Annotated in this window: 53 protein-coding genes and 2 tRNA genes (2 of these 55 running past the window's edge); 39 read left to right on the top strand and 16 right to left on the bottom strand. The window is 71.6% G+C overall.

What is annotated here, in order from left to right; genetic code table 11:
- On the bottom strand, positions 1 to 617 hold the 5' end (the start) of the coding sequence (locus H283_RS0115050; protein WP_020144356.1) for a Pls/PosA family non-ribosomal peptide synthetase. Its footprint begins 3433 nt before the window's first position; the window shows 617 of its 4050 coding nt (coding positions 1-617); its start codon is at positions 615 to 617; its stop codon lies off the left edge, out of view.
- Between the two features lie 199 nt (positions 618 to 816).
- Here H283_RS0115050 and H283_RS0115045 point away from each other — a divergent pair, with 199 nt between their 5' ends.
- From H283_RS0115045 to H283_RS0115030, 4 genes are all read left to right on the top strand, one after another.
- The gene (locus H283_RS0115045) at positions 817 to 1953 is read left to right on the top strand and encodes an aminopeptidase P family protein (protein WP_020144355.1); all 1137 of its coding nucleotides are present in this window, start codon (positions 817 to 819) and stop codon (positions 1951 to 1953) included.
- Between the two features lie 211 nt (positions 1954 to 2164).
- Positions 2165 to 3619 (top strand): APC family permease, encoded by a 1455-nt coding sequence (locus tag H283_RS0115040; protein ID WP_020144354.1) that lies wholly within the window; start codon positions 2165 to 2167, stop codon positions 3617 to 3619.
- Complete coding sequence (locus H283_RS0115035) at positions 3616 to 4059, top strand: hypothetical protein (protein ID WP_020144353.1); 444 nt, start codon at positions 3616 to 3618, stop codon at positions 4057 to 4059. The genes H283_RS0115040 and H283_RS0115035 overlap by 4 nt, the downstream gene beginning before the upstream one ends.
- A 6-nt stretch (positions 4060 to 4065) precedes the next feature.
- Positions 4066 to 5403 carry a dipeptidase gene (locus H283_RS0115030; protein WP_028785619.1) on the top strand — a complete coding sequence of 446 codons (1338 nt, stop codon included), beginning with the start codon at positions 4066 to 4068 and terminating at the stop codon, positions 5401 to 5403.
- A 26-nt stretch (positions 5404 to 5429) separates the two neighbouring features.
- Here H283_RS0115030 and H283_RS0115025 read toward each other — a convergent pair whose 3' ends face one another.
- Positions 5430 to 6980, bottom strand: a complete 1551-nt coding sequence (locus tag H283_RS0115025; protein WP_028785618.1) for an MFS transporter — start codon at positions 6978 to 6980, stop codon at positions 5430 to 5432.
- Positions 6981 to 7167: 187 nt separating this feature from the next.
- On the opposite strand from H283_RS0115025, the gene H283_RS0115020 reads away from it, so the two are divergent.
- Positions 7168 to 8493, top strand: a complete 1326-nt coding sequence (locus H283_RS0115020) for a threonine/serine exporter ThrE family protein (protein ID WP_020144350.1) — start codon at positions 7168 to 7170, stop codon at positions 8491 to 8493.
- Between the two features lie 19 nt (positions 8494 to 8512).
- On the opposite strand, the gene H283_RS25305 is transcribed toward H283_RS0115020, so the two are convergent.
- The 8 genes from H283_RS25305 to H283_RS0114980 all read right to left on the bottom strand — a co-directional run bounded on the left by H283_RS25305 (position 8513) and on the right by H283_RS0114980 (position 17622).
- Positions 8513 to 9808 carry a sodium:proton antiporter gene (locus H283_RS25305; RefSeq protein ID WP_020144349.1) on the bottom strand — a complete coding sequence of 432 codons (1296 nt, stop codon included), beginning with the start codon at positions 9806 to 9808 and terminating at the stop codon, positions 8513 to 8515.
- Positions 9809 to 9824: 16 nt separating this feature from the next.
- Positions 9825 to 11186 carry a M20/M25/M40 family metallo-hydrolase gene (locus H283_RS0115010; protein ID WP_020144348.1) on the bottom strand — a complete coding sequence of 454 codons (1362 nt, stop codon included), beginning with the start codon at positions 11184 to 11186 and terminating at the stop codon, positions 9825 to 9827.
- Positions 11187 to 11228: 42 nt separating this feature from the next.
- The gene (locus H283_RS0115005; protein ID WP_020144347.1) at positions 11229 to 12584 is read right to left on the bottom strand and encodes an anaerobic C4-dicarboxylate transporter family protein; all 1356 of its coding nucleotides are present in this window, start codon (positions 12582 to 12584) and stop codon (positions 11229 to 11231) included.
- A 31-nt stretch (positions 12585 to 12615) separates the two neighbouring features.
- A complete protein-coding gene (locus tag H283_RS0115000) occupies positions 12616 to 13038 on the bottom strand; it encodes a hypothetical protein (RefSeq protein WP_156023210.1) in 423 nt (140 codons plus the stop codon).
- Complete coding sequence (locus H283_RS0114995) at positions 13035 to 14180, bottom strand: M20/M25/M40 family metallo-hydrolase (RefSeq protein ID WP_020144345.1); 1146 nt, start codon at positions 14178 to 14180, stop codon at positions 13035 to 13037. The genes H283_RS0115000 and H283_RS0114995 overlap by 4 nt, the downstream gene beginning before the upstream one ends.
- The gene (locus tag H283_RS0114990) at positions 14177 to 14557 is read right to left on the bottom strand and encodes an SHOCT domain-containing protein (RefSeq protein ID WP_020144344.1); all 381 of its coding nucleotides are present in this window, start codon (positions 14555 to 14557) and stop codon (positions 14177 to 14179) included. Before H283_RS0114990 ends, H283_RS0114995 begins: the two co-directional genes overlap by 4 nt.
- Positions 14558 to 14686: 129 nt before the next feature.
- Positions 14687 to 14914, bottom strand: coding sequence for a hypothetical protein (locus tag H283_RS0114985; protein WP_020144343.1), 228 nt, complete (start codon positions 14912 to 14914; stop codon positions 14687 to 14689).
- 122 nt (positions 14915 to 15036) lie between these two features.
- Positions 15037 to 17622, bottom strand: coding sequence for a LuxR C-terminal-related transcriptional regulator (locus H283_RS0114980; RefSeq protein WP_020144342.1), 2586 nt, complete (start codon positions 17620 to 17622; stop codon positions 15037 to 15039).
- A 161-nt stretch (positions 17623 to 17783) separates the two neighbouring features.
- Between H283_RS0114980 and H283_RS0114975 the strand changes: the two genes are divergently transcribed.
- The 3 genes from H283_RS0114975 to H283_RS0114965 all read left to right on the top strand — a co-directional run bounded on the left by H283_RS0114975 (position 17784) and on the right by H283_RS0114965 (position 18969).
- Positions 17784 to 18011 carry a hypothetical protein gene (locus tag H283_RS0114975; protein ID WP_020144341.1) on the top strand — a complete coding sequence of 76 codons (228 nt, stop codon included), beginning with the start codon at positions 17784 to 17786 and terminating at the stop codon, positions 18009 to 18011.
- A 112-nt stretch (positions 18012 to 18123) separates the two neighbouring features.
- Entirely contained in the window at positions 18124 to 18585 is a 462-nt protein-coding gene (locus H283_RS0114970; protein WP_020144340.1) for a DUF6325 family protein, read from the top strand.
- 78 nt (positions 18586 to 18663) lie between these two features.
- Complete coding sequence (locus H283_RS0114965; RefSeq protein WP_028785616.1) at positions 18664 to 18969, top strand: SHOCT domain-containing protein; 306 nt, start codon at positions 18664 to 18666, stop codon at positions 18967 to 18969.
- Between the two features lie 175 nt (positions 18970 to 19144).
- Here the strand turns inward: H283_RS0114965 and H283_RS0114960 are convergent, their stop codons facing one another.
- Entirely contained in the window at positions 19145 to 19987 is an 843-nt protein-coding gene (locus H283_RS0114960) for a class II glutamine amidotransferase (RefSeq protein WP_231372289.1), read from the bottom strand.
- Positions 19988 to 20146: 159 nt separating this feature from the next.
- On the opposite strand from H283_RS0114960, the gene H283_RS0114955 reads away from it, so the two are divergent.
- The 11 genes from H283_RS0114955 to H283_RS0114905 all read left to right on the top strand — a co-directional run bounded on the left by H283_RS0114955 (position 20147) and on the right by H283_RS0114905 (position 27781).
- Positions 20147 to 20473, top strand: coding sequence for a putative quinol monooxygenase (locus tag H283_RS0114955; RefSeq protein ID WP_020144337.1), 327 nt, complete (start codon positions 20147 to 20149; stop codon positions 20471 to 20473).
- 107 nt (positions 20474 to 20580) lie between these two features.
- A tRNA-Gly gene (locus H283_RS0114950) sits at positions 20581 to 20653 on the top strand.
- 112 nt (positions 20654 to 20765) lie between these two features.
- Positions 20766 to 21743: a non-homologous end-joining DNA ligase gene (ligD, locus tag H283_RS0114945; RefSeq protein ID WP_020144336.1), complete on the top strand. Its 978-nt coding sequence runs from the start codon at positions 20766 to 20768 to the stop codon at positions 21741 to 21743.
- Positions 21744 to 21913: 170 nt separating this feature from the next.
- The gene (locus tag H283_RS0114940) at positions 21914 to 22396 is read left to right on the top strand and encodes a glutathione peroxidase (protein ID WP_020144335.1); all 483 of its coding nucleotides are present in this window, start codon (positions 21914 to 21916) and stop codon (positions 22394 to 22396) included.
- A gap of 16 nt (positions 22397 to 22412) precedes the next feature.
- On the top strand, positions 22413 to 23471 hold the full coding sequence (locus H283_RS0114935; RefSeq protein WP_020144334.1) for a chorismate-binding protein: 1059 nt from the start codon (positions 22413 to 22415) through the stop codon (positions 23469 to 23471).
- Positions 23472 to 23523: 52 nt separating this feature from the next.
- Positions 23524 to 24369, top strand: coding sequence for an aminotransferase class IV (locus tag H283_RS0114930; RefSeq protein WP_020144333.1), 846 nt, complete (start codon positions 23524 to 23526; stop codon positions 24367 to 24369).
- Positions 24366 to 24845: a TIGR02611 family protein gene (locus H283_RS0114925; RefSeq protein ID WP_020144332.1), complete on the top strand. Its 480-nt coding sequence runs from the start codon at positions 24366 to 24368 to the stop codon at positions 24843 to 24845. Before H283_RS0114930 ends, H283_RS0114925 begins: the two co-directional genes overlap by 4 nt.
- A 105-nt stretch (positions 24846 to 24950) precedes the next feature.
- Positions 24951 to 25024, top strand: a tRNA-Val gene (locus H283_RS0114920).
- A gap of 91 nt (positions 25025 to 25115) precedes the next feature.
- Positions 25116 to 26843 (top strand): SulP family inorganic anion transporter, encoded by a 1728-nt coding sequence (locus H283_RS0114915; RefSeq protein ID WP_020144331.1) that lies wholly within the window; start codon positions 25116 to 25118, stop codon positions 26841 to 26843.
- A gap of 10 nt (positions 26844 to 26853) precedes the next feature.
- A complete protein-coding gene (locus tag H283_RS0114910; RefSeq protein WP_156023209.1) occupies positions 26854 to 27210 on the top strand; it encodes a hypothetical protein in 357 nt (118 codons plus the stop codon).
- A gap of 49 nt (positions 27211 to 27259) precedes the next feature.
- Positions 27260 to 27781 (top strand): flavin reductase family protein, encoded by a 522-nt coding sequence (locus tag H283_RS0114905; RefSeq protein WP_020144329.1) that lies wholly within the window; start codon positions 27260 to 27262, stop codon positions 27779 to 27781.
- Positions 27782 to 27886: 105 nt separating this feature from the next.
- On the opposite strand, the gene H283_RS0114900 is transcribed toward H283_RS0114905, so the two are convergent.
- Positions 27887 to 29935, bottom strand: coding sequence for an acyl-CoA dehydrogenase (locus H283_RS0114900; RefSeq protein ID WP_020144328.1), 2049 nt, complete (start codon positions 29933 to 29935; stop codon positions 27887 to 27889).
- A gap of 23 nt (positions 29936 to 29958) precedes the next feature.
- Positions 29959 to 30678, bottom strand: coding sequence for a TetR/AcrR family transcriptional regulator (locus tag H283_RS0114895; RefSeq protein ID WP_020144327.1), 720 nt, complete (start codon positions 30676 to 30678; stop codon positions 29959 to 29961).
- Between the two features lie 98 nt (positions 30679 to 30776).
- Here H283_RS0114895 and H283_RS0114890 point away from each other — a divergent pair, with 98 nt between their 5' ends.
- From H283_RS0114890 to H283_RS0114880, 3 genes are read left to right on the top strand one after another with little or no spacing between them, the layout of a single operon-like run.
- Positions 30777 to 32072, top strand: a complete 1296-nt coding sequence (locus H283_RS0114890) for an acetyl-CoA C-acetyltransferase (protein ID WP_020144326.1) — start codon at positions 30777 to 30779, stop codon at positions 32070 to 32072.
- A 2-nt stretch (positions 32073 to 32074) separates the two neighbouring features.
- Positions 32075 to 33394, top strand: coding sequence for a 3-oxoacyl-ACP reductase (locus H283_RS0114885; protein ID WP_028785612.1), 1320 nt, complete (start codon positions 32075 to 32077; stop codon positions 33392 to 33394).
- 7 nt (positions 33395 to 33401) lie between these two features.
- On the top strand, positions 33402 to 34259 hold the full coding sequence (locus H283_RS0114880; protein WP_020144324.1) for a MaoC/PaaZ C-terminal domain-containing protein: 858 nt from the start codon (positions 33402 to 33404) through the stop codon (positions 34257 to 34259).
- Positions 34260 to 34275: 16 nt separating this feature from the next.
- Here the strand turns inward: H283_RS0114880 and H283_RS0114875 are convergent, their stop codons facing one another.
- Together H283_RS0114875 and H283_RS0114870 are read right to left on the bottom strand one after the other, a co-directional pair.
- Positions 34276 to 35199 (bottom strand): GNAT family N-acetyltransferase, encoded by a 924-nt coding sequence (locus H283_RS0114875; RefSeq protein WP_020144323.1) that lies wholly within the window; start codon positions 35197 to 35199, stop codon positions 34276 to 34278.
- Entirely contained in the window at positions 35196 to 36131 is a 936-nt protein-coding gene (locus H283_RS0114870; protein ID WP_020144322.1) for a GNAT family N-acetyltransferase, read from the bottom strand. Before H283_RS0114870 ends, H283_RS0114875 begins: the two co-directional genes overlap by 4 nt.
- A 229-nt stretch (positions 36132 to 36360) precedes the next feature.
- On the opposite strand from H283_RS0114870, the gene thrS reads away from it, so the two are divergent.
- From thrS to H283_RS0114825, 9 genes are all read left to right on the top strand, one after another.
- Entirely contained in the window at positions 36361 to 38346 is a 1986-nt protein-coding gene (gene thrS / locus H283_RS0114865; protein WP_020144321.1) for a threonine--tRNA ligase, read from the top strand.
- Between the two features lie 196 nt (positions 38347 to 38542).
- Complete coding sequence (locus tag H283_RS0114860; RefSeq protein ID WP_028785611.1) at positions 38543 to 41827, top strand: GH92 family glycosyl hydrolase; 3285 nt, start codon at positions 38543 to 38545, stop codon at positions 41825 to 41827.
- A gap of 467 nt (positions 41828 to 42294) precedes the next feature.
- Positions 42295 to 42924: an HIT domain-containing protein gene (locus tag H283_RS0114855; RefSeq protein ID WP_020144319.1), complete on the top strand. Its 630-nt coding sequence runs from the start codon at positions 42295 to 42297 to the stop codon at positions 42922 to 42924.
- 93 nt (positions 42925 to 43017) lie between these two features.
- Entirely contained in the window at positions 43018 to 43641 is a 624-nt protein-coding gene (gene pgsA, locus H283_RS0114850) for a phosphatidylinositol phosphate synthase (RefSeq protein ID WP_020144318.1), read from the top strand.
- Positions 43638 to 44690 carry a phosphatidylinositol mannoside acyltransferase gene (locus H283_RS0114845; protein ID WP_020144317.1) on the top strand — a complete coding sequence of 351 codons (1053 nt, stop codon included), beginning with the start codon at positions 43638 to 43640 and terminating at the stop codon, positions 44688 to 44690. The genes pgsA and H283_RS0114845 overlap by 4 nt, the downstream gene beginning before the upstream one ends.
- The gene (locus H283_RS0114840; RefSeq protein ID WP_020144316.1) at positions 44687 to 45859 is read left to right on the top strand and encodes a glycosyltransferase family 4 protein; all 1173 of its coding nucleotides are present in this window, start codon (positions 44687 to 44689) and stop codon (positions 45857 to 45859) included. Before H283_RS0114845 ends, H283_RS0114840 begins: the two co-directional genes overlap by 4 nt.
- Positions 45856 to 46407, top strand: a complete 552-nt coding sequence (locus tag H283_RS0114835; RefSeq protein WP_020144315.1) for a hypothetical protein — start codon at positions 45856 to 45858, stop codon at positions 46405 to 46407. The genes H283_RS0114840 and H283_RS0114835 overlap by 4 nt, the downstream gene beginning before the upstream one ends.
- A 101-nt stretch (positions 46408 to 46508) precedes the next feature.
- Entirely contained in the window at positions 46509 to 47447 is a 939-nt protein-coding gene (pdxS, locus tag H283_RS0114830) for a pyridoxal 5'-phosphate synthase lyase subunit PdxS (protein WP_051103665.1), read from the top strand.
- Between the two features lie 191 nt (positions 47448 to 47638).
- A complete protein-coding gene (locus tag H283_RS0114825; RefSeq protein ID WP_020144313.1) occupies positions 47639 to 48655 on the top strand; it encodes a DUF4037 domain-containing protein in 1017 nt (338 codons plus the stop codon).
- Here H283_RS0114825 and kynU read toward each other — a convergent pair.
- Positions 48648 to 49901 carry a kynureninase gene (gene kynU, locus H283_RS0114820; RefSeq protein WP_020144312.1) on the bottom strand — a complete coding sequence of 418 codons (1254 nt, stop codon included), beginning with the start codon at positions 49899 to 49901 and terminating at the stop codon, positions 48648 to 48650. The genes H283_RS0114825 and kynU overlap by 8 nt on opposite strands.
- 127 nt (positions 49902 to 50028) lie before the next feature.
- Between kynU and pdxT the strand changes: the two genes are divergently transcribed.
- The 8 genes from pdxT to secF form a co-directional block, all read left to right on the top strand.
- Entirely contained in the window at positions 50029 to 50805 is a 777-nt protein-coding gene (gene pdxT / locus H283_RS25300; protein ID WP_020144311.1) for a pyridoxal 5'-phosphate synthase glutaminase subunit PdxT, read from the top strand.
- Positions 50802 to 51563, top strand: coding sequence for a YebC/PmpR family DNA-binding transcriptional regulator (locus H283_RS0114810; RefSeq protein WP_020144310.1), 762 nt, complete (start codon positions 50802 to 50804; stop codon positions 51561 to 51563). The genes pdxT and H283_RS0114810 overlap by 4 nt, the downstream gene beginning before the upstream one ends.
- 146 nt (positions 51564 to 51709) lie before the next feature.
- Positions 51710 to 52366 (top strand): crossover junction endodeoxyribonuclease RuvC, encoded by a 657-nt coding sequence (gene ruvC, locus H283_RS0114805; protein WP_020144309.1) that lies wholly within the window; start codon positions 51710 to 51712, stop codon positions 52364 to 52366.
- Entirely contained in the window at positions 52363 to 52965 is a 603-nt protein-coding gene (ruvA, locus tag H283_RS0114800) for a Holliday junction branch migration protein RuvA (RefSeq protein ID WP_020144308.1), read from the top strand. Before ruvC ends, ruvA begins: the two co-directional genes overlap by 4 nt.
- Complete coding sequence (ruvB, locus tag H283_RS0114795) at positions 52962 to 54098, top strand: Holliday junction branch migration DNA helicase RuvB (RefSeq protein WP_020144307.1); 1137 nt, start codon at positions 52962 to 52964, stop codon at positions 54096 to 54098. Before ruvA ends, ruvB begins: the two co-directional genes overlap by 4 nt.
- A gap of 243 nt (positions 54099 to 54341) precedes the next feature.
- Positions 54342 to 54689, top strand: a complete 348-nt coding sequence (gene yajC / locus H283_RS25295; RefSeq protein WP_020144306.1) for a preprotein translocase subunit YajC — start codon at positions 54342 to 54344, stop codon at positions 54687 to 54689.
- A gap of 7 nt (positions 54690 to 54696) precedes the next feature.
- On the top strand, positions 54697 to 56610 hold the full coding sequence (secD, locus tag H283_RS0114785; protein WP_020144305.1) for a protein translocase subunit SecD: 1914 nt from the start codon (positions 54697 to 54699) through the stop codon (positions 56608 to 56610).
- Positions 56607 to 56840, top strand: partial view of a protein translocase subunit SecF gene (gene secF / locus H283_RS0114780; RefSeq protein WP_020144304.1) — the 5' end (the start) only. The gene runs 921 nt beyond the window's last position; 234 of the gene's 1155 nt are visible here — the first part of the coding sequence; its start codon is at positions 56607 to 56609; the stop codon falls past the right edge of the window. The genes secD and secF overlap by 4 nt, the downstream gene beginning before the upstream one ends.

The raw sequence follows: 56840 nt of genomic DNA, 5'->3' as shown, positions 1-56840 counted from the left end.
TCCTGCAAGAACATCCGGGCCTCTGCGTCGACGAAGGCCGCCGCTGAACGGTGGGAGACCGCCACACCCTTGGGCACGCCGGTCGATCCCGAGGTGAAGATCACCCAGGCGTCGTCCTCGGTACGGACCTCCGGCAGGGCGGTCCGGTCGGCCCGACCGTCCCGGCCCGCGCGCGCCGGCCGCGGTGCCGGGCGTCGGGACGTCCGTCCGGACGCCGGGACGGGCGAGCCCGGCGACGGCACCGTGACCTGCCGGCGTGCTCCCACGACCGCCTTCACGGCGGCCTCGGAGAAGACGAGGTCGGCCCGCTCCTGCGGGTCGTCGACGTCGACAGGCACGTACGCCGCCCCGGCGTGGAGGACACCGAGCACGGCGACGTAGAGGTCGGTCGTCCCCGACGGCACGCGCACGCCCACCCGGTCGCCACGGCATACGCCGGCAGCCACGAGCTCGGCGGCCATCCGTCGCGCCTGCACGGTCAGCTCGGCATACGTCAGGACGGTGACGGTGTCGTCCAGCGCCGGCGCGTCGGGATGACGCGAGGTGACGTCGGCGAGCACGTCGACGAGCGTCCGCGGCGCGGCGGCGCGGTCACCGGCCAGCAGGGGATCCACCATGCGCGCTCCTCGTCAGGGCCGGCGCGGACGCGTCGACCACCATGCCGAACCTAACGCTGCCGGGTGAACGCCGGGTGCCGGTTCTGCGACGTCGGTGAGTGTCCTGCGGCGTGCGCGTCGACCGGATGTCATCCCGATCGTGTGAGCAACCCGACGGAGAGGCAGACCTAGCATGAAGCGCGACCCAAGGGAGACCGCCATGAGCCCCGTCGACGTGCAGCCACCATCGCCGTTCACCATGGACGACTACCTCGCGCGTGCACGACGCGTCGTGGCAGCCGCCTCCGAGGCCGGCCTCGCCGGCGTCCTCGTGACCCCCGGGCCCGACCTCGTCTGGCTCGCCGGCTACCAGCCCACTGCGATCACCGAGAGGCTGACGGTGCTCGTGCTGGCGCCCGATGAGGAGCCGACCCTGCTGGTCCCCACCCTCGAGCGGCCGGACGCCGAGGCGGCAGTGGGGGTGCGCGGCATGAAGGTCCTCGACTGGGCCGACGCCACCGACCCCTACCGGGCCGCGGCTCGGCTGCTGCGACCCGACGGCACGTACGGCATCTCCGACTCGGCGTGGGCCCTGCACCTCCTCGGCCTGCAGGCAGCCCTGCCCCGCACGGCGTACCGGTCCCTCACGGGGGGCCTACCGATGATGCGGGCGGTCAAGGGACCGGACGAGCTGGCGCGGCTGGCGGCCGCTGGTGCTGCGGCTGACGCGGCCTACGGCGAGATCGTCAAGGTCCGCTTCGCCGGACGCCGTGAGACGGAGGTGGCCGCGAACCTCGCCGGGCTCCTGCGTCACTTCGGGCACGAGCAGGTCGACTTCACGGTGGTCGGGTCCGGCCCCAACGGCGCCAACCCGCACCACGAGGCTGGTGACCGCGTGATCCAGGAGGGCGACGCGGTCGTCCTGGACTTCGGCGGCCTCATGTTCGGCTACGGGTCCGACACCACCCGCACGGTGAGCGTCGGGGAGCCGACCCAGCAGATCCGTGAGGTCCACGAGATCGTGCGGCTCGCGCAGGAGGCTGGTGTCGCCGCAGCCCGGACGGGTGCGACGTGCCAGGACGTCGACCGCGCGGCGCGAGCCGTCATCACCGATGCGGGCCACGGCGAGGAGTTCCTCCACCGGACGGGCCACGGCATCGGGGTGACGACCCACGAGCCCCCGTACATGGTCGAGGGCGAGGAACAGCCCCTCGTCCCCGGGATGTGCTTCTCGGTGGAGCCCGGGATCTACCTCGCCGGACGTTTCGGCGTGCGCATCGAGGACATCGTCACCGTGACCGAGACCGGCCCCGCGCGGCTCAACAACACCGACCACGGGCTCGTCGTCGTCGAGTGAGGTCTGTCCGGTATCACCCCGAACGGGTGACGCCGGTGGACGCTCACCCGCACCACCGTAGGGGGACGTGCAGTTGTCTCAGGGAGCGGACGGTGGTCGGCATGCAGGTGGGCGTGAGGGCATACGGAGAGCACCGGCCGCAGGGGAGTCAGGACGACCCGGGCCCGGCATCGCTCACCATGACGACGCCGGGAGGACGGTCGTGAGCGCCATGGACGCGGCGGCCGACGAGCCCGTCGCCGCCGCCACAAGGCGCACCAGAGCGCCGGCCACGGCCTACATCTCGTGGATCGCGCTGGCCATGATGACGACGAGCTCGGTCGCCAGTCTCCGGGCGGCCCCGACCATGGCCGTGTACGGGCTGGCCTGCGTCTTCCTCTACGTCGTCCCAGCCATCGTCTTCCTGATCCCCACGTCCCTGGTCTCGGCCGAGCTCGCGTCCGGCTGGGACGGCGGCGTCTACAACTGGGTGGCCCGTGGCATCTCCAAGCCGATGGGCTTCCTCGCCGTGTGGTGCCAGTTCGCCATGACGATCTTCTACTACCCGAGCCTGCTCGGTTTCGTCGCCAGCACCCTGGCCTACGTCATCAACCCGGCCCTCGCGTCCAACGGCGTGTGGACGGCCCTCGTCATCGTCGTCGTGTACTGGTCAGGCGTGTGGGTCTCCTCCCGTGGGGCCAAGGGCGTCTCCGGTCTGGCTAGTGCCGGACTCATCATCGGGACGCTGATCCCCGGGGTCGTCCTCGTCACGTTGGGCGCCGTCTTCCTCGGTCAGGGCAACCCATCGGCTGCTCCGATGACCGCCGACAACCTGCTGCCCGTCTGGGCGGGGCTCTCCAGCCTCGTGCTCATCGTCAACAACTTCCTGTCCTACTCCGGCATGGAGATGAACGCGGTCCACGTCGGCTCGTTGAAGAACCCGGCCAAGGAGTTCCCGAAGTCGATGTTCCTCGCCATGGGACTCGTGCTCGTGATCTTCATCCTCCCCGCCCTGGCGATCAGCTGGATCGTGCCCGCAGAAGAGCTGTCACTCACGGCGGGAGTCATGCAGGCGTTCGACGCGGTCTTCGCGAACTTCGGTGCGCAGTGGCTGACCCCGATCGTCGGGATCATGCTGGTGACGGCGTCCCTCGGAGGCATGCTCACCTGGCTCGCCGGTCCGTCGAAGGGCCTGCTGCTCATCTCGCGACAGGAGGGCTACCTGCCACCGGTGCTGCAGAAGCTCAACAAGAATGGCGTCCAGCAGAACATCCTGGTGGCCCAGGGCATCGTGACCACGGTCATCGGGCTCGGATACGCGCTGATCCCGAACGTGTCGAGCGCCTACTGGATCTTCTCCGTCATCACCACGCAGGTCTACCTCATCATGTACCTGCTCATGTTCGTGGCCGCGGTGCGCCTGAGGCGCAACGACCCCGACCACGCGCGCGGCTACCGGGCCCCGATGCTCGGGGCGCTCTGCGGCATCGGTTTCGCCGCCTCGCTCGCCGCCCTGCTCATCGGGTTCGTCCCGCCGTCCCAGTTCGGATCGGGCAGTCCCGCGACGTATCTCGTGGTCGTCGCGGCCGGCGCGCTCGGCCTCGGCCTGCTCGTCCCGTTCCTCTTCTACAAGCTGCGCAAGCCCTCGTGGAAGCAGCCTGAGACGTCAGAGGTGCCCGCATCATGAACATCACGGAGAACGAGACGTACCAGCGGAACCGGACGACGTACATCGTGGCGGGCATCGCGGTCGTGGCCCTGACGGTCATCGCGCTGCTCACCTTCCACTCGGGCAAGACGTCCCAGCAAGCCGAGCAGAAGGCCACGGCCCTCATCGCGGCCGTCACGGCCGCCGGCGCCCGCGCGCCGAGCAAGGAGCAGGTCGTGCAGCTCTTGGGGGACGACGGTGGCGCGGTCTGCGACGACCCGAACGGGTCCCTGCGCAAGGGCATCCTCCTCGGCCAGCTCATGAACGGCGCGGCCGGTCCGGGGATGCGACCGGTCATCGCAGACAACCGGGTGGTCAAGGGACAGCTCCTCGTCCTGAAGATCTACTGCCCGGACGAGGTGCCCACCTTCCAGGAGTTCGTCGACGACCTCGACCTCTCCGACACGGTGAAGGGCTGACGACCCGTGGAGCTGCGTGAACGTGTTGCCGACCTGATGGGTCAGGCCCGGTCCGACCTCGCCGAGCTGGTGACGATCCCGTCGGTCGCCGACCCGCGGCAGTACCCGCCGGAGGAGTGCGCCCGCGCCGCCCAGTGGGTGCTCGATGCTTTCGCGGCGGTCGGGTTCGCCGACGCACACCTGGCCGAGACCGCTGACGGGAGCCGGGCGGTTGTGGGGTCCCGACCCTGCGGCAACCCCGACGCCGTCACCGTCCTGTTGTACGCCCACTACGACGTGCAGCCACCGCTGGACGACGACGCGTGGCGCACCCCGCCGTTCGAGCTGACCGAGGTCGACGGCCGCTGGTACGGCCGCGGTACGGCCGACTGCAAGGGCAACATCGTCATGCACCTCACCGCACTCCGTGCCTTGGGTGATGACGTGCCGGTGAACCTCAAGCTCGTCGTCGAGGGCTCGGAGGAGCAGGGCACGGGCGGCCTCGAGGACTTCGTGCCGAAGCACGCCGACCTGCTGCGCGCGGACGCCGTCCTGGTCTGTGACACGGGCAACGCAGCCGTCGGGCGACCTGCTGCCACCGTGAGCCTGCGCGGCATGGTCAACGTCGTCGTCAACGTCGAGGCCCTTGCCTCGGAGATCCACTCGGGCATGTTCGGCGGCGCCGCTCCCGATGCACTCGCGGCGCTCGTGGCCATGCTCGCCGGCCTGCGTGACGCCGAGGGCAACACGACGGTCGCCGGCCTCGAGAACAGCCAGGAGTGGTCGGGGGCCACCTACACCGAGGACCAGTTCCGCAGCGACGCCGGCGTCGTCGACGGTGGGTCGCTCCTGGGCGACGGCACCGTGTCCGACATGCTCTGGGCGCGCCCGGCGCTGACGGTCCTGGGCATCGACTGCCCTCCCGTCGTGGGATCCGCGGCCGCCATCGTGCCCCGGGCCCGCGCTCGCCTCAACCTGCGCATCCCTCCGGGAACGGACCCTGCCGTTGCCGAGAGGGCGCTGACCGACCACCTCGTCGCTGCTGCTCCCTGGGGCGTGCACGTGACCGTCGAGACGGAGGCGACGGGATCGCCCTTCTCGGCCCGAACCGACGGGCCCGCCTACCGCGCCATCGCGTCGGCGATGGAGGAGGCCTTCGGTACACCGATGGTGAGCCTCGGCCAGGGCGGCTCGATCCCGCTGTGCAACGTCTTCGCCGAGACCTACCCGGGTGCCGAGATCATCCTCATGGGTGTGGAGGAGCCTCTGACCCTCATCCACGCGCCCAACGAGAGCGTGCACCCACAGGAGATCGCGGACATGGCCCTGGCCGAGGCGCTCTTCCTCCAGCGACTCACTCGCTGAAACGCCCGCGACGACGAGGTACGCCCTCAGGCGCCCTTCGCAGCTCCCGTCGCCACGGCACCGGTCGCCGTCGTGCGCAGTGTCATGGCAGTGGACGCGGCAGCGGCCGCCGAGTCGTGGATCGTGCCCGTGGCGGCCTGGTGGCGTCCCATGAGGACGGCCATCAGCACTCCGGCGAGGCTGAATCCGGCCATCACCCAGGACGTGGTCGCCAGGCCTGACGCCAGGGCGTCGGCCGGTGGACGTCCCTTCGCGGTGCCGTCGGCGATGACGGCGCCGTAGATCGTCGCGGCGAGCGCCGTGGCGACCGCGGCTCCCACGTAGCGCGCCATGTTCGAGACACCCGACGCGGACCCGACCTGCTTCTCCGGCACGCACGCGGTGGACGCGGAGGACGCGGGGCCGTTGGACATCCCCATCCCCACGGCGACGGCGAGCAGGGGCAGGAGGAACGCGCGATAGGCCCAGTCCGCGTCCACGAAGCCGATCACCGCGAATCCGATGGCTGTCAGGAGGAAGCCGACGGCGACCACCTGGCGCCCGCCCAGGCGGGCCGTGAGCTTCGGCACGGCAGCGGCGATGGCGACGAGCCCGATGGTCGCCGGCAGCGTCGCGAGACCCGCCTGGAGCGTCGTGAAGCCGAGGGCGTTCGGGTCCTGGAAGTAGAGGCTGAGCAGGTACATCAGGGCGTTGATGGTGCCCGCACCGATGAGGATGGCGACCGTCGATCCCACGAGGACGCGGTTGCGCAGCAGGGCGAGGTCGAGCATCGGTACCGCCACGCGCCGCTCGACGGCGACGAAGGCGAATCCTGCAGCCACGCCGATGGCGAGGCACGCGATCGTCGCGACCGATGCCCACCCCCAGTCCCCGCCCTTGCTCAGCGCGAGGATGAGCGGTGCCAAGGTCAACGCGATGAGCAGCGAGCCGGCGTAGTCGATCGAGCGCGACCGGGTCGTGTCCCGCGACTCGGAGACCCTTCGGTACGTGATGAGGATGCAGACCACGGCGATCACGGCGTCGACCCAGAAGAGCCCCTGCCAGCCCATCACCGAGACGAGCACGCCACCCATGAGCGGCCCGGCCGCGGCGCCGACGGCCGCGGCGGCCCCCCAGAGCGACACGGCACGCAGCTGGGCCTCACCGTCGTTGGCGACGGACAGCAGGCTCAGGCCACAGGCGAGGATGGTGGCACCGGCCGCGCCCTGGATGACGCGGCCGGCGATGACCGCGCCTCCGGACGACGAGAGCGCGATGAAGATGCAGGACACGACGAAGAGCATCAGGCCGAGCTGGAAGACCCGCTTGCGGCCGAAGACGTCACCGAGCGAGCCCGACGTCACGATGACGGCCGCACCCACGAGTGAGTAGCCGGTGACCGCCCACTGCAGCGTCGTCACGTCCATGCCGGTGTCGGCACTGATGGCTGGCAGGAGGATGCTGACCGCCGAGGTGTTGGCGTTGACCACGAAGGTCGACAGGCACGTGGCCGCCAGCACACCACCCGCGCTCGCCGCGGTCTGCGCTGCCGCCCGTCCGGACCTCCCGGACCCGGCTGACGTACTCGCTTCGGCCATGGTTGTGCTCCCTCCGCCACGCACACGCGCCTCTCGCGCTCCTCGAATCTAGGTTGCGCACCGCCCGAGAGAGTCACCCGTGGAGGATGACTCTGGCGACGGGCCCGGCTGCCACGCTGGGGAGGTGTCCAGCGATGCGGACCCGGCACCCGGGGGGCTCGTCACACCGGGTGCACACGTGCGGTCGGTGAGCCGACGCTGGTGGTCGCGCGTCGCGGAGATCGCGCAGGGACACCTCGCGCCCCTGGGTCCTGCCACGGACCCGGAGCCGGAGGACTTCGACGCGCCGCCTCCCGAGGCCGTCCTCGACCTGCTCCGCCATCTCGGTGTCGTCATGTCCCGTGCCGGTGACGCGACGGAGCGCGTGACCCAGATCCTCGAGCAGGTGGCCGCCGTGTACGCGGCAACGGGGGTGACCTTCTTCGTCGTGCCCACCGGCGTGTTCGTGCGCATCGACACGGGGGACTCGAGCCGGATGGACTTCCAGGCCGGCAGCAGCGTGCCCCTGCGGCTCGACCAGGTCGACGCGCTCTACCGGCTCATCGACGACATCCGCCACGGCTCGGTGGACGCCGACGTCGCGCACGAGCGCCTCGATGCGCTGGTGGAGTCACGGCCGCGTTTCGGTGGTGGCGTGTCGGTCCTCGCCAGCGGTGTCCTCACCGTCGGCCTCGGTCTCATGCTCAACCCCACGGCCAGCGCCCTGCCGGCGTTCCTGCTCATCGGCTTCCTCGTCGGCGGCCTCCGGTGGTGGGCCGACCGCGAGCCCCTGCTCTCGCTCGTGCTTCCCGTCGTGACCGCGACGGTGGTCACGGCCATCGTGTTCCAGTGGGTGGCACCGGCACTGGACGCGCCGCCGCTGGAGATCGTCATCCCGGCGCTCGTGACCTTCCTGCCCGGGGCTGCGCTCACGATGGCGACCGTGGAGCTGTCGACGGGGGACATGCTGGCCGGCTCCGCCCGCCTGGTCTACGGGCTCGAGCGCCTGCTCGTGCTGACCTTCGGCATCGCGATGGGGGCCGAGCTGTCGGGTCTGCCTCCGCCCGTGGGCCATGCGCCCGAGGCCCTGGGAGCGTGGGCGCCGTGGGTGGGCGTGCTGGTCTTCGGGGTGGGGCAGTTCGTCGCCTCGTCCGCGCCGCGTCGCACGCTCGGATGGCTGCTCGTCGTGCTCTACGTCGCCTACGGAGTCCAGGCGGTGTCAGGACGTGCCATCGGCACGCTCGGCGCGAGCTTCCTCGCCGCGGCCGTCGTGCTGCCCGTGTGCTACGCGATCCAGAGCCGCCGCAGCGGTCCTCCGGTCCCGGTGACCTTCCTGCCGACGTTCTGGATGCTCGTGCCCGGGGCGCTCGGCCTCCAAGGGGTGGCGCGCATCGTCGGGGTCGACCAGGCCGCCGGCCTCGGCGACTTCGTCAACGCCCTCCTGAGCATCGTCGCCATCGCCGTCGGGGTGGTCGTCGGTTCCGGCCTCTCGGAACGCATCGGCCGCGCCACCTCGACCTGGCGCGGGATCTAGGGCGCGTCACCGTGGCGCGTCACCGTGGCGGCGTCACCGCTCCGTCCGGCGACCCGTACGTCGTGTGCCCGCCGACCGACCGGCGCACCGCCATGGGCTCTGCCGCGGGCTGGGTCTCGACCTCCGGCCTGGTGCGTCGGGCCCAGTCCCCGTACCGCTGCGCCCAGGGCCCGGCGGACAGACCGTGCAGGACGACGCTGAGGAGCACGGTCGTGGCGACGGCGCCGATGACCGTCTGGACGTCAGGGTCCGCCGCGCCGAGGGTCTCGTAGGTGATGAGCGCGAAGACGACCGAGGCGAGCCCACGCGGACCGAACCAGCCGACGAAGAGCACGGTGCGCCGTCGCAGTCCCGTCCCCACGAGACACAGCGCCACGGGGACCATCCGCAGGGCGGTGAGCGAGACCGCCGCGTAGAGCAGGCTCTGCCACCGCGCCATCCAGTCGAGGTGATGGGCCACCGTGATCCCGAAGATCAGCCACACGGCGAACCCGAGCAGCGCGGAGAGCCGGTCGGTCATCTCCAGGCCGGCGTGCGTGTGCTGCGAGTCCGTCTGGGCGGCTGCGTATGCCGTCCCGGCCACGAAGGCGGCGACGAACCCGTTGCCGCCGACCTCGACGGCTCCGTAGTACGCAAGCACGGGCACCGAGAGCGTCGCGACGGGCAACAGCGTCGACTCCGCCCAGCCGGCTCGGCGCGACCGCTCGATCAGCCGGCCGGACGCGTACCCGGCGGCGATGCCGAGCACGCTGCCGATCGCCAGCTCGCGCAGCGCGTGGACGAGGGCGTCCTCCGGCGCCGCACCGGCGGCGGCCGCGATGGCGAACAGCACCACGGGAGTGGCCATCCCGTCGTTGAGACCGCTCTCGACGTTGAGGATGCGGCGCACCCGCACCGGCACGACCGGGTTGAGCACGGTGGCGGCGCCGAGTCCGGCGTCGGTGGGTGCGAGCGTCGCCGCGAGCAGCAGCGCCAGCCAGGCGCTGGAGCCGGGGAAGACTCCTCGTGCCAACAGGTAGCCGGCCGCGATCGTGAGGGGGAGACCGATGAGGAGCAGCCGGCCGGTGAAGACCGAGTCACTCCGCACCTCGCGCGGCTGCAGCTGAGCTGCGTCGTGGAAGAGGGTCAGCGCCAGCGTCACCTCCGCGATGGTGCGACTCGTCTCGGCCTCGGTCCCGCCCGTCAGGACGAGACCGACGCCGATGCCGGACGCGACGAAGACGATGGGGCCGGTCAGGTGCGCCCGGCCGACGCGAGCCGACTGGGTCACGAAGACGACGACCAGCAGGGCGAAGACCGCGACGACCCCCGTCATTGCCGGCCGCCGTGGCCTACCCGGACCCGGCCCCAGCGCCCTCGGCGAGTCGCTGGAGCAGCAGGGCCTGGGCCACGATCATCTTCTCGATCTCGCTGGGATCGACGCTCTCGTCCGACGCGTGGATCCGCGAGGCCGCGACGTCCTCCGGTCCCCACAGCACGAACTCCGCGCCCGGGGCGGCCGTCTCGAGCGTGCGGAGCAGCGGGATGGACCCGCCGCAGCCCGCTTCCCCGGCAGGGCGGCCGAAGGCCTCGGCCAGGGCGTCGCGCGCCGCGGCATAGCCCGGCCCGTCGGTCTTGCAGAGGAAGGGGGGAGCAGCCTTGGTGCGCTGGACCTCGACCTTCGCCCCCCAGGGTGCATGGGTCTCGAGGTGTGCCACGAGCGCGTCGAGCTCGGCCTCCGGCTCGGACCCGGGAACGATGCGCATCGAGATCTTGGCCCGGGCCTCGGGGATCAGGACGTTCGAGGAGGTCGCGATGTTCGTCATGTCGATGCCGATCGCGTTGACGGACGGGCGCGCCCACAGGAGGTCACCGATGCGACCGGTGCCGGTGAGCTCGAGGCCGTCGAGCACGTCGGCGCTCGACCGGAAGTCGTCCTCGGTGAGGTCCGCCCCGTCCCAGGTGGTGGTTGAGGTACCGGCGACGGCCACGTTGCCGTCGTCGTCGTGCAGGGTCGAGAGCAGTCGCGCGAGAGCCATCATGGCGTCGGGAGCCGGACCGCCGAAGACACCCGAGTGGAGGGGGTGCTCGAGCGTGCGCACCGTGACGACACAGGCGACGTCCCCGCGCAGGGCCGTCGTCAGAGCCGGCTCGCCGACACGGAGGTTGCCCATGTCGCAGATGACGAAGAGATCGCAGGCGAAGAGCTCGGGATGCGCCTCGACGAAGGCCTCGAGGTTGCTCTCCGTCTCCTCCATCCCCTCGAGGATCAGCTTGACCGTGCACGGCGGCTTGCCGTCGAAGACCCGCAGCGTGCCGAGGTGGCTCACGAGCCCGCTGATGTCGTCGGCGGCGCCACGGCCGTAGATGCGGCCGTCGTCCTTGTGGGTGGGCGTCCACGGGTCGCTCGTCCACCCCTGCTCGGGCGGGGCCGGCTGGACGTCGTAGTGGGCGTAGAGCACCACGACCGGGGAGCCTTCCGGACCCTTGATCTCGGCATAGATCGGCGGGTACCCCGAGGGCACCTCCATGAGCTCGGCGTTGGTGAAGCCGACGTCACGGAACATCTGCAACGTCGTGGCCCCCATCTGCTCCATGGGCTCCGAGGGATACCCCGGGAAGGCGATCGACGGGATCGCCACCAGCTTCTCGAGGTCCTCGATGACCCCGGGCATCAGGGCCCGGACCTTGTCGGCGATCTCCTTGGCCTGCATGTCTCTCCTTCGTGGTGGTGAGGGGGGCGCGGTGGGACCGGGTCAGAAGAAGACCCCACCGATCAGCGCGCCGACGGCGATGGTGACCACGGACATGACGAGCATGGGGACGAAGAAGCTGTGGTCGAGCAGCTTCGTGCCGAGCTTGGTCGTGCCCGTGAGGTCGAAGTTGGCTGCGGCGATCTGCGTGCCGTTCGCGGGCAGGGTGTAGACGCCGCTCAGGGCGCCGGCCCACATGCCGGTGACGACGCCCACGGGCAGGCCCGCGGCCAGGCCGATGGGCACGATGGTCCGCGTCGCCGTGGACTGGCTCGTCGTCAGTGCCGCGACGAGGAAGACGGCGATCGCGAAGATGAACTGCCAGCTCGTGACCCAGCCGCCGATGGTGCTGACGATGTAGTCCTCGTGGGCCGAGATGAAGGTGGCGGTGAGCCAGGCGATCCCGAAGAGGGCGATCGCCGAGATCATGCCGGCCTTGAAGACGGACTGGTCGGGGACCGTCTTGACCTCGGGGCGCCCGAGGAAGAGGATCGCGACGCCGACGACGAACATCACCATGACGATGGTCGTCGTCATGTCGATCGGCACGGCGGCCTCGCCCTCCGCTGCGAAGGCCGGCCGCAGCTGCGGGAAGAGGCCGAAGACGACGATGAGGATGACGCCGGCCAGGAACGCGAGGGCGGAGTTGCGACCCTCCTTGGTGTACGTCAGCCGCGATGAGGCCGACTCGCCCTCGACGGCCCGCTGGGGTGCGGCGAGCTCGCCGGAGGCGATCTTGGCCTGCACCTCGGGGTCGTCGTCGAGGTTCTTCCACATGCGGTTCACGACGAGCGAGGTCACGACGATGCCGATGACGCACGACGGGATGGTGATGGCGAGGATCTGGGTCAGGCCGAGGTTGTAGGGCGCCACCTCGGTGAGCGTCAGCATGGCGGCCATGGCCGCCGAGACGGGTGAGGCGGCCAGCGCCATGCCCGACTGGACGACGGTCACCGTCAGGGGCCGCGCGGGGCGGATGTGGTTCTTGTAGGACACGTCGTAGATGACCGGCAGCAGCGGGTAGATGATGTTGCTCGTGCCGGCGCCGATCGAGAAGAGGAACGCCGTGAGGGGTGCGATGAGGGTGATCTGCTTCGGACGCTTCTCGATGACCCCGGCCGCGACGTAGACCATCCAGTCGATCCCGCCGGCAGCCTGCATCATCGCGGCCGACGTGACGACGGCGAGGATGATCGCGAGGGCCGCTGCGGGCGGCTCGCCGGGCGGCTCGCGGAAGACGAAGACGAGCACGAAGGTGCCGAGGCCGCCCCAGAGGCCGACCCCGACGCCACCTGCGCGGGTGCCCATGACGATCGCCCCGAGCACCACGAGTGCCTCGAGCACGAAGCTGACGCTCATGTCGTTCCTTCCTGTCGAGGTGCCCGGCCGGTCAACCGGTCGGGCACTGGGTGGTGAGAGACTCGTTGAGGGCCGCGTACGCCGAGCTGACGTCCTTGAGCGACGACGTGAGCTGCGGTGCCGCGGCGGTGAACGCCTCGTTGCTGGCTGCGGCCAGGGTCTGCCGGAACGCGTCGAGGTTCGCGCGCAGCGTGGAGACCGCGGAGTCGAACCGCCCCTCGGTCACGGCCTGGAACTGGTCGAGCTTGGCGAGGGCGGCATCGACCTTGGCGGTCAGGGCGGTGACCTTCGTGCCGTCCGGCTTGAGGGCGCGCATCTCCTCGACCGCCGTCGTGAGGTTCTTGGCGTTGCTGCAGAGGTCCTGAGTCGCGGGGGCGGTGGCGCAGCCTCCCAGGGCGAGGGTGGCCGACACGACCACCGGTGCGACAGTCCGACCCAGGGTCTGGTGTCTCATGGCGCTCCCTCCTGAGCTGGTTGGGTGACGATCGCGACGAGGGTCTGGCAGGCCAGCACCATGTCGTCGATGGCGATGTGCTCACTCGTGGCGTGCTCGTCGACCATGCCGGTCGGCAGCGCCACGCACGGGATCCCCTTGGCGTTGAAGTAGTTTCCGTCCGTGCCGCCACCCGACTTGCGAGGTGACACCTCGAGCCCGAGGGACCGGATCGCTGCGGCCGCCTCCCGGTAGGGGAGGGCGTCCTCGGCGATCTTGTACGTCTTGTAGATCTCCTCCGCGGTGAAGTCGACGGTCGCCCCGGCCTCGTCGGCTGCGCGATCGCACGCGGTCCGCATGGCCGCCAGCTGGCGGTCGAGCTTGTCCTGGTCGTGGCTGCGCGCCATCCCCTCGAGCTCGACGGTGTCGGGGATGATGTTCCGCGCCTCGCCGCCCCGGATCGTGCCGATGTTGGCGACCGTCTCCTCGTCGATGCGTCCGAGAGGCATCTCGGCGATGGCCCGGGCGGCCACCCGCACCGCGCTGATGCCCTTCTCGGGCTCGACGCCCGCGTGGGCCTTGCGGCCGTGGACGGTGATGGTCAGGTAGACCGAGGTGGGGGACCAGTAGGTGATCGACCCCATGACTCCTGCGGTGTCGAGGACGAAGCCGTGCGTCGCGTCGAGTCGGCTCACGTCGAGGTGACGTGAGCCGACCAGACCTCGCTCCTCCCCGACGGTCGACACGAACTCGATCGTCGGGAAGGACCAGTCGCGGTTGGCCTGCAGCAGCCTGAGCAGCTCGAGACACCCGGCGATGCCGGACTTGTCGTCCGCCCCGAGGATCGTCGAGCCGTCGGACCGGATCACCCCGTCCTCACCGATGATGGGCACGATCCCGCGGTCGGTGCCGGCCGTGTCCATGTGGGTCGACACGAGGATCGTTCCGGGACGGGTGCCCGGGTAGACGGCGACGATGTTGCCGATGTCGTCCTTGGTGGTCGTGCAGCCCAGCTCCCGGTACCGGGCCTCGAGGATGGTGCCGATCGACTCCTCGTGACCGGTCGGGCTGTCCACCGCCACCAGCCCGAGGAACGTGGCGAGCAGGCGGTCGCGGTCGACGGACCCGGTGGGACGAACGGCCCCCGGGGCCGTCGGGGTCATGACAAGGCCCGCGTCTTGATCGCCGCGAACTCCTCCGGCGTGATCGCGCCCGAGTCGAGCAGGGACTTGGCCTGGGTCAGCTCCTCGACGGACGACGACCTGGGCGCGGCGACGCTGCGGATGTAGTCCTCCTGGGCCGCCATCTGCTCGGAGTTGCGCTTCATGGTGCGCTCCGCCATGCCCCGACCGCGGACGATGACGTAGACCAGTGCGGAGATCAGCGGGAAGAAGATGAGGACGACGACCCACACGGCCTTCGCGAAGCCGCCGAGGGACTCGTCCCGGAAGAGGTCCCCGAAGATCTGGAAGAGCATCATGAGGTACGCGACGAAGAAGAAGGACCAGACGAGCAGCCAGAAGAAGCTCCAGAAGTCCATGGTGATGACCGCCCTTTCCGTGCCGCCGGGTGCGGCGGCGTATGTGTGGATTGACCTGCTGTCGAGCCCTACGTTCACCCTCCGGACCGGGAGGCAGCATCGCTCTCCGAGAGCGAGATGGGAGGCCGGTCAGCGGATGGGCCCGGGAGGGTCGGGGGCGCCGGGTTCGTCGATGAGCTGGGTGGAGGTGACCTCGAGCCCGAGCGCGGTGAGCGCGGAGAGCACGCCGACGAGCTCTTGGCTGTCGTGGACGTGGATGCTCAGCGTGGTGCTCGTCCCGTCGCTGTCCGCCCAGACGGCGTACGGCCACACGTCGCGCTCGTCGACGTCACCGGCAACGACAACGACAGCTCGCATGTCGGCCGCCTCTCCAGTCGGGAGGTCCCGTCACCTCTCCGTCGCAGCATGTCGCGGCAGGGTGGCGAACCGCCTCATCCGATGAGGTGGAGATGGGGATCGGCAGGGAGCCTCGAGCCGATCTAGTAGAGGTCGAGGTCGGCAGCGCGACGGATGGCTGCGCGTCGGCTGCCGACGCCGAGCTTCTGGTAGATGTGCGCGATGTGCGTCTTGGTCGTGTGGAGCGAGATGAACTCGGCTTCGGCGATCTCGGCGTTGGTGAGGTTGGTGGCGAGGTACTGCAGGATGACCCGCTCGCGGTCCGTCAGGCGCTCACCCCACCCCGGGACGCCGTGCTCGTGCTCCCTCGCGAGGCGCGCCAGCACCTGCGTCAGCGCCGCCGGGTGGCTCGTCCCGTGGCGCAGGTGGGCCTTGAGCAGGCCGGCCATACGTTTGCCGCCGGCGAGGAAGGGCCCGTAGAGCTGGTCGGGCTCGGCAGCTGCGAGCGCGAGCTCGAGCGACGCGTGGGCATCGTTGCGGCCCAGGGCGGCCAGGGCCTCCGCCTCGATGCAACGCGAGAGGCACGTGACGTGCACGAACGTGCTGCTGATCCGGCCCTGGTCGAGCTCCGTGAGCGCGGCGGCCGCCTCACCGCCACGCAACAGGACCCGCGCCCGGTGTGCGGAGGCGAGGCGGTACTCCGGCTCCGTCGGGGTGGACGACGCGAGCGCGAGGGCCTCGCTCGTCTTGCCTTCGGCGACGAGGGCCAGTCCCTCCAGTCCGGCGAGCATCGAGGGCCACCACGGTGGGACCGGGGCCGACCGGTTCATGGCGCTGATCTCCGACATGCTCGCGCGAGCGGCCTTGACGTCGCCGAGCGCCAGGCACGTCTTCGCGTGGAAGTTCAGGGTGAGGCCGCGCAGCTCCGTGTCGAAGGGCACCATCATCGACAGGCTGCGCTCGAGCTGGGTCCGGGCCTGGGCCAGGTTGCCCCTCCAGTAGTCCAGCCAGCCGAGGTAGGTGACGGCAGGGGCGAGCGTCACGAGCCCGACCCAGCCACGCTCGGCGGCCCGGTCGAGCACGTCGACGGCGAGGTCTTGCACCTCGGTCAGACGACCTTCGGCGATCGCGGGGATGCAGGACTCGGCCAGCGCGGTCAGCTCGAGGGCCACCAGATCGGTGTCGTGCGCGGTGGCGGCCGAGGCACGCAGCATCTCGAGGGGCACCTCCGGGCGGCCCTGGAGGCGCGCCTCGCCCATGCCGACGAAGGCCTGCACCGATGCCTGGACCGCTGGGTCCGGCACGCGGTCGCCGTGCGCGAGCCGCTCCAGGAGAGCCTCACCGGTGTCCACTGCTGTCTGCAGACCCTGGTCGTGCCCGGTGAGGAAGAGGTCGACGAGAGCGGTGCGTTCCTCGAAGCGCTCCTTCGCCGGCCTTGGCAGCAGCTCCGTCCTCGTCCGCGCCGCGGCCACCTCGGCGCGCGCGGCGTCGAGCCGGCCACCGCGCACGAAGACCAGCGCCTTGACCAGGTGCACGTCCGGGTGGTCGGCAAGGTCGTGCGGCAGGTGCTCGATCGCATGCATGACCGCGTCGACGCGACCTTCGAGGAAGAGCGCCAGCCAGTGCTCCGAGAAGATCTGCGCGGCCTTCACACCGTCGCCTGCAGCCAGGGCGTGCCGCATCGCGGTCGGGGGATCGAGGTGGACCCACCAGGCGGCGGCGGCGGCGTGCAGCTCGGCGGCGCGTTCGGGCCGGTCCGTCGCCAGGCGTCGCCTGACGTGGGTGGCGAAGAGAGGGTGCCAGCTGAACCAGGGCTCGTCGGTGGACGCGGTGCTGCGCGAGAGGAAGATGCCCTCGGACAGACACTGTTCGAGGAGCATCTCCGCGGTGGTCGTCCCCCGGATGCTGTCGAGCAGCGACGGGCAGACGTGCTCGTCCAGACAGCTGTCGAGGACGAAGTCCCTCAGCTCGTCGGGCAGGGACGCGAGCACCTCCGTCGCGAGGTAGTCCGCCAGCGCCTGGTCGCGGCGCAGCTCCAAGGGCACGTTGCCGGGTCGGTCGATCTGACGGGCCGCCAGCATCGCCATGCGCACCCCGGCCGGCCACCCACCGGTCGCCTCGTGGATCGACGCGACGATCTCCGGATCGAGGTCCAGCCCGGCCGACTTCACGACCAGCGCGGTCTCGTCCGGGGTGAAGGCGAGCTGGTCGTGGGCGAGGTAGGAGAGCCGGTCGTCGAGCCGGAGGCGCTGCAGGCGCAGGGGAGGCACGACGCGCGCGCCGATGACGACGCGCATGTTGGCCGGCGCCCACCGCAGCAGGTGGTTGACCACGGCCGCCGACGCCTTCGACCCGGCGAGGTGCTGCGCGTCGTCGAGAGCCAGGGTGAGCGGTTCGGCGGTGTCGTAGAGGGCTTCGAGCAGCGCGTCGACGAGCGTGAGCGGCTCGGCCCGCAGCGACGAGGTCCGCAGCGGGGCGATCGCCGCGGTGAGCTCGTCGATGCCCGCGAGACTGGCCGCGGACAGGAGGTCCGACACGAGGCGGACCGGGTCACGGTCCGAGTCGTCGATGGTCAGCCACAGCCCCGCGCCGCGGATCCGTTGTCGGCCGACCGCCGAGGCGAGGAGGGTCGACTTGCCGAACCCGGCCATCCCGGCCAGGACCGCGACGGGTCTTCGGTCCAGCAGGGGGACGAGGCGCGGGCGGTCGATGACCCCAGCCGACTGCATGGGAGGGGTCATTCGAGCCTGGCGTGGACCGGGCATGAGGGGTGTCCCTGTCTCCGAGAGGTCATCCCCGCTGGTGGATGCGGGGAATCTCCGACTCTCCGAGAGTAACCACGAGGGGAGCCCATGAGCGACATTTAGCGTTTCTCGGAGGTGAGGTCACCATGCAGGTCTACGAGGTCGTCGTCGACGGAGAGCTGACCGCGGACGTCGTCGACTCGCTCGGTCCCATCCCGCGACGGGACGACAGCGGTGCCACGGTGCTCAGCGTCTCCATGGACGAGCCCGACGCCCTGGCGCGCGTGCTGGCCCTCCTCGAGACCCTGGGCATCGGCGTCACCGCCGTGCACCAGGTGGGGCGCGCGGGGCCCGGTCACGACGCCCCTCCGTAGAGACGGCCGTTCGGAGTGGACAGCGGGGCAACTCATCCTCGCGGAGCGATGCAGCGTCATGGTCGCGCGACGAGTCTCGGTGTGTCAGTGGAGAGTCGCCAAGGAGGAAGACATGAGTGTCAACGTCGACGTCGGACCGATCGACTACCTCGCGCTGGAGTTTCCCGGTGCCCGGCTCACGGGTGAGGGGATGGCGGAGCTGATCAGGCTCGTCGACGCCGGCATCATCCGGGTGCTGGACATGCGGGGCCTCGTCCGCGATGCCGACGGGACCGTCACCGCGGTCGCCATCACCGACCTCGACGGGGACGGCACGCTCGACCTCGCGATCTTCGAGGGCGTCGAGTCCGATCTGCTCGACGAGGAGGACCTCGCGGCGGCGGCGGACCTCGTACAGCCCGGCAACGCGGTGGCCGTCCTCGTCTACGAGAACACGTGGGCCGGTCCCTTCGTCTCCGCGATGCGACGTGCCGGGGCCGAGGTGGTCGCCAGCGTCCGCCTCCCCGCCGACGCGGTCATCGCCCGGATCGAGGCCCTCGAGGCCGCGGCCGGCGACTCCGAGCCGGCCGAGTAGCCGGCCCCGACCCGCGCCGGTCGGGTGACCGGCGCGCCAGTGCCAGGACGAACCGCAGTCGAGATGGAGGAGAACACGATGGGACTACTACGTGGGGTGGCGCGGACGGCCGTCGTCGCCGGGACCGCGACGGCGGTGTCCAACCGGGTGTCACGGCGACAGGCCGGTCGGTGGGCGGCGCAGGAGGAGCAGCAACAGCAGCAGCAGCAGGCGCAGTATGCACCGCCGCCGCAGTATGCCGCGCCGCCACCACCGCCTCCACCCGCGGCCCCCGACCCTGACGCCGACCTCGCACGTCTGCAGCAGCTCGGCGAGCTGCGTGCCGCCGGGGTGCTCACGGAGCAGGAGTTCCAGGCGCAGAAGTCCCGGATCCTGGGCCTCTGACCGGACCCTTCCCTTGGGCGTGATCCGGCCCGTGCCGTCCTTCGGGGGCGCACGGGCCCGGTCACGCCACCACTCGTCAGGGTCCGGCGTGCCTGGGCGATGGCGTCGTCGGGGACGGGTCAGGCCTCGTGGGTGGGGCGGGCGTGCCCGGGGCGTGGTCGTCGTCGGGGACGGGTCAGGCCACGTGGGTGGGGCGGACCGGTTCGAAGGGCCGCATCTCGTCGTCGCCGGGCTGGATGATGCCGCAGGACGACTCCGGCACCTCACGCCAGGCGCCCGGCAGGTCCCGGAGCGGCTCGGACACGACGAACCGCGTCTCGTCCCCGAACGACCGGAGCCCCTCCAGCTCCGGGTAGAGCTCGCGCAGCTGGGCCACGTTCGTGGAGTGGAAGAGGGTCCGGCTCTGGTGCTGCGAGGAGTAGCGGAAGGCCCACACGCGCTCGCCGTCGCTCGTGGCCATCGTGGCCTGGACGGGGTTGCTCATGCCTCGGCGCTCGGCGAGGTCCTCGACAAAACCGACGGCTCGGGCCACCGCGCCGATCGGGTCGTCCTCCAGCCCGAAGGTCAGGGCGAGGAAGAAGAGCGCCTCGGAGTCGGTCGAGCCCTCGACGTCGGGGTAGAGCGAGGGGTCGATCGCGAACATCAGGTCGCGCTTGAGCTCGTGGAAGCCGAAGACGGCGCCGTTGTGCATCCACAGCCACGTGCCGTGACGGAACGGGTGGCAGTTGCTCCGTTGCACGGGAGTGCCCGTCGAGGCCCGCACGTGCGCGAACATCAGGCGCGTCCGCACCTGCGAGGTGAGCTCACGGAGGTTCTCGTCGTTCCACGCGGGGTCGACGCTCTTGAAGACCGCAGGTTTCGGGTCGTCGCCGTACCAGCCGATCCCGAACCCGTCGCCGTTCGTCGTCGTGGCGCCCATCCGGGAGTGGAGACTCTGCTCGATGAGCGAGTGCTCCGGTTTGAAGAGGAGGTCCTCGGCGAGGATCGGGTCACCCGAGTACACCATCCAGCGGCACATGCCTCCATCGAACGCCTGCTTCCTCCGGCAGACATCACTCCGCGGGAGTGACGGTCGCACGCGCTGGTCGATGTGCGGTCACCGCGGTGGGCACATCCCCGGTGCAGTGCGACGATGCAGGACGCCACGCCAACCCTTCAGAGCCAGGAGTGACCCGCCTTGATCTTCATCACCGCGAAGTTCCCCGTGAAGCCCGAGCACGCCGACGACTGGCCCGAGATCTCCCGGGCCTTCACCGAGGCCACCCGCGCCGAGGACGGGTGCCTGTGGTTCGACTGGTCGCGCAGCCTCGACGACCCGACGGAGTACGTCCTCGTCGAGGCCTTCCGTGACGACGCCGCCGGAGGCGCCCACGTGCAGAGCGACCACTTCCGCCGGGCCACCTCCGACCTGCCGGCCTACCTCTCGGCGACCCCGAAGATCGTCAACACCACGGTCGAGGGGACGCAGTGGTCCGAGCTCGGCGAGATGGCCGTCGACAAGTAGCCGAACGGCCACTCCGAGAGCGGGTTTCGGCGCATTTCGCCAACCGGGCGACGGTCCGCTATGGTCTACCTCGCACCCACGGAGCCCCGGTTCCGAGGGCCTGGCAGGCGGACGTAGCTCAGTTGGTAGAGCGCAACCTTGCCAAGGTTGAGGTCGCCGGTTCGAGCCCGGTCGTCCGCTCCGCTGGAAGGGCCCGTCGACTCACGTCGGCGGGCCCTTCCGCATGTCCGTGGGCGTGTCCCGACGGGCCGGTTCACGCGCCGGCGCCCGTCCGGTCCGTAGGCTGTCGGCCATGGCTGCGGCGAGCAAGGCACCGGCGGTCGAGATCGAGGTCGGCGACCACACGGTGCGCCTCTCGAGCCCGGACCGCGTCTACTTCTCCGAGCGCGGCGAGACCAAGCGCGACCTCGTCGACTACTACCTGTCCGTCGGTCCCGGGATCGTCAACGCCCTGCGCGAGCGGCCGTGCATGCTCCACCGCTTCCCCAAGGGTGTCGACGGGCCCAAGGTCCACCAGAAGCGGCTGCCCGCCGGGGCCCCGCCGTGGGTCGAGACCGTCCGCCTGCACTTCCCGCGCTACGGCCTCCACGCCGACGAGCTCTGCGTGACCCGTCTCGCCGACGTCATCTGGGCGGTGCAGATGTCGACGGTCGAGTTCCACCCGTGGAACAGCCGCCGCGCGGACACCGAGAGCCCCGACGAGTGGCGCATCGACCTCGACCCGATGCCCGAGTGCGGTTTCGAGAAGGTGCGGCGGGCCGCGGCCACGACCCACGAGATCCTCGACGAGCTCGGTGCGGTCGGCTGGCCCAAGACCTCGGGCGGCTCCGGCCTGCACGTCTACGTCCGGATCGCTCCCGACTGGGGTTTCAAGGACGTGCGCCGCGGGGCGCTGGCGTTCGCCCGCGAGGTCGAGCGGCGGCTGCCCGACGACGTGACGACGACGTGGTGGCGCAAGGACCGGTCGCCGAAGGACCTCTTCGTCGACTACAACCAGAACGCGCGTGACCACACCATCGCGGCGGCCTACAGCGTCCGGGGCAACCCCCGCGGCACCGTCTCGGCCCCGCTGGCGTGGGACGAGATCGCCGACGCCGAGCCGCAGGACTTCACCATCGCCACCATGCCCGACCGCTTCGCCCGCCTCGGTGACCTCCACGCCGGCATCGACGACGCCGTCTTCGACTTCAGCCGGCTGCTCGAGTGGGCCGACCGCGACGAGCGCGACGGCAAGGACGTGCCCCCCGAGCCCGACGACGCGGGGACCTGACCCATCCGCCGGGTCCACGGCGCCGAACCACCGCCACGTCGCATCGCGTCGACGCTGCACCCTGCCGCCGCACTCCCGGACTCCCGCACAACAGCACCCGCCCGCCGATTCGCGGATGGGGGTCTCCAGGGGTGAGGATCGGGGGGACGCCAGACCACAGAGGAGACACCGTGACCGTCCTGCACGACTTCAAGGCCACCTCCATCGACGGCGAGGAGGTGTCGCTGGCCGAGTACGCCGGTGACGTCGTCCTCGTCGTCAACACGGCCAGCGAGTGCGGCTACACCCCGCAGCTCGGCGGCTTGGAGCAGCTCTACGAGACCTACCGCGCCCAGGGAATGACCGTCCTCGGCTTCCCGTGCAACCAGTTCGGCGGTCAGGACCCGGGCAGCGACGAGGAGATCGGCGCCTTCTGCCAGAAGAACTTCGGCGTCACCTTCCCGATGTTCTCGAAGGTCGACGTCAACGGCGCGGACGAGCACCCCCTCTACACGTGGCTCAAGTCCGAGAAGGGCGGCCTGCTCGGCAAGAAGATCAAGTGGAACTTCACGAAGTTCCTCGTCGCCCGCGACGGCACCGTCATCGGCCGCTACTCGCCGACGACCGAGCCCGCCGACCTCGCCGCCGACATCGAGAAGGCCCTCTCCGCCTAGGCCCTACGATCTGCGGGTGGACCACGCCCGCTTCGCCGACCGGGACGCGCACGGAGTCGTCGACGTCCGCCACGGCCGGGAAGCCCTCGACGCGATGACGCGCGAGGGCTTCTGGGCCGTCGTGGCCACGTTCGAGGGTGCCGTCACCGCCGTGCGTTTCGCCGAGGTCACTCCGAGGACGTATGCCGCCGGGCCGGCCACCGCGGCCACCGCGGCCGCCGCGGGCGCCGTGGGTTGGCAGCCGCTCGACCGCCACTGGCACACCTCACTGGACCGGACGGCATACGTCGGCGCCGTGCGCGAGGTGCGTGAGCGCATCGCGTCCGGGACCGTCTACCAGGTCAACGTCTGTCGCGTGCTCAGCCACGCGCTGCCCGATGACGCCGACCTCGACGGGCTCGATGCGCTACTGCGAGAAGGCAACCCGGCGCCGCACGCCGCACGGATCCGGTGCGATGACGCAGGCCTCGACGTCGTCGGCGCCTCGCCGGAGCTCTTCCTCGGGCGTCGGGGCGCGCGCCTCGTGACCCGCCCGATCAAGGGCACCGCCGCGACCGCCGAGCAGATGCTGCCCAAGGACTACGCCGAGAACGTCATGATCGTCGACCTCATGCGCAACGACGTGTCGGGTGTCTGCGAGCCAGGGTCGGTCTCCGTCGACGAGCTCTGCGCGACCGAGGCGCACCCCGGCCTCGTCCACCTCGTCTCCACGGTCAGCGGGCACCTGCGTGAGGGCGTCGGCTGGAGCGACGTCTTCGCGTCCGCCTACCCGCCGGGCTCGGTCTCCGGGGCCCCGAAGTCGAGCGCGCTCGCGGCGATCCGCGACCTCGAGAGGGTGCCCCGCGGGCCGTACTGCGGCGCGGTCGGCTGGGTCGATGCCGACGCCCGGGAGGCCGACCTCGCCGTCGGCATCCGCACCTTCTGGGCCGAGCGCGACGAGGAGGGTCGGCGGTGGCTGCGCTTCGGCACCGGCGCCGGCATCACGTGGCACTCGGACCCGGAGGGGGAGTGGGCCGAGACCCAGCTCAAGGCGGCCCGCCTCATCGGGCTCGCCGCCGGCACTGTGACACCATGAGGGCTCCCGTCGGGCGCCTTCCGGGCGGTCGCCGAGCCATCAGGAAGGGACCATGAGCACGACCACGCGCGTCTGGGTCAACGGCCACCTCGTCGACCCGAACGGCCCCTCCGTCTCCGCCCTCGACCACTCGGTCACGGTCGGTGACGGCGTCTTCGAGACCGCCAAGATCGTCGCGGGCACGCCGTTCGCCCTGACCCGCCACCACCGTCGTCTCGAGCGCTCGGCGGCCGGGCTCGGTCTGCCTCCGGTCGACCTCGGCGTCGTCGACGCGGGCGTGGCCGCGGTCCTCGACGGGACCGCGATCGACTTCGGGCGGCTGCGCTACAGCGTCACCGGGGGCGTCGGACCTCTCGGGTCCGACCGCGACGACGCGGCGCTGACCTACATCGTCGTCGCGGCGCCACAGACACCCCCTCCGCCGAGCGGGAAGCTCACCGTCGTCCCGTGGACCCGCAACGAACGATCGGCCGTCGTCGGGCTCAAGACGACGTCGTACGCCGAGAACGTCGTCGCCCTCGCGCGCGCCAAGCAGGCGGGCGCCGTCGAGGCCGTCTTCGGCAACACCCGCGGCGAGCTGTGCGAGTGCACCGGGAGCAACGTCTTCGTCGTCGTCGACGGCGTCGTGCTGACTCCGCCGGCCGAGTCCGGGCTGCTGCTCGGCATCACGCGCGAGCTCACCATCGAGTGGGGCCGTGCCGCCGGCCTCGACATCCGCGAGGAGACGCTGCCTCTCGACGTGCTCCGCACCGCCGACGAGGTCTTCATCACGAGCTCGACCAAGGACGTCCTGCCCGTCCATGCCGTCGACGACCGGGAGCTGCCCGCCGACGGCCCCGTCACGACCGAGCTGCAGCGGGTCTTTCGGACCAACGCCGAGCGGGACAGCGACCCATGACCGGCGAGGACCGCACCCGCGACGAGACCCGACCTCCCGTCGACTACTCCGACCCCAACGTCACGCTCGACGCGGGGGAGGACCGCTGGGCCTGGCGGGCGCGACTGCGCCGCAACCGCGTCACCCACCTCGTCTGGCGCACGGCCGTCGGCCTCGTCGGCGGCATCGTGACCGTCGGTGGCCTCATCATGGTCCCGGCACCCGGCCCCGGGTGGCTCGTCGTCTTCTTCGGCCTGCTCATCCTCGCGAGCGAGTTCGAGTTCGCCCAGCGCTGGCTCGACTTCGCCAGGCGCCACGTCAGCCGCTGGAACGACTGGATCATGGACCAGGCGATCTGGGTGCGCGGCCTCGTCGCCCTCGGCACCCTGCTCATCGTGTGGGGCGTCATCTGGGGCTACCTCGCGTGGGCGGGCATCCCGCCGTTCGTGCCCCAGTGGGCCGAGCAGCTGCTGACGCAGGTGCCCGGCGTCGACTGAGACGCGCCCCGCGAGGGGCGATTACCGCGACCGCGCCACCACCGGCTATTGTTTGGCTCCGTCACCCCGACGCCCGCCGGACCTCACGTCGGCACAGGGGTGCCCGGACGTGTAGCTCAGCTGGTTAGAGCGCTCGCTTCACACGCGAGAGGTCAGGGGTTCGAGTCCCTTCACGTCCACCGATGAATGACGACCGGCAGTAGAGCCGGGGACGAGCAATGATCCCCATCGGGCGATGCGCGTCGTCGTGCAGGTCGCTTGGCTGGTCGGGTGAAGCCGTTCGACCGGGCCTACCGGGGTCGTGGGGCGTTCGCGTCGTCGACGCGACCGCCGATCTCGACGCGGTACGTGCCGTTCGCGCGGTCGCTCGCGACGTACTCACGGCCTCGCCTGCGGACCGACGTCGTGGCCGGTGTCACGGTCGCGGCGTTGGCACTGCCGTCGGCGATGGCGTACGCCGAGCTGGCCGGCGTCCCGGTCAGCGCCGGCCTCTACGCCCTGCTCGTCCCGGTGCTCGCCTACGCGGTGCTCGGGTCGGCGCCCAGGGTCGTGGTCGGCCCGGAGGGCACGGTGTCGCTGCTGATCGCGACCGTGGTCGGCCCGCTGGCCGCCAGCGGCAGCGCACAGTACGCCGCGCTGGCGGCGCTGCTCGCGGTCATGGTGGGGGTCGTCTTCCTGGCGGCCAGGCTGGCCCGGCTCGGCTGGATCGCCGACTACTTCTCGCAGGCGGTCCTCGTCGGCTACATCACCGGCGTCGCCGCGGTGCTGATCCTCGGCCAGCTCGGCAAGCTCCTCGGCATCTCGAGCGACGCGGAGGGGACCGTTCCCGAGACGGTCGACATCGTCGGTCACCTCGGCAGCGCCAACGGCGCCACGGTCCTCGTCGGCCTCCTCTCGTTGGCGCTGCTCGTCGTCGCCGGCCGGATCAGCAGGCGGCTGCCGGGGGCCCTCGCGGTCGTGGTCCTGGGCATCGCCGCGTCCTGGGCGCTCGACCTCGCGGCCCACGGAGTGTCGGTCACCGGCCCCGTGCCGCGGGGACTGCCGTCGCTCGAGCTGCCGGACGTGTCGCGTGCCGACCTCGGCACGCTCGTGGTCGCGGCCCTCGCGGTGTTCCTCGTGGCCTTCTCGGACTCCATCCTCACGGCGCGCTCCTTCGCTGCTCGCCACCACGAGGTCGTCGACGCCAACCAGGAGCTCCTGGCCTTCGGGGTGGCCCAGATCTCGGCCGGCGTCACGCAGAGCATCCCCGTCGGGACCAGCGGGTCCCGCACCGCGGTCAACGACGACATGGGAGCCACGAGCCAGGTCAGCGGGCTGGCAGCCGCGGGGACGATCGCCGTCATCCTGCTCTTCCTCACCGCGCCGATCGAGTACCTCCCCTCGGCGGTCCTCGGTGCGGTCATCGTGTACGCGGCGGCCAAGCTCATTGACCCGGCGCAGTGGCGTGAGCTGGCCCGGAGCAGCCGCGTCGAGGTCGTCATCGCCGCCGTCACCGTCGTGTGCGTCGTGACGATCGGGGTCCTCCAGGCGATCATCGTGGCGGTCCTGCTGTCCGTCGCCGACATCATCCGACGGGCCGCACGACCTGCGGACGCCGTGCTCGGGTGGTCCGCCGGCGACGACCGGTACGTGGACGTCGCGGACCAGCCCGACGCGGGGGTCACCGAGGGTGTCGTCGTCTACCGGATCCAGGACCGCCTGTTCTTCGCCAACGCCCACTACTTCAAGCGCCGCCTGTGGGCTGCCGTGGACGGTGCGCCCAAGCCCGTGCGACACGTGGTGCTCGACGGCTCGTTCATCAGCGACATCGACGCCAGCGCCGAGGTGGCGCTGCGCGAGGTGCTCGACGGGCTCCGCGAGCGCAACATCGAGCTCCACGTGGCACGAGCCGCGCAGGAGCTGCGGCACCGCCTCGACTCGGTCGGGCTGGTCGAGGCCATCGGTGACGACCACTTCCACGGCACGGTGACGGCGGCGGTGCAGGCCTGTACGCACTAGCGTGGCGACCATGATCGCCACGGTCTCGAGCCTGTTCATCTATCCCGACTCCGACGCTCCCGGACAGGAGCTCGCCTCCGTCCAGGTGACCGAGACCGGTCCCGAGGGCAACCGCTCGAAGAAGCACGCCGTGCACCTCGTCTCCGCCGACGACTACGTCGCGACCCACCCCAAGGCCAACATCGTCCTCGACATGGAGTCGTCCGTGCTCGAGAAGCTCGTGGGCCGCATCGTCCGGGTCGGTGAGTGCACGCTCGAGGTGACCCAGACGCCCTCGCAGTGCGCCGGCGTCTACGCCCGCGTCGTCGAGCCGGGCGAGGTGTCGGTCGACGACGCGCTGCTCGTCGCCGAGGCCGAGGCCGAATGAGCGTCCGCCCCGGTGGCCGGTCCGGACCGCCTCCGGGTGGGGACACGGCATGACGATCCACACGGAGCACCCGTTCGACACTCCCGACGAGGACCGCGACCCGGTCCGGCGACTGCGCGGACGCATCGGTGGGACGGTGTCGCTCTGGACGGCCGGCGAAGGCATCGAGCGGGTCGGCCTGACGGTCTCGTCCTACCTCGTGGCCACCGGGGAGCCCGGCAGGGTCATCGGGCTCCTGCATCCCGACTCCGACGTGCTCGACGCGCTCGAGGAGACCGGCACCGCCGTCGTCACGCTGCTCGGCGCGCGTGACGAGCGCCTGGCGGACGTCTTCGCCGGCGTCATGCCCGCGCCCGGCGGGGCCTTCCGGCTCATCGAGTGGGAGCAGACCGACTGGGGTCCACGGCCACGCCATGCCACGACGTGGATGGGCGTGCGCCTCGACCCGGCGAGTCGCCGCGACGTCGGGTGGTCGGTGCTCGTCGAGGCGACGATCGAGCACGCCGAGGTCGGGGTCGAGGACGTCCCGCTCGTCCACCGTCGCGGCCGCTACCAGCGCGCGAAGGACTGACGCACGACTCAGGCGCGGGACGGCATGCGACCTCGGTGGCCGTGCGGCGTCCCGCGCGCCCCCGTGTGAGCTCGCGCGACACGAGCCGCGCGACCGCACGCCGGATCAGGTTGTCCCCGACATCTCCGTCGTCAGCAGGCCCTCGGGGATGCCGAAGGCGTCGACGAGCGTCGTGGCGTGCGGGCGCAGCTCCGCGCAGACCTCGTTGACGAGGGCGGTGAGCGCCTTGGCGCGCGCAGGACTCAGCCGGTCGTGCTCGAGGTACCACGCCTTGTGGCGCTCGATCGTCGACAGGGCGTAGAGGTCGCAGACCCGGGCGAGCACGGCGCGCGCCTCGTCGTCGGTGCAGGACTCGACCGAGGCAGCGAACGTCTCGGCGACCGTGCGCTCGACGTGTGCCGTCGCCGCGTCGACGAGGTGGTCCTGCGTCGCGTTGAAGATCGCGAACGCGTCGGCGCCCGGGGCGGTGGCCCGCCGGAGCCGTCGGGCCAGGCCCTCGATGAGGTGCTCCTCTCGCTCGCGCAACAGACGCAGCTGGGTGCCGCGGATGCCGAAGGTGACGTCCTCCTCGCGGCCCGGCGCGGCGTCGACGAGTCGCTGGATGATGCCCCGCGCGGACGACCGCTCGATGACGGTGCCGCCGACCAGCCGCGCGCCGAAGCGCACGATCCCGGCGGTGTCGAGGTCGCCGAAGGTCGCCTGGTACTCGGCGAGGAGCGACTTGGCGACGAGCTGGAGCAGCACGGTGTTGTCGCCCTCGAAGGTCGTGAAGATGTCGGTGTCGGCCTTGAGCGCGGCGAGACGGTTGGCCCAGAGGTAGCCGGCCCCGCCGCACAGCTCGCGGCACTCCTGGATGGTGTCGGTCGCGTGCCGGGTCGTCAGCACCTTGATGCCAGCCGCCCGGGTCTCGAGCCGGCGCTGGTCCTCCTCGGACGTCGTGCGCCCGGCGAGCACGTCGTCCATCGCGGAGACGAGCTCGTGCTGCGCGAGCTGGAGGGCGTATGCCGTCGCGATCCTCGGCAGCAGGCGCCGCTGGTAGGTGCGGTAGTCGAGGACGGTCGTCTCCACCTCGGTGCCGGGGGCGGCGAACTGGCGGCGCCCGGCGGCATACGTCGTGGTCACGGCCAGGGCCGAACGGGCCGCGGCGCCCGCTCCACCGGCCACCGAGATGCGACCGCGGACGAGCGTGCCGAGCATCGTGAAGAAGCGGCGGCCGGGGTTGTCGATGGGGCTGGTGTAGGTGCCGTCGTCACCGATGTCGCCGTAGCGGCCGAGCAGGTTGGTGCGCGGCACCCGGACGTGGTCGAAGAGCAGCCGTCCGTTGTCGACGCCGGCGAGACCGAGCTTGGGACCGCAGTCCTCGATGGTCACACCCCTTGCGGGAGTGCCGGACTCGTCGCGGATCGGGACGAGCACGCAGTGCACGCCACGGGACTCGCCGCCCACGACGAGCTGTGCGAAGACCGCCGCGATGCGCCCGTCGCGGGCCGCGTTGCCGATGTAGTCCTTGCGTGCCGCGGGCTCGGGGGAGTGGATGACGATCTCGTCGGTCCCCGGGTCGAAGGTCGCCGTGGTCAGCAGGCTCTGCACGTCGCTGCCGTGGCCCGTCTCGGTCATCGCGAAGCAGCCCTGCAGCTCGCCGGACGTGATGCGCGGCAGGAGGTGGTCGTGGCGACTCGTGCCGAGGAGCGAGACCGCGCCGCCGAAGAGGCCCCACTGGACGCCGGCCTTGACGAAGAGCGAGAGGTCGGTGTGACCGAGCATCTCGAAGGCGGCGACGGCCTCGCCGTAGCGGGCGGTGCCGCCCTGGTGCTCGGGGAACCCGCGAGCGGCGTACGGCTCCGCGGCCAGGGCAGCGAGCTGGGCGGTGACCCGGGAGCGGTGCTCCTCCATCGGCAGCGGCGCCGACGGTGGTCCGAACGTCGCGGCGTCGAGCGCTCGGCAGTGGTCACGGACCTCGCCGAACGGGCCGTCGAGGTGGTCGCGGAGGGCCGCGGTCAGCGCGGGTCGGGACGGGGTCTCGGGCCCGGGGCCCGGGTCGAGGTGCTCGGGTGCCGGGGAGCGGCTGGCTGCAGGCGAGCCGACCGAGCTGCCGCGCGAGCCGGTGGGGGAGTCCGTGGGGGAGTCTGTGGGGGAGTCTGTGGCCGTGGACATCTCGGTGCCTTCCGGTCTGGACCTCAGGAGGTCGCGGGGGTCGGGGAGGTGGTCGTGTGCGTGGGGGAGTGGGCCGTGAGGACGGGCGCGAGCCCGTGCCAGGCGAGGTCGGTCAGTGAGTCGACGACGGCGGCGCGCGGGGCGCGGTCGGCCTCGGGGGTGGCGAGCCAGTCGTCGGCGACCGCACGCACGGAGCCGACGAGCGCGATGGCCCACGTGCGGGCCCGTGACGGGTCGGTCGCCGGCGACCGCAGTGCCTCGAGGAGCAGGCCCGTCAGCTGGTCGGTCACCTGGTCGACCGTGCCTCCGACAGGGTCGTCGGCGAGCGGGAGGTCGACGAGCGGCCGGTTGACGACGAAGCGGTAGACCTCGGTGTCGGACTCGACGAGGGCGAGGTAGGCCTCGACGGTGGACGCGACGAGCTCGCGGGTGTCCGCCGCCGACGTGCTCGACCGGCCGAGGGCGGCCCCGACGTTGCCGACGACGCGTCCGTCGATGCGGGCGGCCACGGCACGGTAGAGCCCGGCCTTGTCGTCGAAGTGGCGGTAGATGACGGTCTTGGACGTGCCGGCCTCGGCCGCGATGTCGTCCATCCCGACGCCGGCCCCGTGGGTGCGGATCGCGCGGATCGTCGCGTCGACGAGCGCGGCGCGGCGCTCCTCCCGATGGCGCTCCCAGCGCGAGTCCCGCCCGTCCCGAGGGGCGGCGGGAGCCTGTCCCGGACGATCCACGTCGTTGTCCATCTCACGAAAGTAACAGGTACTGGCTGTATCGACTACTGCCGGTTTCGGTTATCTTGGTCGAGAACGGCAGGTCAGACATCCGACAGCAGGAGAGACCCATGGCTTCCCAGTCCACCCCACGCGCGCTGCGTCGAGTCGCGGTCCTCGGGGGCAACCGCATCCCCTTCGCCCGGTCCAACGGCCCCTACGCCAAGGCGTCCAACCAGGACATGCTGACCGCGACCGTCGACGGACTCGTGGCCCGCTTCGGCCTCGCGGGGGAGCGGCTCGGCGAGGTCGTGGCCGGGGCGGTCCTCAAGCACAGCCGCGACTTCAACCTCACCCGTGAGACCGTGCTCGGCACCCGCCTCGACCCCGCGACCCCGGCCTACGACGTCCAGCAGGCCTGCGGCACCGGGCTCGAGGCGGCCGTCCTCGTCGCCAACAAGATCGCACTCGGCCAGGTCGACGCCGGCATCGCCGGGGGTGTCGACAGCGCGAGCGACGCACCGATCGCCGTGAGCGAGGGCCTGCGCCAGACGCTCCTCGCCGTCAACCGGGCGCGGTCCGCCGGAGAGCGCGCGAAGGCGCTCACGGGCCTGCGCCCGGGTCACCTCGTGCCGGCCGTCCCCGAGAACGTCGAGCCTCGGACGGGGCTCTCGATGGGTGAGCACATGGCCCTGACCGCCGCGCAGTGGGGCATCACCCGTGAAGCCCAGGACGAGCTCGCCGCCGCCAGCCACCAGCACCTCGCCGCCGCCTACGAGCGGGGCTTCTTCGACGACCTCGTCACGCCCTACCTCGGCGTCTCGCGCGACACGAACCTCCGCGCCGACTCCACGGTCGAGAAGCTGTCGACGCTCAAGCCCGTCTTCGGCAAGGGTGAGGGCGCAACCATGACCGCCGGCAACTCGACGCCCCTGACCGACGGCGCCTCGGCGGTGCTGCTCGCGAGCGAGGAGTGGGCGACCGAGCACCGGCTCACGCCGCTCGCATGGTTCGTCGACGCCGAGACCGCGGCGGTCGACTACGTCCACGGAGACGAGGGCCTGCTCATGGCCCCGGCGTACGCCGTCCCGCGCCTGCTCGCCCGCAACGGCCTGTCCCTGCAGGACTTCGACTTCTACGAGATCCACGAGGCGTTCGCCGCGACGGTGCTCACGACGCTCAAGGCCTGGGAGGACCCCGACTTCTGCCGCGAGCGCCTCGGCCTCGACGCGCCGCTGGGCTCGATCGACCGCAGCAGGCTCAACGTCAACGGTTCCTCGCTCGCCGCGGGCCACCCCTTCGCCGCGACGGGCGGACGCATCGTGGCCTCGCTCGCGAAGCAGCTCAAGGAGGCCGGCGGAGGCCGAGGTCTCATCTCCATCTGCGCTGCCGGTGGGCAGGGCGTCGTCGCGATCCTGGAGGCGTGAGCATGACCGACCTCTTCACGACCATCGTCAGCTCGCCCGTGGCCCGAAAGGTCGGCGTGCCACAGCCGACCCGGCTGCGCCGCTACGAACCCGGTATGCCGTTGTGCGAGGGGCCGGTGCTCGTCGCGGGCGGCGGCCGCTTCGCCGACGGCGTCGCCGCCTGGCTCGGGGGCGAGGGGGTCGCCGCGGTGTCCACGCTGCCCGACGAGGGCGACAAGGTCGGGGCGGTGGTCCTCGACCTCAGCGCCGCCACCGACCCGGCCGATCTCGACCAGCTTCGTCTGCTCGGCGCCCCCGCCGTCAAGGCGCTCAGACGCAACGGTCGCGTCGTGGTCATCGGCACGGACCCGGCCACGCTGACGGACGTCGCCGAGGTGACGACCCAGCGTGCCCTCGAGGGCGCCGTGCGCTCCCTCGGCAAGGAGCTGAGAGGGGGAGCGACGGCGAACCTCGTTCTCGCACAGGGGCAGGCGCACGACGGCGTCAGGTCCGCCGTCGAGTTCTTCCTCTCCGGGCGTTCGGCCTACGTCGACGGACAGGTGGTCCGGGTCGACGAGTCCACGAGCGGGGACGTCGACGCGCTGCGCCCTCTCGACGGCAAGGTGGCCGTCGTGACCGGCGCGGCGCGAGGCATCGGTGCCGAGATCGCCCGCGTGCTGGCCCGTGACGGCGCGACGGTCGTCGCGGTCGACGTCCCGGCGGCCGGTGATGCGCTGGCCACGGTGGCCAACGAGGTCAGGGGCACTGCGCTCCAGCTCGACGTCACGTCGGACGACGCCGGCTCCCGCATCGTGGAGCACGCCACGACGCGGCACGGCGGCCTCGACGTCGTCGTGCACAACGCCGGCATCACCCGCGACAAGCTCTTCGTCAACATGGACGACGACCGATGGCACAGCGTCATGGAGGTCAACCTCCGTTCGGTCCTGCGGATGAACGACGCGATCCTCGGCGAGGGCGGACTCGCCGACGGCGGCCGCATCGTCTGCGTCGCCTCGATCGCGGGCATCGCCGGCAACCGTGGCCAGACGAACTACGGCGCGAGCAAGGCCGGCGTCATCGGCCTCGTCACCGCGCTGTCGCGCCAGGTCGCGGACCGCGGGATCACGGTGAACGCCGTCGCTCCAGGCTTCATCGAGACGGAGATGACGGCGCGGATCCCCTTCGCCACGAGGGAGATCGGGCGCCGGATGAACTCTCTCCAGCAGGGCGGCCACCCGAAGGACGTCGCCGAGACCATCGCCTGGTTCGCCCAGCCCGGGGCTGCGGCCGTCACGGGGCATGTGGTCCGCGTCTGCGGCCAGAGCCTGCTCGGGGCGTGAGCGTCCCATGACCAAGGAGATCACCCTCGACGCGGCGCCCGACCTGCGCCGGATCTACGCCACGGCCGCGCTCCGCAGGGGCAGCTCGAGCGACACGCTGCCCGACGTCCGCTGGTCACGGGCCGGCATACGCGTCGACGTCGACGAGCTCGTCGACTACGCCCACGTGTGCCGCTTCCCCGTCTCCGGCACGTTGCCGCCCACCTACCCGCACCTCGTGGCCTTCCCGCTCCAGATGGCGGTCATGAGCGGCGACCGCTTCCCCCTCCCGCTGCTCGGTGCCGTCCACGTCGAGAACCGCATCGAGGCGCTGCGACCCGTCGGGGTCGACGAGCCGCTCGACGTCTCGGTCTGGGCGCAGGACCTCCGACCTCACCGCCGCGGCCGGCAGGTCGACCTCGTGTCAGAGGTCGGGGTGCGGGGCGAGGTCGTGTGGCGCGGGGTGAGCACCTACCTCTCACGCGGGGCCGAGCACCCTGACGCCGACCCGTCCGAGCCACCGTCGACCGCCCCGCTCGCCGCCGTCACGACGGGGCCGCTGTGGCGACTCGGCGAGGGCACCGGTCGGGCGTATGCCGCCGTGTCGGGTGACTGGAACCCCATCCACGTGCACGCGCTGACCGCCAGGCCGCTCGGTTTCCCGAGCGCGATCGCCCACGGGATGTACTCCTACGCCAGGGTGCTCGCCGCCCTCGGGCCGCGGCTGCCGGAGGCCGGGCTCACGAGCCGCGTGTGGTTCCGCAAGCCGGTGCGGCTGCCGTCGTCGGTGCGGCTGCGCACGGCGTTCGAGGCGTCGCGCACGCTCTCGGTCCTCGAGCACGCGAAGGGCGAGATCGAGCACGCCGTCGTCGAGAACACCTGGTGACGGGCGACGGCGCTGCTCACGCCGAGGGTTCGGCGGCGGAGAGGTCCTGGACGAGCCGGTACACCCCGCTCTGCACGACGTAGCCGAGCTCGGCGTTGATCCGGCGGATGCCGGCGTTGTGCTCCTCGTTGTTCGTCCGGGCCTTCGTCGCGCCTGCCGAGGCCGCGGCGACGTGCGCCTGCTGCTTGACGAGGCGCATGAGGCTGCGGCCTCGGAACGCCGGGTCGATGCCGCTGTAGGCGATGAAGAGCTCGCCCGAGCTCACCGTCCCGTAGGAGATCCCGGCGGGCGTGCCGTCGACCCGGGCCACCACACAGATCGGGGTCTCGCCGCTCGTGGTCATCGCGCGGAACTTCTCGAGCGTCATGACGAAGCCGACCGCCGCCTCGGGGTTGGTCTGGCTCGCCCGGAGCATGGTCTCGACCGCGCCCTCGTCGTCGAAGTCGAGGTCCGGGACCTCCTCGAGGACCACCCCGGCCGGCACGACGGGGGCCTCGGGCGGGTGCTCGACGAGGTCGAGAGCCGAGTCGATCGCGTGCTCCTCGACGCCGAAACCCCAGTGGCGCACGATCTCGAGAGACCTCGGCTCGTCGTCGTAGACGCCTCCGCCGAGTCGTCGAGTCGTGTCGGGGACGTGGGGGAGCAGGAACCGGCGCAGGGCGCTCCCCACGCCGCGCCCCTCGTGGTCACGGGCGACCACGACCCGGAGCATCGACCGGTCCGGCGGCGCGAACGTGGGCCGGAGCGACAGGCCGATGCCGAGGAGGTGCTCGTCGTCGTCCCTCGCGACGGCCACGACGAGATGGGTGAACACCTCGGGCGACTCGAACGGCCAGGCCACCTCGGCCCTCGTCAGGTGCTGGAGCCGAGCACTGGCGAGCTCGATGACCTCGGCGTGGGCAGCGGGTGACGCCAGCGCCACGGTGATCGACGTCGTCACCCCAGGCCCCCCGGTCGCCAGACCCAGTTGCGGCGGTCGTAGACCTCGACGAAGCCCGAGCGCAGCATGTTGTGGAGCGACGGGTTGTGGGCTCCCTCGAGCTCCTGCCAGGTCTCCGCACTCATCCACGTGCAGCCGGCCGCCCGCGCCGCCTCGACCCTCAGCCGCATGAAGGCCGACTGGGCACCACGGCCGCGCGCCTCGGGGAGGGTCGCCGCCCCGCAGAAGGCAGCCGCCGGCCCCGCGACGTGCAGGTTGGCGGCGGCGACGAGCTCGTCCCCGTCCCAGGCGCCGTAGGCGGTGAACCCCGGTCCGCCGGATCCGGCCGCCGCGAACATCGAGAGCAGGTGCGGCTCGGGCGGCATCCCGAAGCCGCCGGCGAAGACGCGGGCGTACGCCTCGGCGTCCTCGGGACCGATCGTGCCCACCCGGAGGTCGGTCGTCGACGTGGTCGTCGACGTGGCCGCCGGGCGGAGCAGCTTGGCCCAGACGGACCCACCCACGATGCCGTGGCGCGCGCAGATGTCGTCCCAGTCAGCCGGGAGGGCGGCCGGCGCGACCTGGAGGCAGAGGGCCGGCGCGCCGGCGGACGCGTAGAGGTCCACGAGGTGCGACACGAGGGCGTCCGTGACCGGCTCGGTGACGCCGAAGCCGAGGGCCTTGTTCCAGTAGCCGCCCGTGGGGTCACCGGCCATGACGACGGCCACGCCACCGGCCACGCGTTCGGATTGCATGCCCAGCGCGGCCTTCGCCGTGGCGGGTGCGCCGTCGTGCAGGGCGAGCATGAACGCCGCCTCGGCCGTCTCGGCCAGCGCGAGCGCCGTCGAGCGGTCGAGCCCGAGCGACTCCCACCCGGGCACAGGCGGCACGGGCGGCACGGGCGGCGCTGCCGGCACGGCCGGCGGTGACGGACTGTCGGTCGGCTGCTCCACGGGCGTCCCTCCTGTGCCGGGGCGCGCTCGGAAGACGGCGGCCCGGCTCACCAGTATCCGCTCGGGAGCCGTCCTGCGGGCCACTTCGGGCCGGCCGAGGTGGGTCCCCCGACCAAACCGTGTCGCTCGGTCCCGCGGCGCCTCGATACGCTTGCACGAGCCGCCTGCAGCGGCGCCCCCACGACCCGCCGCCCGACGGCGGGTCCCGTTCGAACGAGGAGCACCAACCGTGTCTGCACAGATCACCGTCACCGTCGCCGGAAGCGAGCGATCGGTCGCGGAGCAGACGACGGCGGGTGAGCTCTTCGAGGGTGACCGCGCCGTCGTCGTCGCGCGCGTCAACGGTCAGCTGCGCGACCTCTTCCACGTCCTCGCCGACGGCGACGTCGTCGAGCCCGTCACGGTCGACAGCGAGGACGGGCTCGCCGTCCTGCGCCACTCGACCGCCCACGTGCTCGCCCAGGCCGTCCAGTCGCTCCACGCCGACGCCAAGCTCGGCATCGGGCCGCCCATCCGTGACGGCTTCTACTACGACTTCGACGTCGAGACCCCGTTCCACCCCGATGACCTCAAGGCCCTCGAGAAGGCCATGCAGAAGATCATCAACGAGGGGCAGACCTTCGCGCGGCGGGTCGTCACCGACGCCGACGCGCTCGAGGAGCTCAAGGACGAGCCGTACAAGTGCGAGCTCGTCGGTCTCAAGGGCGGCAACGCCGACGAGGCCGCCGAGGGCGCCGGTGTCGAGGTCGGGGCCGGTGAGCTGACGATCTACGACAACATCCGCCGTGACGGCACGCGCGCGTGGGGCGACCTGTGCCGCGGCCCGCACATCCCGAGCACCAAGCTCATCGGCAACGCGTTCAAGCTGATGCGCTCGGCCGCCGCCTACTGGCGCGGGTCCGAGAAGAACCCGCAGCTCCAGCGCGTCTACGGCACCGCGTGGCCGACCAAGGACGACCTCAAGGCCTACCTCGACCGCCTCGCCGAGGCCGAGCGCCGCGACCACCGCCGCATCGGCGCCGAGATGGACCTCTTCAGCTTCCCCGACGAGCTCGGCTCCGGCCTCGTGGTCTTCCATCCCAAGGGCGGCGTCATCAAGCGCGAGATGGAGGACTACGTCCGCCGCCGGCACATCGAGGAGGGCTTCTCGTACGTCGGCACGCCGCACATCAGCAAGGAGGGCCTCTTCCACACCTCAGGCCACCTGCCGTACTACGCCGACACGATGTTCCCGCCGATGGAGCTCGAGGGCGTGAAGTACCAGCTCAAGGCGATGAGCTGCCCCATGCACAACCTCATCTACCAGTCGCGTGGTCGCTCCTACCGCGAGCTGCCCCTGCGCCTCTTCGAGTTCGGCGGGGTCTACCGCTACGAGAAGTCCGGCGTCGTGCACGGCCTGACCCGCGTGCGCGGCCTGACCCAGGACGACTCGCATAGCTACGTCACCAAGGAGCAGGCGCCGGGCGAGATCAAGCACCTGCTCGACTTCTGCCTCGGGCTCTTCCGCGACTTCGGCCTCGACGACTTCTACCTCGAGCTGTCGACCCGTGAGACCGAGGGCGAGAAGGCGGACAAGTTCATCGGCACGAATGCCCAGTGGGAGGAGGCCACCGCCGTCCTCGAGCAGGTGGCCACCGAGTCGGGTCTCGACCTCGTGCCCGACCCGGGTGGCGCTGCGTTCTACGGGCCCAAGATCTCGGTCCAGGCGCGGGACGCCATCGGCCGCACCTGGCAGATGTCGACGATCCAGTACGACTTCAGCCAGCCCGAGCGCTTCGGCCTCGAGTACCAGGCTGCTGACGGCACCCGCCAGCAGCCGGTCATGATCCACTCCGCGAAGTTCGGCTCGATCGAGCGTTTCCTCGGTGTCCTCGTCGAGCACTACGCCGGTGCCTTCCCGGTGTGGCTCGCCCCGGTCCAGGCGCTCGGCGTTCCGGTCGCCGAGGACTACGCGGACTACCTCGGTGAGGTGCTGGACCGCCTGAAGCGCAAGGGAGTCCGCGTCGAGCTCGACGCCAGCGACGACCGCTTCCCGAAGAAGATCCGCAACGCGAGCAAGTCGAAGGTGCCCTTCACGCTCATCGCCGGCGAGGAGGACCGCGCCGCCGGCGCCGTCTCGTTCCGCTACCGCGACGGCTCGCAGAAGAACGGCGTGCCCGTCGACGACGCCATCACGGAGATCCTCGCCGCGATCGAGAGCCGCGCGCAGGTCTGAGCGCCGTCCTCGACCGGAGCCACCGACGTATGCCGTCGGGTCGGGTGCCCCTCATCGGGACCGGGCCCGGCGGCATACGTCCGCTTCTGTCCGATGTCGCACGTCCATCGGACAGGACACCGGCCACCGGTTGACCGTCGCGCCGGTCGTCACGAGTCTCGGGCAGGACATCGTCGTCGCCCGTGAAGGAACCTCCATGCGCACCGTGCTCCGCTCGCTCGGCACCGCCGTCCTCGCCGCCGCCGTCCTCGGCCCCGTCCTGCCCTCCGGGGCGCCACCCGCGGCAGCCGCTCCCACCGAGCGGCTCGTCGACGCGGTCAACCCGTTCATCGGCACCCAGGACAACGGCAACACCTTCCCGGGGGCCAGCGCTCCGTTCGGCATGGTGCAGGTGAGTCCCGACACCGGGGGAGAAGGCGGCTACGACCACTCGCAGGGCTCGATCTACGGCTTCAGCCAGACCCACCTGTCGGGCGTCGGATGCCCGGTGGTCGGCGAGCTGCCGGTCATGCCGACGACCGGCTCCGTGACGACCGTGGACCCGGACCGCTACCGGTCCACCTACAGCCACACCGACGAGGAGGCCGAACCCGGCTACTACCGCGTCGGCCTGGCGAGCCACGGCGTCCAGGCCGAGCTGACCGCCACCGACCGCACCGGCTGGCAGCGCTACACGTTCCCGGCCGACAAGCAGCCGAACGTCCTGCTCAACACCGGCAAGGCCAACATGCGGGTCTTCGACTCCGAGGTCCACGTCGTCGGCGACCGGGTCGTCGAGGGCCGCATCCACGACGGCAACTTCTGCGCGGGCAAGGACGAGCACACGGTGTGGTTCCGGGCCGAGTTCGACCGGCCCTTCAGCTCGTTCGGCACCTGGAGCGGGTCGACGCTGACGTCAGGGGCCCGTGACGCGTCCACGACGAACGCCGGCAACGGGGCCGCGGTCACCTTCCCGACGGGCACGACGTCCGTGACGATGAAGGTCGCCCTCAGCTACACCGGCCCCGACGGCGCGCGCACCAACCTGGCCAAGGAGACCGGTGACTCGTTCGACTTCGACGCCACCCGGGCCGCGCTCGCCCAGCGGTGGGAGTCCGAGCTCGGCAAGGCCCGCGTCACGGGCGGCACGACCGAGCGTCGCACCGCCTACTACACCGCGCTCTACCACTCGCTCATGCACCCGAACCTCGCGTCCGACGTCGACGGTCGGTACCACGGCTGGGACGGGAAGAACCACGTGGCGCAGGGCTACACGCCGCGCCAGAACTTCTCGCTGTGGGACACCTACCGCCCGCAGAACCAGCTCCTCGAGGTCCTCGCACCCGACGTGGCCCGCGACTCCTACCTGTCCGTGCTCGCCATCGGTCGCGAGGGCGGATGGCTGCCCCGTTGGGCGCTCGTCAACAGCGAGACCAACATCATGACCGGCGACCCGGTCACCCCGTTCCTCGTCGAGGGCTGGAGCAAGGGCTTCCTCACCGGCCACGAGGCGGAGGCGTACGCGCTGCTCAAGCAGAACGCGACCGAGCGCCCGCCCGCCGACAGCCAGTACAACGGCCGCGCCGGGCAGCACTGGTACGAGAAGCTCGGCTACATCCCCTTCGGTCTGGACGTGGGCACCGACTGCGTGTCGCACGGCGGGGACAACGACTGCGCCCACCCCGCCTCGGCGACGCTGGAGTACTCCGCCGCCGACGCGTCCCTCGCCCTGATGGCCAAGGGGCTGGGCCACACCGCCGACGCGGCGATGCTCACCGAGCGCAGCGGCTGGTACCGCAACCTCTGGGACGCCGGGACGCAGACCTTCCGCCCGCGTCTGGCCGACGGGACGTGGCTCGACCCCTACGACCCCGTCGAGGCGTCGCACGCCTTCCACGAGGGCGGCTCGTACCAGTACCAGTGGCTCGTCCCGCAGGACCCGGCCGGCCTCACCCGCCTCATGGGTGGTCGGGCGGCGACCGAGAAGCGCCTCGACGACTTCTTCGCCTACCCGGAGCTGCTCACCGACCCGGCCGGCACCGCACGCACCGACTGGATCGAGGCGACCTACGCCTACTACAGCAAGCCCACCTACAACCCGAACAACGAGCCCGACCTGCTCGCGCCCTACGTCTACGCCTGGGTCCAGCAGCCCGCCAAGATCGCCACGGTGGCACGGGCGGCCTTCACCCTCTTCACCGACGGCCCCGACGGCATGACCGGCAACGACGACCTCGGCACGATGTCGGCGTGGTACGTCTTCTCGTCCTGGGGCCTCTACCCGACGATGAGCGGGTCGAACGTCTTCGTCGTCAGCTCGCCCCAGTTCGAGCGCGTCGACGTCGCCGTGGCCGCTCCGACGTCGGTGCGCACCGGACAGGGCGGTCACCTGACGATCACCGCGCCCGGGGTGTCCGACGACCGGCGCTACGTCCAGACCCTGACCGTCGACGGTGCCCGGAGCACGAAGAGCTGGGTCGGCTGGGACGCCATCCGGCAGGGAGGGTCCGTCGCGCACACCGTGGGGACGACCCCGAGCCGTTGGGGCACGACGCCGGCCGACGTGCCGCCGTCGGCCGTGCAGGCCGGACGCGACCCGCGCCTGTCGCTCTCGATGGCCGCTCGTCCGAACCCCGTCGTCGTGCCGACCGGGGCGCGTGAGGCCCGCCTCGCCGTCGACCTCGTGGGCCAGGCCCCGAAGAGTCTGCCGGTCGACGTGTCCGTGACGGCCCCCGCAGGCTGGACGGCCGCGGTGGGCTCGGGCGGCGAGGGTGCTGCCGTGCTGCACAGCAACGGCGTGCCCGCGAGCGCGACCGTTCCGGTGACCCTTCGCCTCCCCGCCGGCCTGGGCGTGGGTGACCACGAGGTGGTCGTGACCGCCACCGCCCCCGGCGTCGATGCCGTGACGCGCACGGTGCCCGTCCAGGTCCGCGAGGCCCTCGACTGCGTGGACGGCGCACCGGGGTGCGCCGTGGACCTGGCGCCGGCCCGCAACCACGACGGCACGGCGACCGTCGCCGCACCGAGCGAGGGCAACTTCGACGGCAGCGGCTGGAGCTACGACGCAGCCCTGCTGCCCGCTCCGGGCCCGTGGGTGCACGACGGGACCACGTATGCCGCCCCGGTCACCTCCGGCACGACGCCGAACTTCGTCGAGGGGCGCGGCCAGACGCTGCTCGTCCAGGCCGGCAGCCGCTCGACGATCCATCTCGTCGGGTCGACGCACAACGGCGACGTGGGGACGGCCCTGCGCCTGACCTACACGGACGGCAGCGTCCAGTCCGTCCCGGTCGCACTGACCGACTGGGCGGCGGGCAGCGGGCACAACGGCAACACCGTCGCGATTGCCATGGACCATCGGATCAAGGGCGGTTCGGGCGTCGACGGACCTCCGGTCCAGATCTTCGGCACGACCGTGGCCGTGGACCCGGCCCGGCAGCTCCAGGCCGTCACCCTGCCCGCCGACGACCGCTTCGAGGTGTACGCCCTGACGCTCCGCTGACCGGCCTCGAACGGCCCTCGCGCGGGCCGGGGGCGGCGTGTCCGGGCGACACGCCGCCCCCTCTCGGTCGCACCGAAGAAAGTGCCGACAAGGGCTTGCGCGCCGGCGTCCGCGGGGTTACAAATGATGAACCGAACCGCTTCGGCGGATCGGTTTCCGAATCGCTTCGGCGAGGACGAACAGAAGGCCCGGGAACTCATACTTCCCGGGCCTTCACCTTCCTTCGCACCGGGTCGACCGACGAGTCCGTCCAGGCCTGTGCGTCAGAGGATCCCGGCCCTGCGGCTCTCACACCCGCAGGGCTGTTCCCTGTCCGGGTCCTGTCGGGGTCCGGGGACGACGAAGGCCCTGCGGTCTCACACACCGCAGGGCCGACTCCATTGAACCGAAGGTCGGGCCGATGGGGAAATCGACACGCGGCCGACGGGTCGTCGCCCGTCGCGGGCCTCGTCCTAGGATCAGTCACCATGACGACGCAGGGGAGTGGCCCGACGCCCACGGGTGGAAGCCCCGACCCCCAGCCCACCCCGGATCCCACCGTCGAGCCGGCGGCCGACTTCGCCCGCGTCGAGGACGGCTTCGAACGGCTCTGGACCCCGCACCGGATGGCCTACATCCTCGGTGACAAGCCCACCGACGAGGCCGGGCACGGCTGCCCGTTCTGCGCCGCTCCGGGCAAGACGGACGCGGATGGCCTCATCGTCCACCGCGGCGAGCACTGCTACGTCGTGATGAACCTCTTCCCGTACAACCCGGGCCACGTCCTCGTCTGCCCCTACCGTCACGTCTCCCTCTACGTCGACCTCACCGACGACGAGACGGCCGAGTTCACGGCGTTGACGAAGCAGGCCGTGCACGCCCTCCAGTCGGCCTCGGAGCCGCACGGCTACAACCTCGGCATGAACCAGGGAGCCGTGGCCGGCGCCGGGGTCGCAGCCCACCTGCACCAGCACGTCGTGCCCCGCTGGAGCGGCGACTCGAACTTCCTGCCCATCGTCGCCCAGACCAAGGCGCTACCCGTCCTGCTCGAGGACACCCGCGCGCGCCTCGTCGACGCGTGGCCGACCGACCGGCCGACCGACCCGACCACCGGCTGAGGACCACCCGGTGCGCGCCCGCAGGTCACGGACGCGCCACGGAGCGTGCGCCGGGCCCGAGCACACCCGACCGGTCAGTACGCTGTCACCACCATGCTCAACAGACTCCTGCGCGCGTCGCTGACCAAGATCCTCGGTCCGATCGCCCACCTGTTCCTCCGGCTCGGGATCAGTCCCGACGTCGTGACGGTCGTCGGCACCCTCGGGGTGTGCGCCGGGGCTCTGGCGTTCTTCCCCCGCGGTGAGATCTGGGTCGGTGTGCTCGTCATCACCGCGTTCGTCTTCTCCGACAACGTCGACGGCATCATGGCCCGCGAGTCCGGCCGCTCGAGCAAGTGGGGGGCCTACCTCGACTCCACGCTCGACCGCATCGGTGACGCCGCGATCTTCGGCGGCCTCGTGCTCTTCTACGCCGGCAAGGGCAACAACCAGCTCATGGCCGGGCTCGCGCTCAGCTGCCTCATCCTCGGCAGTGTCGTGTCCTACGCCAAGGCTCGGGCAGAGGGCCTCGGCTACACGGCCAACGTCGGGATCGCCGAACGCGCCGACCGGCTCGTCGCCGTACTCGTCGCCGCCTTCTTCGCCGACCTCTTCAACTCGACGATCCTGCTCGGCGTCGTCCTGGGCCTGCTCGCGGTGGCGAGCCTCGTCACCGTCCTCCAGCGGATGCTGACGGTGCGTCGCCAGGCTCTCGCCTCCGGCGAGGTGGGCGCGTGACCGACCTCGCACGGCGCGCGACCGACACCGTCAGCGTGCTCGGCTTCAAGCTCGGGTGGTCCGTCGTGCGCGCCCTCCCGGAGCGGGCGGCATACGCCCTCTTCGACCGGGTGGCGGCCATCGCCTTCCGGCGCGGTGGGAAGGGCATCGACCGGCTCCGATCGAACTACCGTCGGGTGCGGCCCGAGCTGTCCGACGCCGACCTCGACTCGCTGGTGCGCCACGGCATGCGCTCCTACATGCGCTACTACTGCGAGGCGTTCCGGCTCCCCTCGCTCACCCGGGCCCAGATCGACGGGGCGGTGGTCGTACGTGGCGACGCCGAGGTCCGTGAGCTGTGCGCGCGCGGTGACGCGGGGGTCGTCTTCGTGGGCCACCTCGGCAACTTCGACCTCGCCGCAGCCTGGTCCGCCGGCAACCTCATGCCGGTGACGACCGTCGCCGAGCGGCTCAAGCCCGAAGAGGTGTTCCAGGAGTTCGTGGCGTTCCGGCGCAGCATCGACATGGACATCATCCCGCTCACCGGCGGGGACGACCCGTTCCACGGGCTGCTCGACGCGGCGCGGAGCGGCGGGAGGCTCATCGCGCTGGCCGCCGACCGTGACCTCACGAACGGCGGCGTCGAGGTCGACCTCCTCGGCCACCGCGCACGCATGGCCAAGGGGCCGGCCGTCCTGTCCCTCATGACCGGTGCGCCGCTCTTCGCGGCCCGGATCTGGTACGAACCCGCTCCCGCGGGCACCGGGCTCGGAGGACACCGCACGGTCATCGAGTTCAGCAACCGCCTCGTGCCCCGTGTCGAGGGCACGACGGCGGTCAAGGCGGCCGACCTCATCCAGCAGTGCGCCGACCACCTCGCCGTCGCGATCCGCGAGCACACGTCGAGCTGGCACATGCTCCAGCGGGTCTTCGTCGACGACCTCGACGCTCCCGCGCCTGCCTCGGCCGACGCCGCTGCCCAGCCCGCCGCTCAGTCGGCGGAGTCGGCGCAGTCGGCACAGTCGGCACAGTCGGCGGAGTCGGCGCAGTCGACGGGACGCACGACGTGAGGATCGGGATCGTCTGCCCGTACTCGTTCGACGTCCCGGGCGGGGTGCAGTTCCACGTGCGCGACCTCGCCGAGCACCTCATCGGCCAGGGCCACGACGTGTCCGTGCTCGCGCCGGCAGACAGCGAGACCGCGCTGCCCGACTACGTCACGTCGGCGGGCAGGGCCACCGCCGTGCGCTACAACGGCTCCGTCGCGCGTCTCAACTTCGGTCCCGTCACGGCGTCCAAGGTCGGCAAGTGGCTCGACGCCGGCCAGTTCGACGTGCTCCACCTCCACGAGCCGGTCACGCCCAGCGTCAGCGTGCTCGCGCTCATGGCGGCCGAGGGGCCCATCGTCGCGACCTTCCACACCTCGATGCTGCGGTCGCGGACGATGCAGACCGCCTACCCGATCATCCGACCCAGCCTGGAGAAGATCGCCGGCCGCATCGCCGTGAGCGAGGACGCCCGTCGGACGGTCACGACCCACGTCGGCGGCGACGCGGTCGTCATCCCCAACGGCGTCTACGTCGACCGGTTCGCGGGGGCCCCGCGGCGCTCCGCGTGGATGGGCACGCCCGCGTCGCCGACGATCGCCTTCCTCGGCCGGATGGGGGAGCCGCGCAAGGGACTCCCGGTGCTCGCGGCGGCCCTGCCCGAGATCCTCCGCTCGATCCCGGGACTGCGTGTCCTCGTCGCCGGGCCCGGCGACCCCGAGGAGGTCACCGAGGGCTGGCCGCCCGAGGTCGTCGCCGCGTGCGAGTTCCTCGGCTCCGTCTCTGACGACGACAAGGCGTCGCTGCTGGCGTCCGTCGACGTCTACGTCGCGCCCAACACCGGGGGAGAGAGCTTCGGCATCATCCTCATCGAGGCGATGAGCGCCGGCGCCTGCGTCCTCGCCAGTGACCTCGCGGCCTTCTCACGAGTGCTCGACGGCGGCACGGCGGGCGCGATGTTCGCCAACGAGCAGCCCGACGACCTCGCGCGCACGCTCGTCGACCTGCTCCGGCGACCCGAGCGCCGCGCCGAGCTCGCCGCCGCCGGACAGCACCGGGCCAGCCTCTTCGACTGGTCGGTCGTCGCCGACGAGATCCTCGCCGTCTACGAGACCGTCATCGAGGGTGTCGCGGCCGCGCACCTCGAGCCGCAGGGACGCTGGAACCGCTTCCTGCGCGGGGGTGCCCGGTGAGCGAGGTCCTCTCGTGGGTCTTCGCGATCCTCTTCGTCCTCGTCGTCATCGCCTGGTACCTCTCCTACACGGCGGCCCGTCTCGACCGGCTCCACGTCCGCCTCAGCGGCACCCTCGCCGCCCTCGACGCGCGGCTGGTGCGCCGGGCCGAGGCGGCCGTCGAGCTGGCCAACAGCGGGCTCCTCGACGGTGCCACGGCGCTCATCCTGGCCAACGCGGCGGCGGAGTCCCTTGAGGCGCCGTCGGAGCACGGCGACGCCCGCGAGCTCGCCGAGAACGACCTCACCGAGGCCCTCGAGCTCGCCCTCACACCGCAGGCGGTCAGCACGCTGCGCTCGACGGCGCTGGGGCAGGACGTGCTCGCCCGACTCGCCTCGGCCTGCACGCGCGTGCAGCTGGCGCGACGCTTCCACAACGACGCCGTCACCGACGTCCGCCGGGTGCGGCGCAAGTGGACCATCCGCATGTTCCACCTCGCGGGCTACACCCCGATGCCGCACACCATCGAGTTCAACGACGACTCGCCGGAGCACCTCGCCCTCGTGTGACCGGCCCCACGCGCTCGACCCCGGACCGCGTCGTCCCCACCTCGCGCGGGGGCCTACGCTTTGAGGCACACCGAACCCAGATCACGGGAAAGCAGGACATCGTGAGCACCACCCCGACCTCGGGCAGCACGCCCGCGGCTGACCAGCAGAGCGGCACGAGCCACACCGGCACGACGCGCGTGAAGCGCGGCATGGCCGAGATGCTCAAGGGCGGCGTCATCATGGACGTCGTCACGGCCGAGCAGGCCAAGATCGCCGAGGACGCCGGCGCCGTCGCCGTCATGGCTCTCGAGCGCGTCCCCGCCGACATCCGCGCCCAGGGCGGCGTGTCGCGGATGAGCGACCCCGACATGATCGACGGCATCATCGAGGCCGTCTCGATCCCGGTCATGGCCAAGGCCCGCATCGGCCACTTCGTCGAGGCGCAGGTGCTCCAGAGCCTCGGCGTCGACTACATCGACGAGTCCGAGGTGCTGACCCCGGCCGACTACGCCAACCACATCGACAAGTGGCAGTTCACCGTGCCCTTCGTCTGTGGCGCGACCAACCTCGGCGAGGCCCTGCGCCGCATCACCGAGGGCGCGGCGATGATCCGCTCCAAGGGTGAGGCCGGCACCGGTGACGTCTCGAACGCCACGACCCACATGCGCACCCTGCGCGCCGAGCTCAACCGCCTGCACTCGATGAGCCCCGACGAGCTCTACGTCGCGGCGAAGGAGCTCCAGGCTCCCTACGAGCTCGTCAAGGAGGTCGCCGAGGCCGGCAAGCTCCCCGTCGTGCTCTTCACGGCCGGAGGCATCGCGACCCCTGCCGACGCCGCGATGATGATGCAGCTCGGCGCCGAGGGTGTCTTCGTCGGCTCGGGCATCTTCAAGTCCGGCAACCCGGCCCAGCGCGCGGAGGCCATCGTCAAGGCGACGACCTTCCACGACGACCCCGACGTCATCGCCAAGGTCTCGCGTGGCCTCGGCGAGGCCATGGTCGGCATCAACGTCGACGAGCTCGCCCAGCCGCACCGTCTCTCCGAGCGCGGTTGGTGACCTCCGCACTCCCAGCCTGACACCGGCGTGTGCCGCCGTGCCCCACCGGGCACGGCGGCACACGCCGTCATGCCGCGCGACCCACCCACCTCGCGACACACCGTGCAGGTCGCAACACACCCGCGCCCGATCCCGGTGAGTCGGGACCTGCACGGTGTGTTGCGGAGACGGGGGCTGGCACGATCGGGGGCGTGAGTCCTTCCGGAACCGAGCTGTCGCGGGCCTACCTCGACGAGATCGTCGAACCGCTCGTGCGGGGGCGCTGGCCCGGGATGCCTTGTGCCGCAGCGCGTCTCGGCAGCGGGTCCGACGTCCTCGGTCTCGACGACGCGATGTCGCGCGACCACGACTGGGGGCTGCGCCTCAACCTCCTCGTCCCCGACGATGTCGTCATCGCCGTCGACGACCACCTCGCCGAGCAGCTGCCCGAGTCGTTCGCCGGCCACCCCACCCGGTTCGCGACCACGTGGGACCCGGCCGTGCGCCACCGGGTGCAGGTCGAGACGGCGCGCGACCTCGCCGTCTCCCGCCTCGGCGTCGACCCCACCCGCGACCTGACGGTGGACGAGTGGCTCTCCCTCACGGGGCAGGCCGTCCTCGAGGTCACCGGGGGAGAGGTGTTCGTCGACGACGTGGGCGAGCTGGACGGCATACGGCAGCGGCTTGAGTGGTATCCCGACGACGTCTGGCGGCACGTCGTCGCGACCGACTGGGCCCGGCTCGGGCAGGAGCTCCCCTTCGTCGGCCGGACGGCGGAGCGCGGCGACGAGCTCGGCTCGCGCGTGGTCGCGGCGCGGCTGGCCGGGATCGCGATGCACCTCGGCCACCTGGTGGAGCGCCGGTGGCCGCCGTACGCCAAGTGGCTCGGCACGAGCTTCGCCCGGCTGCCCCGGGCCGCAGCCGCGCTCGCGCCGCTCGACCGCGCGCTGGCGGCACCCGACTGGCGGCAGCGGGAGGCCGGCCTCGTCGAGGCGCTGCGCCTGCTCGCCGCGGTCCAGGGCGACGCCGGACTGCCGACCACCGCCGAGCCGGTCGAACCGTTCTGGGACCGGCCCTACCGCGGCGTGCGCGCGGCCGTCGTCGACGCTCTCGAGGCGAGCGTCACCGACCCGGTCGTGCGGGCGCTGGCGCGCGGGGTCGGCTCCGCCGAGCAGTGGAGCGACAACGTCGACGTGCTCGTGGACGCCTCGCTGCGGCGCCTCAGGTGACGGCGCCGCGCTCCGCGAACTCGGGGCGCTCGAACTCCCGCCCGTCGAGGACCTCCTTGACGTGGACCGCGGCCCGCACCGCGTCCACGTGGGTGACGTAGAGCGGTGCGAAGCCGAGGCGGATGATGTCGGGCTCGCGGAAGTCACCGATGACGCCGCGCGCGATGAGCGCCTGCACGACGGCGAAGGCCTGCGGGTGACGCAGCGAGACCTGCGAGCCACGGCGCTCGGGGTCGCGCGGCGTCGCCAGCGGGAGGTCGACCCCCAGCGCGTCGAGGGCGTCGATGAACGTGCCGGTCACCGAGAGCGACGCCGCCCGGACGTCGGCGGGGGAGAGGCCGTCGTATGCCGTGAGCGCGGCCTCGAGGGCGAGCACCGAGAGCAGGGGCGGGGTCCCGACCCTGGCCCGGGTGATGCCGGGCGCGGGCTCGTAGTCCGGACGCATCTCGAAGGGGTGGGCGTGCCCCTGCCAGCCGGTCAGGGGCTGCTCGAAGTCGTCCTGGTGGCGGGCCGCCACGTAGAGGAAGGCGGGGGCACCCGGGCCGCCGTTGAGGTACTTGTAGCCGCACCCGACGGCGAGGTCCGCACCGCCGTCGTCGAGGTCGACCTCGATGACCCCGGCGGAGTGGCAGAGGTCCCAGCACGCAAGAGCGCCCACGGCGTGGGCGGCCTCGGTGATCGCGCGCAGGTCCCAGAGCTCGCCCGTGCGGTAGTCGACGCTCGAGTAGGAGGCGAGCGCGAGGGCGTCACCGACCTCGGCGATGGCGGCGACGGCGTCACGCGGGTGGATCCGGCGCACCTCGAGGCCGGCGAGCTCCGCTGCGGACTCGGTCATGTAGAGGTCGGTCGGGAAGGAGTCGGGGTCGGTGAGCACGACCGTGCGGCCGGGCCGCAGGCGGCCGGCGCCGATGACCGCCTTGAAGAGGTTGACCGACGTCGAGTCGGTCACGACCACCTGCCCGGGAGCGGCCCCGACGAGACGCCCGACGGCGTCGCCGACGCGGGTCTGTGCGCCCCACCAGTCGGCCTCGTTCCACGAGCGGATCAGCCGCTCACCCCACTGGCGGTGCATGACGTCGTCGACGACGGCCGGCACGGCGCTCGGCAGGGCCCCGAGCGAGTTGCCGTCGAGGTAGATGACGTCGTCGGGGAGCGTGAAGAGGCCGCGGGTGCTCCGGAGCGGGGAGGCAGCATCGGCCTGCTCGGCACGGGCGGTCAGGTCGTCGTGGGTATGCACCGTCGTCATGGCCGCAACGTATCCGGTGGCGTCGTGCCGATGTCAGGGGCGCCTCCGCGGACGTCTGGCATCCGAGACGGTTCTCCGGCCCCGACCCGTGGCGCGACGGTCATGGCGAGCGCTCTACGCTGACCCGGTGAGCACCATCAGCACCATCACCGGCACGACCGCCGACCCAGGCGCACACGCGGGCGCACACCCGGGCGCCGAGCCGGGCGCCGAGCCGGGCGCCGACCGTCGCGCCGACGCCGTCGGCGTGCCGCGCATCGGTGTCCTCGCGGTCCAGGGCGACGTCCGCGAGCACCTCGCCGCCCTCACCGCACTCGGCGCCGAGGGGGTCACGGTCCGGCGTCCGGCCGAGGCCGAGGCCATCGACGGGCTCGTCATCCCGGGCGGCGAGTCGACGGTCATGGACAAGCTCGTCCGCGCCTTCGACCTGCAAGAGCCCCTGCGGCGGCGCATCGCCGGGGGCATGCCCGCGTACGGCTCGTGCGCCGGGATGATCATGCTCGCCGACCGCATCGCCGACGCGCGTCCCGACCAGCAGACGCTCGGCGGCCTCGACATCACGGTGCGCCGCAACGCCTTCGGCCGCCAGGTCGACTCCTTCGAGCAGGACCTCGACTACGCCTGGAGCGACCCGTCGACGGCGGGCACGGTGCACGCCGTCTTCATCCGCGCGCCGTGGGTGGAGCAGGCGGGACCGGGGGTCGAGGTGCTCGCCCGCGTGAGCAAGGGCCCGGCCGCCGGTAGGATCGTCGCGGTCCGGCAGGGCAACCTCATGGCCACGTCCTTCCACCCCGAGGTGGGGGCCGACCGCCGGATCCACGCCGAGTTCGTCTCGATCGTCAGAGAGCACCGACTCCAGCAGTCGGGTGCACGCCAGTCACCGGAACGCGAGGACACTGCATGAGCGGCCACTCCAAATGGGCCACCACGAAGCACCAGAAGGCGGCCAAGGACGCCAAGCGCGGCAAGCTCTTCGCCAAGCTCATCAAGAACATCGAGGTCGCGGCCCGCCAGGGCGGCGCCGACCCCGCCGGCAACCCGACGCTCTACGACGCCATCCAGAAGGCCAAGAAGACGTCGGTGCCCAACGACAACATCGACCGCGCCGTCAAGCGCGCCTCGGGTGCCGAGGCGGGCGCCGCCGACTGGCAGACGATCATGTACGAGGGCTACGCCCCCAACGGCGTCGCGGTGCTCATCGAGTGCCTCACCGACAACCGCAACCGGGCTGCCGCGGAGGTGCGCACGGCGCTGACCCGCAACGGCGGCCAGCTCGCCGACCCCGGCTCGGTGTCCTACGTCTTCAACCGCAAGGGCGTCGTGACGGTCCTCAAGGACGCCGGCTCCGAGGACGACATCCTCGAGGTCGTGCTCGAGGCGGGTGCCGAGGAGGTCAACGACAACGGTGACACCTGGGAGATCATCTCCGAGGCCTCCGACTTCGTCGCGGTCCGCAAGGCGATCCAGGACGCCGGCATCGACTACGAGTCGGCCGAGGCGTCGTTCGTCCCCAACCTGCAGGTCCCGCTCGACCTCGACGGGGCCAAGAAGATGATCCGCGTCATCGAGGCCCTCGAGGACAGCGACGACGTGCAGAACGTCTTCGCCAACGGCGACATCCCCGACGACGTCCTCGCCCAGCTCGACGACGACGAGGACTGACCGCGCCGAGGGCTTCTGCGCCCGAGGGGCGACGAGGAGGCACGCCGGGACCGGCGTGCCTCCCGTCCTTTCGGGGGAGGCCCGTTAGCGTTGTCCCGAACACCTGTTCGGATCGTCCAGAGCCCCACGCCCCAGGGAGGTATGCCGTGCGCGTCCTCGCGGTCGACCCCGGGCTCACCCGCTGCGGCGTGGGCGTCGTCGACGGGGTCCCGGGGCGCAAGCTCTCGCTCGTCGAGGTCGGGGTCATCCGCACGCCGTCCGGCGACCCGACCCCCAAGCGTCTCGTCGCCGTCGAGGACGAGATGCGTCAGTGGTTCGCACGGCACCGTCCCGAGGCCGTGGCCATCGAGCGCGTCTTCGCCGACACCAACGTCTCCACCGTGATGGGCACCGCGCAGGTGACCGGGATCGTCATGATCATGGCCGAGCGGCTCGGCCTGCCCGTCACGCTCCACACGCCGACCGAGGTCAAGGCCGCGGTCAGCGGCAACGGGCGTGCCGACAAGGCGCAGGTCACGACGATGGTGACCCGCCTGCTCGGTCTCGACACGCCACCGAAGCCCGCCGACGCGGCCGACGCGCTCGCCCTGGCCATCTGCCACGTCTGGCGCGGCGGCACGCAGAGCCGGCTCGAGGAGGCACGGCTCGAGGTGCTCGCTCGCACCGGCAACCGGGGGAGCGGCATACCCCGTCGGGTCCCACCGGGAGCCGCCCCACCGGTGCAGCGCCTGCGCGCCGCGACCACCCAGCCCACCCGCACCGGCCAGACCGCCCGACCCCACCCTGGAGCCCAGCCCCGATGATCGCCTCGCTCTCCGGCACCGTCCTCAAGGTCGGCCTCGACTCGGTCGTGGTCGGCGTCGGTGGTGTCGGCATGCTCGTCCACACCACCCCGGCCACGGCGACGTCCGTGCGGCTGGGGCAGCCCACGGAGCTCGCCACCAGCCTCGTCGTGCGCGAGGACTCGCTGACGCTCTACGGCTTCGCCACCGACGACGAGAAGCACGTCTTCGAGACCGTCCAGACCGTCTCCGGGGTCGGACCCCGCCTCGCTCTGGCCGTGCTCGCCGTCCACTCGCCCGACGCCGTCCGGGTCGCGTTGGGCACGGGTGACCTCGTCGCGCTGACGAAGGTCCCGGGCATCGGCAAGAAGGGGGCGGAGCGGATGGTCCTCGAGCTCAAGGACAAGCTCGGCGCCCTGCCCGGCTCGGCCGGCCAGAGCGACCCGGTCCACCTCGACAGCGGCGAGGCGTGGCGCGAGCAGGTCCGCGAGGCGCTCGTCGGACTCGGCTGGACCGTGCGCCAGGCCGACGACGCGCTCGACAGGATCGCGCCGCTCGCGGCCGACGGCGCCGGGGTGTCGGCGCTGTTGCGGGCCGCCCTGCAGGAGCTCGGCCGATGAGCCTCGACCGCTCCTGGGAGCTCGACACCGGGGCCGAGCCGGACGTCTGGGACGACGGTTCCTTCGACGCGACGGCGCGCATCGTCGACGCGGTCGGCGACACCGACGAGCGGCAGGTCGAGGCCGCACTGCGTCCCAAGCGACTCGACGACTTCCCAGGACAGACCCGCGTCCGCGACCAGCTGGGGCTCGTCCTCAAGGCCGCCAAGCGTCGTGGCACCCCGCCCGACCACGTGCTGCTCTCCGGGCCGCCGGGGCTGGGCAAGACCACCCTGGCGATGATCGTCGCCGGAGAGCTCGAGCAGCCCATCCGCATCACCTCCGGCCCCGCGATCCAGCACGCCGGCGACCTCGCGTCGGTGCTCTCGTCGCTCGCCGAGGGGGAGGTGCTCTTCCTCGACGAGATCCACCGGATGTCGCGCTCGGCCGAGGAGATGCTCTACCTCGCGATGGAGGACTTCCGGGTCGACGTCATCATCGGCAAGGGTCCGGGCGCGACCGCCATCCCGCTCGAGCTGCCGCCCTTCACCGTCGTCGGCGCGACGACACGTGCCGGGCTGCTGCCTGCGCCGCTGCGCGACCGCTTCGGTTTCACGGGCCACCTCGACTACTACGCGGCGGCCGACCTCGTGACGATCCTCCACCGGTCGGCGCGCCTGCTCGGACTCGACGCCGACGAGGACGGCATCCGCGAGATCGCCCTGCGGTCGCGTGGCACGCCTCGCATCGCCAACCGTCTGCTGCGCCGGGTCCGCGACTGGGCACAGGTGCACGGCGAGGACCGCGTCACCCAGTCCGCGTCCCGTCAGGCGCTCGAGCTGTTCGACGTCGACGAGCGCGGCCTGGACCGGCTCGACCGAGCCGTGCTGGAGGCGCTGTGCCGCCGGTTCAACGGTGGTCCCGTGGGCCTGTCGACCCTCGCCGTCGCCGTGGGCGAGGAGCCCGACACGGTCGAGACGGTCGCCGAGCCCTACCTCGTGCGCGAGGGCTTCATGATCCGCACCCCACGCGGGCGCGCCGCCTCGAGCCTCGCCTGGGAGCACCTCGGCCTGACCCCGCCGCACGACTCGCAGGCCCTCTGGACCGCCACCCTCCCCATCGACGAGGCCGGCGGCGCGCGATTCGACGCCTGAGGCCGGGCTCGGCATGGTCCTGCCGCCAGCACCGAGCGCGACCAAAACGTGACCGGCACACGCGGCGTCACCCGTCCGTCTGGTCTGACAAACTGCACCCGCGCACGTAGACTCCTGCGGGCACCATCGCCGCTGCCGCGGCACCATCCGGTGCCCCCGGTCGTTGACGCGACATCCGACCCGATCGACGGGTCGTGGCGCGCGCCCGCGCTACCGGACGAAGACACGAAGGACTGAGCTGACATGAACAACAACGGGGCCCTCTCGTTGCTGATTTTCGCCCTGCCCCTGCTGCTGCTGGGCTGGCTGTTCTTTTCCCAGAACAAGCGGATGAAGCAGATGCGTGACTTCAGCTCCTCGCTCGACGTCGGTGACGCGGTCGTCACCTCCTCGGGCATCTTCGGCACGATCAAGCACCTCGACGACAGCAGCGCCTGGCTCGAGATCTCCGAGGGCACGACCGTCCGGTTCGACCGGCGCGCCATCGCGATGAAGCAGACCGACACTGCCGCGAGCGACACGCCTGCGGCCGACGCCCCCGTCGACGACGCACCGGGTGCGACGCCCGGCTCCCAGCAGAACGGTCAGTGAGGCTTTCGTGGCACGCAGCTCCACCAAGAAGTCGGCGAGACGGAGCCTCCTGGCCCTGGTCGTCGTCATCCTCGCCCTCGGCGGTCTCGCCGCCGGCCTGACGAAGTGGGCCGAGGGGTCGATGACCCCCCGGCTCGGCCTCGACCTCGAGGGCGGCACGGAGCTCGTGCTCCAGCCGCAGCTCAACGGCACCGAGACCATCAGCGAGGGCCAGGTCAACCGCGCGGTCGACATCATCCGCCAGCGCATCGACGCCAACGGCGTCTCCGAGGCCGAGATCACCACCCAGGGTGGTCGCAGCATCGTCGTGTCGATCCCCGGCCAGCCGACGGCCGAGCAGCTCGACGCGCTGAAGAAGCCGTCGCAGCTGCGCTTCCGCGCCGTCTACGTGCAGGCCCTCGACGCCAACGCCAGCCAGGCCAACCCGAGCGGCACGCCGACCGGCACGTCCACGGGCACGGCGACTCCTTCCGGCACCGCGACCGGCACGGGCACGCCGAAGGCCACGAGCACCGCGACGCCCTCGACGTCCGCGACCGCCCAGAACGGTGTCGTCCCCGACGCGCTGCGCGCCGCCACGACCCCGGTGACGCCCACGCCGTCGGCCACCACGCCCTCGGGCACGGCGACGACGCCCGCGCCTGCGGCCACCGAGGCCCCCGCGCCCACGGCGGCCCAGACCGAGGCCGCGATCAAGACGCAGGCCAGCACCGGCCTCGTCGGACTCGGCTGGGACAAGGCCAAGGCCGACGCGGCCGCCACCAAGGTCGCCAAGCAGTACACCGCGCTCAACTGCTCGTCCCCGGGAGCCGTCGACAAGATCCAGGACGACCCCGCCCTGCCTCTCGCCACCTGCGGCGAGGACCGCGTCACCAAGTACGTCCTCGGCCCGAGCGAGATCGACGGCAGCGAGATCGCCGACGCCACGAGCGGCTACCAGCCCGGCCCGAACGGCCAGCCCACCTCCATCGTCGAGGTCGCACTGTCCTTCAAGGACGCCGGCAAGGCCAAGTTCGCCGCCGTCACGAAGCGCCTCTACGGGCTCCAGTCGCAGCCGCCGCTCGACCAGTTCGCCGTCGTGCTCGACAAGGCGGTCATCACCGCGCCGCAGGCGCGAGCCGTCATCACCGACGGCCGGGCCTCGATCACCGGCTCGTTCACCATCGACTCCGCCAAGCAGCTCGCCGAGCAGCTGAAGTTCGGTGCCCTGCCGATCTCGTTCGCGCTGCAGACGCAGGACAACATCACGCCCCAGCTCGGCGAGGAGCAGCTGCGCATCGGCCTGCTCGCCGGTTTCATCGGCCTGTTGCTCGTCGTCGTCTACTCGCTCATCCAGTACCGCGCGCTCGGGCTCGTCACGGTCGCATCGCTCGTTGTCGCGTCCGTCATCACCTACCTGGCGGTGACGGTCCTCGGTACGACGCACGGCTTCCGCCTGACGATGGCCGGGGTGACGGGTCTCATCGTGGCCATCGGTGTCACGGCCGACAGCTTCATCGTCTACTTCGAGCGCATCCGCGACGAGGTGCGTGACGGGCGTCCGCTCGTCGCCGCCGTCGAGACCGGCTGGAAGCGGGCCCGACGCACGATCATCGCGGCCGACGCCGTCAACTTCATCGCGGCCGGAGTGCTCTATTTCCTCGCCTCGAGCAACGTCCGCGGCTTCGCCTTCACGCTCGGCCTCACGACCCTCATCGACCTGCTCGTGGTCATCCTCTTCACGCACCCCACGGTGCAGCTGCTGGCCCGCACGAAGTTCTTCGGCAACGGTCACAAGTGGTCGGGTCTCGACCCGGAGCGCCTCGGCGCCAAGGAGTCGGTCCGCTACCGCGGCCGCGGTCAGTTCGGGGCACCCGGCGCCCAGCGCCCGCCCGCCACCGTGGGCTCGGCCCGCGTCGCCGATGGGAAGGCCCAGGCATGATCAACTTCGCCCAGGTCGGCAACGACCTCTACACCGGCAAGCGCTCGATCGACTTCATCAAGCGCCAGAAGACGTGGTACGCCATCTCCGGGGTGCTCATCGCCCTCGCGCTCGTCGGCATCTTCGTCAAGGGTCTCAACTTCGGCATCGAGTTCAGCGGTGGCTCGGAGTTCCGCGTCCAGGGCGTCTCCAACAGCCAGGGCTACGAGGAGAAGGCCCAGGCGGCCATC

The sequence above is a fragment of the Terracoccus sp. 273MFTsu3.1 genome (assembly GCF_000383675.1).
Classification (GTDB): domain Bacteria; phylum Actinomycetota; class Actinomycetes; order Actinomycetales; family Dermatophilaceae; genus Terrabacter.
Note: the sequence above shows the minus strand (reverse complement) of the source record. Positions and strands in the feature narration are given on the sequence as shown.

Excerpts from the sequence above, each read along its gene's own strand:
- H283_RS0115045 (WP_020144355.1), top strand. The coding sequence starts at position 817 with ATGAGCCCCGTCGACGTGCAGCCACCATCGCCGTTCACCATGGACGAC.
- H283_RS0115040 (WP_020144354.1), top strand. The coding sequence starts at position 2,165 with ATGGACGCGGCGGCCGACGAGCCCGTCGCCGCCGCCACAAGGCGCACC.
- H283_RS0115035 (WP_020144353.1), top strand. The coding sequence starts at position 3,616 with ATGAACATCACGGAGAACGAGACGTACCAGCGGAACCGGACGACGTAC.
- H283_RS0115025 (WP_028785618.1), bottom strand. The coding sequence starts at position 6,980 with ATGGCCGAAGCGAGTACGTCAGCCGGGTCCGGGAGGTCCGGACGGGCG.
- H283_RS25305 (WP_020144349.1), bottom strand. The coding sequence starts at position 9,808 with ATGACGGGGGTCGTCGCGGTCTTCGCCCTGCTGGTCGTCGTCTTCGTG.
- H283_RS0115010 (WP_020144348.1), bottom strand. The coding sequence starts at position 11,186 with ATGCAGGCCAAGGAGATCGCCGACAAGGTCCGGGCCCTGATGCCCGGG.
- H283_RS0115005 (WP_020144347.1), bottom strand. The coding sequence starts at position 12,584 with ATGAGCGTCAGCTTCGTGCTCGAGGCACTCGTGGTGCTCGGGGCGATC.
- H283_RS0115000 (WP_156023210.1), bottom strand. The coding sequence starts at position 13,038 with ATGAGACACCAGACCCTGGGTCGGACTGTCGCACCGGTGGTCGTGTCG.
- H283_RS0114995 (WP_020144345.1), bottom strand. The coding sequence starts at position 14,180 with ATGACCCCGACGGCCCCGGGGGCCGTTCGTCCCACCGGGTCCGTCGAC.
- H283_RS0114990 (WP_020144344.1), bottom strand. The coding sequence starts at position 14,557 with ATGGACTTCTGGAGCTTCTTCTGGCTGCTCGTCTGGTCCTTCTTCTTC.
- H283_RS0114985 (WP_020144343.1), bottom strand. The coding sequence starts at position 14,914 with ATGCGAGCTGTCGTTGTCGTTGCCGGTGACGTCGACGAGCGCGACGTG.
- H283_RS0114980 (WP_020144342.1), bottom strand. The coding sequence starts at position 17,622 with ATGCAGTCGGCTGGGGTCATCGACCGCCCGCGCCTCGTCCCCCTGCTG.
- H283_RS0114975 (WP_020144341.1), top strand. The coding sequence starts at position 17,784 with ATGCAGGTCTACGAGGTCGTCGTCGACGGAGAGCTGACCGCGGACGTC.
- H283_RS0114970 (WP_020144340.1), top strand. The coding sequence starts at position 18,124 with ATGAGTGTCAACGTCGACGTCGGACCGATCGACTACCTCGCGCTGGAG.
- H283_RS0114965 (WP_028785616.1), top strand. The coding sequence starts at position 18,664 with ATGGGACTACTACGTGGGGTGGCGCGGACGGCCGTCGTCGCCGGGACC.
- H283_RS0114960 (WP_231372289.1), bottom strand. The coding sequence starts at position 19,987 with ATGTGCCGCTGGATGGTGTACTCGGGTGACCCGATCCTCGCCGAGGAC.
- ligD (WP_020144336.1), top strand. The coding sequence starts at position 20,766 with ATGGCTGCGGCGAGCAAGGCACCGGCGGTCGAGATCGAGGTCGGCGAC.
- H283_RS0114930 (WP_020144333.1), top strand. The coding sequence starts at position 23,524 with ATGAGCACGACCACGCGCGTCTGGGTCAACGGCCACCTCGTCGACCCG.
- H283_RS0114925 (WP_020144332.1), top strand. The coding sequence starts at position 24,366 with ATGACCGGCGAGGACCGCACCCGCGACGAGACCCGACCTCCCGTCGAC.
- H283_RS0114910 (WP_156023209.1), top strand. The coding sequence starts at position 26,854 with ATGATCGCCACGGTCTCGAGCCTGTTCATCTATCCCGACTCCGACGCT.
- H283_RS0114905 (WP_020144329.1), top strand. The coding sequence starts at position 27,260 with ATGACGATCCACACGGAGCACCCGTTCGACACTCCCGACGAGGACCGC.
- H283_RS0114900 (WP_020144328.1), bottom strand. The coding sequence starts at position 29,935 with ATGTCCACGGCCACAGACTCCCCCACAGACTCCCCCACGGACTCCCCC.
- H283_RS0114895 (WP_020144327.1), bottom strand. The coding sequence starts at position 30,678 with ATGGACAACGACGTGGATCGTCCGGGACAGGCTCCCGCCGCCCCTCGG.
- H283_RS0114890 (WP_020144326.1), top strand. The coding sequence starts at position 30,777 with ATGGCTTCCCAGTCCACCCCACGCGCGCTGCGTCGAGTCGCGGTCCTC.
- H283_RS0114885 (WP_028785612.1), top strand. The coding sequence starts at position 32,075 with ATGACCGACCTCTTCACGACCATCGTCAGCTCGCCCGTGGCCCGAAAG.
- H283_RS0114880 (WP_020144324.1), top strand. The coding sequence starts at position 33,402 with ATGACCAAGGAGATCACCCTCGACGCGGCGCCCGACCTGCGCCGGATC.
- H283_RS0114860 (WP_028785611.1), top strand. The coding sequence starts at position 38,543 with ATGCGCACCGTGCTCCGCTCGCTCGGCACCGCCGTCCTCGCCGCCGCC.
- H283_RS0114855 (WP_020144319.1), top strand. The coding sequence starts at position 42,295 with ATGACGACGCAGGGGAGTGGCCCGACGCCCACGGGTGGAAGCCCCGAC.
- pgsA (WP_020144318.1), top strand. The coding sequence starts at position 43,018 with ATGCTCAACAGACTCCTGCGCGCGTCGCTGACCAAGATCCTCGGTCCG.
- kynU (WP_020144312.1), bottom strand. The coding sequence starts at position 49,901 with ATGACGACGGTGCATACCCACGACGACCTGACCGCCCGTGCCGAGCAG.
- H283_RS0114810 (WP_020144310.1), top strand. The coding sequence starts at position 50,802 with ATGAGCGGCCACTCCAAATGGGCCACCACGAAGCACCAGAAGGCGGCC.
- ruvA (WP_020144308.1), top strand. The coding sequence starts at position 52,363 with ATGATCGCCTCGCTCTCCGGCACCGTCCTCAAGGTCGGCCTCGACTCG.
- ruvB (WP_020144307.1), top strand. The coding sequence starts at position 52,962 with ATGAGCCTCGACCGCTCCTGGGAGCTCGACACCGGGGCCGAGCCGGAC.
- yajC (WP_020144306.1), top strand. The coding sequence starts at position 54,342 with ATGAACAACAACGGGGCCCTCTCGTTGCTGATTTTCGCCCTGCCCCTG.